Below are 57041 nucleotides of genomic sequence, written 5' to 3'. Positions count from 1 at the left end.
ATCCGTGCCGTCGTGATAGAAGGCGGAGACCGGAATGGTGGCGACCCCGTGATCGCGGATGAGCCGCTGCACGAAGAGGCTGTCCGGCTCGTCGCTTACCCGCTCGTAGCTCGCCAGCATGAAGAAGCTGCCCGCCGAGGGGAGCAGGGTCAGGCGCGAATCCGCCAGGGCCGAGGCGAGCAGGTCACGCTTGCGCTGGTAGAAGGCTGCCAGCCCCTGATAGTGGGCCGGTTGCTGCAACAGGTGGGCGAAGCCGTACTGCATGGGGGTGTCGGCGGCGAACATGGCGAACTGGTGCACCTTGCGGATCTCCTCCATCAGGGGACGGGGAGCCACGCAGTAGCCCACCCGCCAGCCGGTGACGTGGAAGGTCTTGCCGAAGGAGAAGACGGCGACGGAGCGCTCCACCAGCTCCGGATAGCGGATGACGCTCTGGTGCAGGGCGCCGTCGAACACCACGTGCTCGTACACCTCGTCCGAGAGGATCAGGATGTCGGTGCCGCGCACCAGGCGGGCGAGGCGCTCCTGATCCCCTGCCTGCCAGACGGTGCCGGTGGGGTTGTGGGGGGTGTTGAGCACTATCATGCGGGTGCGGGGGGTGATGCGGGCGGCCACCTCGTCCCAGGGAATGGCGAAATCCGGCGCCTTGAGGGCGATCACCACAGGGGTGGCTCCCTGCAACTGGATCATGGGGCGGTAGCTGTCAAACGCCGGCTCGAACATGATCACCTCGTCGCCGGGGTGAACCAGGGCGGTGATGGCGCAGAACAGGGCTTCGCTGGCGCTGGCGGTGATGGTGATCTCCTCGCCCGCGTCATAGTGATGGCCGTAGCTGGCTGCAATCTTGGCCGCCAGTTGTTCGCGCAGGGCAGGCAGCCCCGTCATGGGGGCGTACTGGTTTTCACCGGCCAGCATGGCCTCGTGGGTCACCCGGATGAGCTCGGGATCGCAGGGGAAGCTCGGCGCCCCCTGGGAGAGGTTGATGCTGGGGTGGCGGGCGGCCAGATCCCCGATCACGGTGAAGATGGTGGTGCCCACCTGGGGCAGTTTGCTGGAAACCTGGGGGATGGACATGGCGCCGTCACCTGCGTGTGTGAAAGAGGTCCCTTTTTAGCCCCCCCAAGGCTTGCCGGACAACGGATTATTCGGCATGGTATGCATGAGTTTTTCTCAAGCATGGAGGCTTGTCATGTTGTCCACCCAGCCGCGTACTCAGTTGCCTCTCTATGGCCTGCAGGTCTTCGAGTGTTCTGCCCGCCACCTGAGTTTTACCTTGGCCGCCGACGAGCTGTGCGTGAGCCAGGGGGCGGTGAGCAAGCAGATCGCCCAGTTGGAAGCGCGCCTGGGCCACCTGCTGTTCGTGCGTGGCACCCGTTGTCTCACCTTGACCCCCGCCGCCGAGCGGCTGCTGCCTTTCGTTCGTGAAGGGCTGGCCCGCATGGGGGAGGGGCTCAGCGCCTTGCAGGCCCTGCCCCACGAGCAGGCGATCAGCATCAAGGTGCCCTCCTGCGCCAGCCGCTGGCTGCTGCGGCGGTTGCAGGCGTTCGAGGGGGAGGCGGTGGAGGTGCGTGGCAGCCACAGCCATGGCATCGACTTCTCCCGGGAGCCCTTCGATCTCGCCATCGTCTACCAGCCCTGCCTGGGGCGCTATCCCCACAGCCAGCCCCTGTTTCGGGAACGGTTGACCCCGGTCTGCGCCCCGGCGTTTGCTACCAAGCACCGTCTGTTCGAGCGCGACCTGAACGAGCTGCCCCTGCTGCCCCTCATCCATGCCAGCGCCGATAGGCGGGACTGGCGCAACTGGTTTGCCGCCTTCCTCGACATCCCCTGGCAGCCCCAGGGGGGGCAGCTGTTCGATACCCTGGACTTGGCGATGAATGCCGCCTTGCAGGGGTTTGGCCTCTCTCTCGGGGATCCCACCATAGTGGCCGAGGAGCTGGAGAGCGGCGCCCTGGTCGCCCCCTTTGCTCCCGTGCTGGAGACGGATCACGAATACGCCCTGCTCGCCCGCCCCGACAGCCGGCGCCACGGGGTGCAGCGGGTCTGTCACTGGCTGCTGGAGGGGGAGGGTCATCCCTGAGGGGACGCGAAATGAAACAGCCCCGCGGGCGGGGCTGTTGTCATGGTGATGGCCGCTGGCCGATTAAAGGGTCACTGGCAGATCTTGTAGTAGACCTCGTTCCAGCGCAGTTGCTCCTTGAGCGCGGGGATGCGGGTGTGCTCGTCGATGACCACAAGCTCGATACCCAGGATGTCGGCGAAGGTGCGCAGCTGCTCGATGTCCACCGCCTGGGTGAACACCGAGTGGTGGGCGGCGCCCGCCAGGATCCAGGCCTCGGCGCTGGTCTGCAGGTCCGGCAGGGGTTTCCACAGGGCGCTCGCCACCGGGAGTTTCGGCATGGCCTCTGGCAGGTCCACCACCTCCAGCTGATTGACCACCAGACGGAAGCGGTTGCCGAGATCGATGAGGCTGGCGTTGACCGCCTTGCCCGCCGGGGCAGCGAACAGCAGGCGGGCCGGATCGGCCTTCTTGCCTATGCCTAAATGCTGGGCGTCCAGCACGGGTTTGCCTGCGGCGATGGAGGGGCAGACCTCCAGCATGTGGGCCCCCAGCACCAGGTTGTTGCCCGCCTCCAAGTGGTAGGTGTAGTCCTCCATGAAGGAGGCACCCCCCGCAAGGCCATATCCCATCACTTTCAGGGTGCGCAAGAGGGCCGCGGTCTTCCAGTCCCCTTCTGCCCCAAAACCGAAGCCTTGCTCCATCAGGCGCTGGCAGGCGAGGCCCGGCAGTTGGTGCAGACCATAGAGATCTTCGAAGGTGGTGGTGAAAGCGCCAAAGCCGCCGTCGGTGAGGAACTTCTTCATCCCCAGCTCCTGGCGCGCCGCCTCATACAGTGAGGCACGCAGCGGTCCACCCGCCTGCACCGCCTCGGTCAGGGTGTAGGTCGCCTCATATTCGGCCAGCAGCGCCTCAACGTCGCTGTCGGGCACGGCGTCGATCACCTTGACCAGATCGCCGACCGGGTGGTAGTTCACCTGATAGCCGAACTGGATCTGGGCCTCAACCTTGTCGCCCTCGGTGACCGCCACGTTGCGCATGTTGTCGCCAAAACGGGCGATCTTGAGGTGGCGGCTGTCGTGGATGGCGGCGGCGATGCGCATCCAGTTGCCAATCTTCTGTCTGGCCTCTTCATCCTGCCAGTGACCCACCACCACGGTGCGGGGCAGCCGCAGGCGGGCCCCCATGAAGCCGAACTCGCGCCCGCCGTGGGCGGTCTGGTTCAGGTTCATGAAGTCCATGTCGATCTCGCTCCAGGGGAGATCCCGGTTGAACTGGGTGTGGAACTGCAACAGGGGCTTTTGCAACTGGCTCAGCGCCGGGATCCACATCTTGGCGGGGGAGAAGGTGTGCATCCACACCATGAGCCCGGCGCAGCGCTCGTCGTGGTTGGCATCCCGGGCCACCGCGCTGATTTCATCCAGGGTGGTACCGGTGGGTTTGAGCACTATCTTGAGGGGCAGGTTCGCCCCCTCGTTGAGCTGGCTGGCGATGGTGTGGGCGTGATCGGCCACCTGCTTCAGGGTGGTTGCGCCATACAGGTGCTGGCTGCCGACCAGGAACCACACTTCCAGCTGTTTCATCAATTCCATGAGTTTGTCCTCTTTTAGGCTTTTGTCTGGCCGTAATAGGCGTGTTTGCCATGCTTGCGCTGGTAGTGCTTCTCCAGCAGGTAATCGGGCAGGGGGCGGGCCCCCGGGTTGATCTGGCCGGTGAGCCAGGCCATGCGGGCCACCTCTTCCAGCACCACGGCGTTGTGCACTGCGTCCTCGGCGCTCTTGCCCCAGCTGAAGGGGCCGTGGTTGGCCACCAGTACCCCCGGCATGGTGAGGATGGGGGTCTGCTTGAGGGTTTCGACGATGAGATGACCGGTCAGCCCCTCGTAGTCCTCCTCCACTTCGCCCGGGGTGAGCAGGCGGGAGCAGGGGATCTCGCCGTGGAAGTAGTCGGCCTGGGTGGTGCCGAAAATGGGGATGGGGCGCCCCGCCTGGGCCCAGGCGGTGGCGTGGGTGGAGTGGGTGTGCACCACGCCGCCAAGCTCCGGATAGGCGCGATAGAGCACCAGGTGGGTGGCGGTGTCGGAGGAGGGGCGCAAGGCACCCTCAACCTGCTTGCCCGCCAGATCCAGCACCACCATGTCCTCGGCCCGCATCCGCTCGTAGCTGACGCCGCTTGGCTTTATCACCACCAGATTGCGCTCTCGGTCGATGCCGCTCACGTTGCCCCAGGTGAAGGTCACCAGGCCATGGCGCGGCAGATCCAGATTGGCGGCGAGCACCTGCTCCTTGAGGGTCTTGAGGTTCATGCCGGCACCCCCCGGTTGTAGAGCGGTTCGGCGGCGGCGCCCCAGGCGAGGTAGCGCTGGTAGAGGCGTTCATACTCGGCGACCCGCTCAGGGTGTGGCTGGTGGGTGCGCTCCACGGCGCTCGCCATGTGGTGCTGGGCCTTGGCCACATCGGGATGGATCCCGGCCGCCACGGCGGCAAAGATGGCCGCCCCCAGGGCGCAGCACTGATCCGAGGCCACCACCTGGATGGGCCTGTTCATCACGTCGGCGCAGGTCTGCATCACAGTGGTGGACTTGCGGGCGATGCCGCCAAGGGCGATCACCTGCTCCACCGGCACCTGCTGATTGGTCATGCACTCCATGATGCTGCGGGCACCAAAGGCGGTGGAGGCCACCAGGGCGCCGAAGAGATCGGGGGCATCGGTGCCGAGGTTGATCCCGGTGAGGGTGCCCTGCAGGCGCTGGTTGGCATAGGGGGTGCGGCGACCGTTGAACCAGTCGAGCACCACCGGCAGGTGGGCCAGATCGCGCTGCTGCTCCCAGGCGGCGGCGAGGCTCGGCAACAGATCCCGCTTGTGGGCCTCGATGGCGGTGCGCAGCTCGGGATACTGGGCCGCGAGGCGCTCCAGGGGCCAGCCGAGCTGGCGCTGATACCAGGCATAGATGTCACCGAACGCGGATTGTCCCGCCTCCAGCCCCACCATGCCCGGCACCACGCTGCCATCTACCTGGCCGCAGATCCCGGCAATGGCGCGATCACCTATGGTGGCCTCGTCGGCGATCAGGATGTCGCAGGTGGAGGTGCCTATCACCTTCACCAGGGCATTGTTGCCGGCCCCGGCCCCCACCGCCCCCATGTGGCAGTCAAAGGCGCCGCCAGCAATCACCACCTCGCAGGAGAGGTGCAGCCGCTCCGCCCACTCCGGTGTCAGGGTGCCGACCGGGAGATCGGCGGTCCAGCTGTCGGTAAAGAGGGGGAAGTCGAGATCCTCCGTCAGCAGGGGATCCAGGGCATTGAGGAAGTCGGCGGGGGGCAGGCCGCCCCAGCTCGGGTGCCAGAGGGACTTGTGGCCGGCGGCGCAGCGCCCGCGCTTGAGGGTGGCCGGGGCCTGGGTGCCGCTCAGGATGGCGGGTACCCAGTCACACAGCTCGACCCAGTTGCAGGCGGCGGCGCGCACGGCGGCATCGGCGCGGGAGACGTGCAGGATCTTGGCCCAGAACCACTCGGAGGAGTAAATGCCGCCGATGTAGCGGCTGTAGTCGGGGAACTGGCCGCCGTGGCACAGGGCGGTGATGGCCTCCGCCTCCTCGATGGCGGTGTGATCCTTCCACAGCACGAACATGGCGTTGGGGTTGTCGGCAAACTCCGGACGCAGGGCCAGCACGCGCCCCTCTCTGTCGATGGGGGCGGGGGTGGAGCCGGTGCTGTCCACCCCGATGCCGCGCACGGCGGTGCGCTGACTCGGGGTGAGCTGGCTCACCACCGCCACCACTGCCTGCTCCATGGACTCCAGATAGTCGAGGGGGTGGTGGCGGAACTGGTTGTTGACCGGTTGGCAGTAGTGGCCAGCCTGCCAGCGCGGGTAATAGACGACATGGGTCGCCAGCTCGGCGCCGTCCTGGCAGCGCACGGCGAGTGCCCTGACCGAGTCGCTGCCGAAATCGAGTCCGATGACGATGTGCTCAGACATAAGTGCTCCTGACCATCAATGAGGGGTGACTGGTGGGAACCATAGGAGATGGGCAGGAGGGGCGGTTAGCCATTGGCTGCTGGAAATATGGATTTTAACGCTGTCAGTGCGACAGGGTGACGGCTCTCTAAAATTCAATATGTGACGAAATTGCTAATTATATAGACGAAATGGCTGCAATCTCATGGCGTGATCCTGCTCTCCATTTTTAATTGTGAAAACGATTACAACTTGGTTCGCTCAACCAGCAACAACAATAACGTCCTGTTTAAGCATGTTTTTATATGGCTGCGACTTGATTGACTCAACGAGCAGCACTGCGTGGATACATGGATTGATAGAACCGTTGGAGACATTCGCATGAACAAAATCGTTAAAGGCATGATCGCGATGGGGTTCGCCCTTGGTATGGCAAATTCTGCTTTCTCGGCCGAAGCGCTGAAGCTGGGCTACCTGGTCAAGCAGCCCGAGGAGCCCTGGTTCCAGACCGAGTGGAACTTCGCCGACAAGGCGGGCAAGGATCTGGGCTTCGAGGTGATCAAGATAGCCGTCCCCGATGGCGAGAAGACCCTCAATGCCATCGACAGTCTGGCGGCGAATGGCGCCAAGGGCTTCGTCATCTGTACCCCGGATCCCAAACTCGGTGCCGCCATCATGGCCAAGGCCAACAGCATGGATCTGAAGGTCATCACGGTGGATGACCAGTTCGTCAATGCCAAGGGCCAGCCCATGGAGCAGGTGCCGCTGGTGATGATGGCCGCCACCAAGATTGGCGAGCGTCAGGGTCAGGAGCTCTACAAGGAGATGCAAAAGCGCCAGTGGGACGTAAAGGCGACCGGTGTGCTCGCCATCACCGCTGACGAGCTCGACACCGCCCGTCGCCGGGTCGAGGGCTCCCTGGACGCGCTCAAGGCCGCCGGTTTCCCCGAGGGCCAGATCTTCCGCGCGCCCACCAAGAGCAACGACATTCCGGGGGCACTGGATGCCGCCAACTCCATGCTGGTGCAACACCCCGAGGTCAAGAACTGGCTCATCGTCGGCATGAATGACAACACAGTGCTCGGCGGCGTGCGCGCCACCGAAGGGCAGGGCTTCAAGGCGGAGAACGTCATCGGCATCGGCATCAACGGGGTGGATGCGGTGAACGAGCTCTCCAAGTCCAGCGCCACCGGCTTCCTCGGCTCCCTGCTGCCCAGCCCGGACGTACATGGCTACAAGAGCATCCAGATGCTCCATGACTGGGTCGTCAACGGCGCCGAGCCTGCCAAGTTCACCGAGGTGACCGACGTGGTGCTCATCACCCGCGACAACTTCAAGGCCGAGCTGCAAAAGAAAGGGCTGTGATCCCCGTCCCTTGATACCCATGCCGGCATGGCGGAGTGTGCCGTGCCGGCTGGCTGGAGTCATCTCATGAATCAAGTTCCATATCTGGAGTTTTGCGGCATCAGCAAGGAGTTTCCCGGCGTCAAGGCGCTGCAGAACGTCTCCTTCGCCTGCCAGCAGGGCACGGTACACGCGCTGATGGGAGAGAACGGGGCTGGCAAGTCCACCCTGCTCAAGATCCTGAGCGGTTTTCAGGCGCCCACCCGCGGGGTAGTGAAGCTGGCGGGTCAGGAGAAAGTGTTCCAAAACACGGTCGATGCCCTTGAGAGCGGGATCGCCATCATCTATCAGGAGCTGCACCTGGTCCCTGAAATGAGCGTGGCGGAGAACATCTACCTGGGGCAGTTGCCGACCCGGCGCGGTGTCATCGATCGGGAGAAGCTCTATCAGGATGCAGCCAGGCAGCTGGCACGCCTCGGGATGGACGTCTCCCCCGAGACGCCGCTCAAGTACCTGTCGCTCGGGCAGTGGCAGATGGTGGAGATCGCCAAGGCCCTGACCCGGGACGCCAGCGTCATCGCCTTCGACGAGCCGACCAGCAGCCTGTCGTCCCGCGAGATTGAGCAGCTGTTTCGGGTCATCCGCCAGTTGCGGGACGAGGGCAAGGTCATTCTCTACGTCTCCCACCGCATGGACGAGATCTTCGCCCTGTGCGATGCCATCACGGTGTTCAAGGATGGCCAGTTCGTGCGCACCTTCGCTTCCATGGCCGAGGTGGACCGGGATCTGCTGGTCAAGACCATGGTGGGGCGCGAACTGACCGACATCTATGGTTACAGCCCAAGGCCGCTTGGCGAGGCGGGCCTCAAGGTGGAGCACCTGATGGGACCCGGCCTCAAGGCGCCGGTGTCGCTCGAGGTGAAACGCGGGGAGATCCTCGGCATCTTCGGGCTGGTGGGGGCCGGGCGCAGCGAGCTGATGAAGCTTATCTTCGGCGCTGAGACACCTCGAGGGGGCGAGATATCGGTGTTTGGCAAACAGGTGGTCATTCAGAGCCCCATCGACGCCATTCGCAGCGGCATCATGCTCTGCACCGAAGACAGGAAGGCGCTCGGCATCATCCCCATCCATTCGGTGCAGGAGAACATCAACATCAGCGCCCGCCGCCACCACGCGTGGGGAGGCTTCTGGATCAACCAGAAGTGGGAAGACGAGAACGCGAGGCTGCGGATCCGCGACATGCGGGTCAAGACCCCGTCTCCCCAGCAGGCCATCATGAACCTCTCCGGCGGCAACCAGCAGAAGGCCATTCTGGGGCGCTGGCTGTCGGAAGACATGAAAGTGATCCTGCTCGATGAACCGACCCGGGGCATCGACGTCGGGGCGAAGAACGAGATTTACAACGTGATTTACGATCTGGCCAAGGTGGGCATCGCCGTGGTGGTGGTCTCGAGCGAGCTGCCGGAGGTGCTGGGCATCGCGGATCGGATCCTGGTCATGCGGGAGGGGGAGATCGCCGGAGAGCTTTCCCACGACGAGGCCAACGAGGTCAAGGCGCTCAATCTGGCCATGCCGGCCCGTTGATCTGCTGACCGCAACGAGATAGCACCCGGAATTTTCAGGAGAAATACCATGACAACAACGACCTCGGTCGGCCAAGCCGCCAACGACACCGCGGCGAGCGGTACCCGCCTGCAACTGACCCGCATCTGGGATCAGTACGGCATGCTGGTGATCTTCGCCATCCTGTTCCTGCTCGCTTGCGTGCTGGTCCCCAACTTCGCCAGCCTTATCAACATGCGGGGGCTCGGGCTTGCCGTCTCCATGTCGGGCATGGTGGCCTGCGGCATGCTGTTCTGCCTCGCCTCCGGCGAGTTCGACATGTCGGTGGGCTCCGTGGTGGCCTGCTCCGGGGTTGCCTGCGCGGTGGGCATCAACGCCACCGAGAGCATCCCCCTCGGCATTCTGGCCGGTCTCTCGGTGGGCCTTGTCTTTGGCCTCATCAACGGCATCGTCGTGGCCAAATTCAAGATCAACGCCCTCATCACCACCCTTGCCACCATGCAGATGGCGCGCGGGGTGGGCTACATCATCTCCGACGGCAAGGCGGTGGGCATCGTGGAGGAGGGCTTCTTCGAGCTTGGCAACTCCGCCCTGCTCGGCATCCCGACGCCCATCTGGCTGACGGCTGTCTGCTTCGTGCTGTTCGGGCTGCTGCTCAACAAGACCACCTTCGGGCGCAATACCCTGGCTATGGGGGGCAACGAGGAGGCGGCACGTCTGGCCGGGGTCAACGTGGTGCGCACCAAGATCATCATCTTCACCATGACCGGGCTCATCGCCTCGCTCGCCGGCATCATCCTCGCATCCCGCATGACCTCGGGTCAGCCCATGACCTCCATCGGCTTCGAGCTGGTGGTGATCTCCGCCTGCGTGCTGGGTGGGGTCTCCATGAAGGGGGGGATCGGCAAGATCTCCTACATCATCGCCGGGGTGCTGATCCTGGGGCTGATGGAGAACGCCATGAACCTGCTCAACATCTCCCCGTTTGCCCAGTACGTGGTGCGTGGCCTCATCCTGCTCGCCGCCGTGCTGTTCGACCGCTACAAGCAGGTGCGCAAAGCCCGTATCTGAGCGATGTTTTTCCTCGTCACCGGGCCGGCCTCGCGCCGGCCCGGTGTTTTCCCCGGCAAGCTGTGAGCCAGTTCAACAATTTCACAACGAACAGCTTGCGAACATAGGGGGTTCCTACGCCGGATCTCTACAATGGCCCATGTCGACTTTTTTACCGAAACCCTGTTTTCCGCCATGTCCTCGATGCAAAAAGAGAAGCCGAAACAACTCAATCCCCTGCTGCCTGGCTACGCCTTCGACGTCTTCCTGGTCTCGGGGATGACTCCCATCGAGCAGGGGAGCGCGCTGGATTTCACCATCGACAGGCCCCACGGCATGAAGGGGTTCATCGTCAATCTGACCATCAAGGGCAAGGGGCAGATCTTTCAGGGGGACAAGGCCTTCACCGTGGAACCCGGCGACCTGCTGCTCTTTCCACCAGCGGCGGTGCACCATTACGGCCGGGCGCCGGATGCCCGGGAGTGGTATCACCGCTGGGTCTATTTCCGTCCGCGGGCCTATTGGGCTGACTGGCTCAAGTGGCCCCAGGTGACGGAGCAGGTGGGGCGACTGCAACTGGCGGACAACCAGCTGCTCACCGAATTCGACGCCCTCTTCCTCGACATCGAGGAGACCCACAAGCAGCTGCGGCCCATGTCGGAGCAACTGGCCATGAACCTCTTGGAGCGGTTGCTCATCCGCTGCTACGAGGCATCGTCCCAGAATGCCTATCCAGCCATCGATCACCGGGTCCACGAGGCATGCCAGATCCTGAGCGAGTCCCTCTCGGCCGAGATCTCGGTGGAAGCGCTGGCGGAGCAGGTGTTCTTGTCCCCCTCGCGCCTCGCGCACCTGTTTCGCGAGCAGGTGGGGGTGAGCATAGTGCGCTGGCGTGAGGATCAGCGCATCATGCGGGCCAAGCTGCTGCTGCAGACCACGCCGCTGTCGGTCGCCACCATCGGCCAGCAGGTGGGCTATGACGATCAGCTCTACTTCTCGCGGGTGTTCCGAAAGCGGGTAGGGGTCAGCCCCACCGAATACCGCAAGTGCGCCACCCCGCTGTGAGCAGAGCCCAGAGATGACAAAGCCCTCATGACGAGGGCTTTTGTTATCCATGAGGGGCGGATGCGCAATCAGCCCTGACGAGCCTTGAACCTGGGATTGCTCTTGCAGATGACGAACAGCTTGCCGCGTCGACGTACGATCTGGCAATCCGGGTGACGCGACTTGGCGGATTTCAGGGAGGCGAGGACTTTCATTGTTTCTCTTTTCCTTTGCTGAAGAACTGACCGAATCGCTGGCCGAAGCGAGCGACCTGACCTTCCTTGCCGACCTGCTTCTGTTTGCCGGTATAGAAGGGGTGGGACGCGCTGGAGACATCCAGCGTCACATAGGGGTAGGTGTTGCCATCTTCCCACACTCTGGTGCGATCGGTGGCCAGCGTGGAGCCGATCAGAAAGTAGGTATTGCTGGCGAGATCGTGGAACAGAACCTTGCGGTATTCAGGGTGAATATGGGGGCGCATGATTGCCTCTGTTGTTATGTTATAACAAGGCATGAATAATGCGATGGATGAGAATCAATATCAACTGTTTTTTCCATGATGACAGCGATGGGGGAAAATCGGGGCCGTTCGGCTGCACATCGTCAGCGAGAAGGCATGGGCGGTGAGGGCCTATGTGCAGCCACCATCTTTACTTTTCAAAATTACTGTATAAAAATACAGTAAACTATCATGGAGACGTACCCTATGCGCCTGGAAATCATCATCGACAGAAAACACCAGATCCCCACCTCGACCATGGAGGCCTTGCGCCAGGAGCTGCTCAAGCAACTGGGTGAGCGCTTTCCCGATCTGCATGTGCGGGTGGCACCGGGTAGTGCCATGGCTCTGACGGTCAGTCGCGCCAGCAAGGAAGACAAGGAGCTGGCCGAAGCCATGGTTCAGGAGGTGTGGGAAAACGCCGATAGCTGGATGCCGGAAGAAGAGGCTCTGGAGGCCTGAAGATAAGCTCTCAGCAGCAAGCATCGTCGTGATCTGCCAGGCGAGGAGGAGTCTCCAGCCGGATGATGATCCCTGTACTGGCTTTGCCGAACCGCTCTTCAAAACACGCAGCCATGGGCTGCGTGTTGCGTTGATGGGGGAGGCGCATGACCATGAAGGCGAAAGGCGAAAGGCGAAAGGCGAAAGGCGAAAGGCGAAAGGCGAAAGGCGAAAGGCGAAAGGCGAAAGGCGAAAGGCGAAAGGCAAAAGGCAAAAGGCGAAAGGCGAAAGAGTCATGTTTCTGGCTGCGCTCAGAGTCCCGCCCAACGCTTGAGGCTGTCGACCTGCACCCGTTGGGTGGCCTGTGCGATGTCGCCATTGGCACGCAGTGCCTTGAGGGCCGCGGGGAGCGCCGCGCGTACCTCGTCTGACGTCATCCCCGGTTGCAATGCCGGGTGGTAGGCAAGCTTGAGCAACACGTAGTCGAGCCCGGTCAGAAAGCTGTCGATGCTGCTGTCATTGAAGATGGAGGGGAACACCTTGTCCGAGTCGTTGGGCAGCCCCATCACCTGGCTCAGCTCTTCCACTACGCAATCCAGAAAACGGCCTTTTGCCCGGCTGTAATCCACCGGAATGATGATGGTGGCACGGGTGATCTCGTAGCGAGCGTTGGTGGCGAAATTGGCCAGGCAGATCCCCTCCTTGAGGGCGATGCGCACCGACTCGTCCTGGCGCATGGTGCGCGCAGCCCAGCTCGCCATCTGTTTGTGCCGGGTCATGATGAGGGTGAGATTGGGGTTGTCGCTGACAATCTCGATGGGGTGACCGGTGATCCTGCTCAGGTGACGGGTCTGTACCTTGACGACCTCGGCCTGCAGCGGCTTGTCGCCGAATTCGTTGACGAGCTTGAGACGTACGGGGCCCGGCCAGCGGGAGAAGTGCTCCTGTTGTTCATGGCCATACTCCCGTTTCATGGCGATTTCCATGAAGCTCTGGACAAGGTAGTCATCACGCTGCCAGCGTTCGGTGGCCGACAGCGGCAGGGAGAAGAGCCAGAGCACCAGCCCCGGGAGCAACCAGTGCCCATGGCGAACGGGCTGGACAGGTGTGTGCCATGGGCGCATCTTGCCTCCTTGCAAGGGGATCAGCGGTCGGTACGCTCGATATCACGCCAGGTGAGCCAGAGCCTGAGATCGAACTCCAGTTGATGATAGTCCGGTTCCATGTGCTGGCAGAGCTGGTAGAAAGCCTTGTTGTGATCCTTCTCCTTCAGGTGGGCCAGCTCATGCACCACTATCATCTTGAGAAAGGCGGGATGGGCCTCCTTGAACAGGGCGGCGATGCGGATCTCGTTCTTGGCCTTGAGCTTGCTGCCTTGCACCCGGCTGACATAGGTGTGCAGTCCCAGAGCATCCTTGATCACGTTGATCTTGCCGTCGAAGATCACCTTGGAAAGCGGCGCCGAGCTTTTCAGGTAGCGGTTCTTCAGCTCCATGGTATAGGCGAGCAGCGCCTTGTCGCTCTGGACGAGGTGGGTTTGCGGGTAGCGTTTGGCCAGCATCTCGCCGAGTTTGCCCGCCGCAATCAACTGCTGCACCTGAGCCTTGAGTGGCTCCGGATAGCCCCCCAGATAAGTCAGCTCCGCCATGATTCTTCCCTCTGCCGCGAAAAAGAGCGCCATTGTAGTCAGGATGGGGCGCCTTGAACATGGTGGGCCCCCTCTTTATGACGGCAACGAAAAGGGGCCATCACCAGGATGGCCCCTTCTGTGTGCCTGATTAGCGGCGCCGGTACAGGCCCGGGTCCACCTCTTCATACTGACCTGCCAGATACTGGTAGAAGGCAAGGTGGGAGGGGGAGGTCGGCGTCTTGAGCTCCTGTGCCACCCGCTCCGGTTTGGCGATGATGAATTTGGGGTGTTGGCGCTGGATGTCAGCCAGCACCCGCTCGCGCACATCGTAGGGCGGGTTGACGTTGGCAAAGAACAGATAGGCGGAGGCCGGCTGGCGATCGGTCCAGAGGTAGTATTGCGGTTGGATGCCATCGACCCAGATCTTGTCGGTGGGCGCCGTCTCGGCGAGGATACGGTCGACCCTGACCTGGGCGGGGGGATTGAACGGCCTGCCCTTGAGATTGCCTTCCCAGGCGTTGTTGACCAGCAGTACCAGCATGGCCAGCGAGGCGAGCCAGGGGGTGGCGCTTCGCACGTCCCAGGCGCGCCAGAGCGGGACCAGAATGAGCACGGGCAAGGCCCACAGCAGGCTGTTGCCGAGCACCTCGCGCACCCGCTCCAGAGACCACTCCTTGGTGCTCCAGCCGTAACCGAGCTGCTGGGCCAGCAGCCAGCTGGCGGTCAGCACCACCAGGGAGATGCAAAGCAGCCCCAGGGCATCGGATCGCTGCTCGCTTCTGTCCAGCAGGCAGGCGAGCGGCAGCAGGCCAAGCTGCAGATAGAGCACGTCATAGTGATCGAACACATGGCCGGAGACCGAGTTGGCGATCAGGGTGAACAGCACCCCCAGGAGGGTGGCGCACAGCGCGGGGAGATACCACTCCTGGCGGCGCCCGAGCATCAGCACGAGGAAGGCGGGCAGCAGCATGATGAGGCCGGTACGCAGCAGACCGACGGCGCCCACCTCAGGAGAGAAGCCGTTGCCGTAGCTCCCTTCAAAGAAGATGCCGAAGGCGTAGTATTTGAACTCTGCCAGCACGTCGTGGTGCTGGAAGTAGGCATAGAGCGGGCCGCCGACGAGGGCCAGTCCAAGCAGGCTGGAAAAGAGCAGGGCAAAGGCGCAGCGCCACTGCTCGCGCAGGCACCAGTGACAGAAGAGCACCAGATACCAGGCCCCCCAGAAGGCGCCGTTGTTGGTGCGCATCCAGGCCACGATGGCGAAGGTGAGTGCGGCGACCAGAGCCGGTCCCCAGCTGAATCGCTTGTCCAGCAGCAAGGTGATGAAAGCCCACTGGGCGATGAGGGCCAGATGGAATGTCCAGTCCTCTGTCATGTTGCCGTAGTAGTAGCGAGTGCTGTAGAGCGCCAGCAGGGCCAGCATGCTGCCAAGTCGCGCCCGCACCGAGAGCCCGAGCTGCGAAAAAGCCTGCCAGCTCGCCATGAGGCCCAGCCAGCAGAGCACCCACTCCAGCAGCCAGATCCCGAAGAAGCCACCAAAGCCATAGCCCAGTGCATCGAGGGCGAAGATCATGGGACCCTTGATGTCGATCATGTCCCGATAGAGTACGCCCCCCTCGCTCCACATCTTGCCCATTACCGCAAACAGGGAGGCATCAAATCCCGGGGCCATGCCGTGGAACAGCGGATTGCGCAGACAGAACAGCAGAGCCATCAGGGCGGTGAGCAAGATGACCGACGGCCTGATCCCGGGATTGTGGCGGTGCGGGGTAAAGCGGATGGCATGATTCATGGGTGACCTGTTCCTGCGGGAAAGACTGAAAAAGCGGGCTTATCTTGCCGAGCCGGGCTGCACGATGCAATGGAAGAAGTGTAGGCACCTGAAATAATTCGTAAAAGTATCGTTTTCACGCCTCTGGCTGCATTGGCAGGCCCCATCACAAGACAGGGCAGGCGCAGTCGGGCGTCACAGCCTGAGGTTGCATGGTAGGGGGCCTGCGCCTGGGAGCGGACCAGGATTCCCCTATGCGGCGAAAAGGCGGCACCGACCCGGGATGGGCCGGTGCCAGATTCACTGGCCGTGATACTCCACCAGGGCCGGCAGGGTGCTGAGCTCCGGCAGGTAGCGTGCCCAGCGCAGGAAGGCATCCGCCAGGGTGATACCGAGCTCCTGATTGTGCTGGGTCAGGGTGTGGGCAAGGGCCGTGTAGCCCTCCTTGCCGGAGGCAGTATAGGCACTGGAGACCCCGCGATAGATGGCATTTGGCTCGACGTGCAGCCACTGACCCGGGCTGGCTTCCCATTCCAGGCGAGTGATCCTCTCCCCTTTGGGCCTGTCGGCCTGATAGCAGAAGCGCACCCCGGCGGTGTAGGGGAAGCTGCCGCTGCCGCTGCCATTGCCCGTCACCCCGTTGTTGGTGGCGTTGTCGATGGCCCCCTCCAGTGCCTCGGCCAGTTCATGGCCGTGCACCCGGTAGAGGGTAAGGGGAATGGCAAAGGGCAGCAGGCGTCCGGCAACGTCTGCTTCGGTCAGGGGGCCGGGCTCGAGGGAGCAGCGCACGCCCCCGGCATTGTGCAGGGCAAAGTCCACCTGACCCACCTGTTCGCGGGCACTGGCCAGCATGGCACTCGCCACCAGGGGGGCGACCTGGCTGCCGGCGGGCAGGGTGGCATCGGGCAGCCGCTGATGGTGCAGTGGCCCGGCGAGGCGGGTCACGATGCGGCGGGTCATGGTCTCGAGCTCGGGGCGATAACGCCGGGCCAGATGCAGCTCGAGCTCGGGGGCCGGTTCGCAGAAGTGCAGCCCCGCAGGAGGCGGGGAAGCAAAGGGCCAGGGATCCCAGGGTAACCACTCCAGCTGGCCGCGGCTTTGGCACACGCGTCCCTGCTCGTCGAAGGTGAGTTCGCACACCCCGAGACAGAGGGCGCTGTGGGCGGCGTGCAGGATGGCCACCCCGTTCACCATGAGGGGATAGCTGCCTTCGCTGTCGAGCCCGAGCGGCGCCAGATCCCCCAGCAGGCTGTGGGTGTGCCCGCCGACGATGAGGCTGAGCTCGGGGAAGCGGGTCGCCAGTCGCTTGTCCTGCGCCAGACCCAGGTGGCTGAGCAGGATGATGTGCTGGATGCCGGCGGCCTTGATCTCTTCGAGGGCGCGGCTCAAGGTCTCTTCGATACCGTGGAAACGGGTGTGGGGATCGGGGCTCGCGATGGCGGCCATCTGCGGCAGCGTGATGCCGAGCAGGGCGAAGGGCACGTCGTCGATGACGCGCTTGTGCCAGGGGCGGCTCGCGTCAAACAGCTGCGGCAGTCCCTGCAGCCGCAGCGGGGCATCGGCGGGCTCCTGACGGTTGTCGATGTTGGCGGCGAGCACCGGGAAATCGAGCTGGCGCAAAAACTCCACCAGCGGCCCGTTGCCCAGATCGAATTCGTGGTTGCCGATCACCATGGCATCCGGTCGCAAGAGGGCCAGCAGGTCCGCATTGGCCCGCCCTTTGAAACGGTTGAAGTAAAGTGACCCCTGGAAGGTATCGCCGCCATGCAGCAGCAGGCAGGTCTGGCCGGCTGCCTCGGCCTGTTGGCGCAGGGCGGTGAGCCGGGTCAGGATGCGGCCATAGCCGCCGCACTGGGTGCGCCATTCGGACTCGCCATCGGGGGAGAAGCGCATGGGGGCGCCATCGAAATGGGAGTGGCAGTCGCTGAAGTGGGCAAGTTGAACCGTCATACTCAAGGCTCGGTCCTCCTTAGGAAAAAAGAGCACCGAGTCTACTGCATGGGGTGGGGGGGATACCAGCCCGGCGGCAGCCGGGCCGGTAAAGAGTCAGGCGGGAACCATGATCTGGGTGGCGAGGATCACTACCAGCAGGCCGACGGCCACCGGCAGCGAGGTACGTTTGACCACCTCGAACGGAGAGAGATTGCCCATCCCCGCACAGGCGACCACCACCCCGGAGACCGGCGAGATGGTGCGGCCGAGGTTGGATGCCTGCAGCATGGGGATCACCAGATAGGCTGGGTTGACGCCGAGGCTGGTGGCCAAATGGGGGATGAGCTCCACGAAGGCGTAGAAGGGGGCGTTGCCGGAACCCGTGGTGAAGGCCGCCAGGGTGGTGATGACCACCAGCACCAGCATGATGACGATGCCGCCGGTACCGAAGCTCTGGGCCAGATCCAGGAGGTTGGCGATGAAACCAAGCCCCATCAGACCCTGGGCAAAGACCCCGGCACCCACCAGCAGCATCACCACGCCGGCGAAAGCGTCGGCCATGTTGCGCCAGCACACCTGCAGCCCGTCCAGCAGCTCGCGGCCGTTGCGCTTGCGCACCAGCTCCAGCAGGGCGGCCAGCACCAGGCAGATGACGATGATGGTGACGATGTCGAGCTTGGGCCCCAGTTTGCCGTCAAACAGCAGCACACCGATGATGGGGGTGAAGGGCAGGATGGCGTAGAAGCCGGGGGCGTCGGTGACGAGATCGCTCGGGGCGACCGCGGCGTTGTGCTCCCCGGCCTTCTGATCCAGATAACGCTGCCAGAAGAAGTGGGTCACCGCCATGGCGGCGATGGCCACCAGGGAAATGGGCAGGGTCAGCTTGAAGGCAAACTCGATGAGCTCCATGTTCGCGGCCTGGGCTGCCATCACCACGTCCCCCGAGGTGGGGGAGAGGATGATGGCGGCCGGCGAGGCGCACACCGCCGCCGCCGCGCCACGGGAGATACCCATGTTGACCATCAGCGGGAAGAGGGTGGCCATCAGCAGAACCCCGAGGCCGGTTGCGGAGCTCACCGCCAGCGACATGGCGCAAGCGACCAGATAGGCGGCCACCAGCAGGATGTAGGGGGACTTGATGACACCGAGGGGTTTGCTCGCGAGCTTCACCAGTATGGTGTTGGCGCCGATGTGGCTCATGTAGCCGGCAAAGCCGCACAGCACCATGATGAGCATGCCGAGGCCACCCCCCCTGTCGACCAGCAGGAAGCGCACGTATTCGAAGATGTCGGTGGCCATGTGGCCGGTGGAGGGGACGCTCGCCGGCAGCACCGCCTTGCCCATCAGGGCGGTGATCGCCAGCAGCAGCAGGCCGCCGCTGAGCAGTACCCCGGTGGCGGAGTAGCCCTTGAAGATGTAGCGACCCACGGCCAGGGTGACCAGGGTGCCGATCAGGAGTTCTATCATAAAACCTTCCCAAAAGTTGAAATGAGGGGGTGGCCTGCCAGGGCTCACCAGAGGGTTGCGCTGGACTATCCGGCATCGGCCAACAAAAACACTGCGGATATTACCCACTAAGGAGTATTTCACCATCCATTCGATGGCAGCTTGTGATCTCGACTGCAAATCCCCGCCTGAGCCGGGGTGATGACTCGCACGTTTGCAGCAAGCGGGTGCCAAGAGCGGATGACAGGGGGCTGGATCAGGGGTAATCTCCCAATCGGGTTATTAATGCATTGATTATTAATTGAAATTAAGCTGGGACTCACAAGGAGCAAAGCCGCGGACAGATGGGACTCTTCAGCAAGACAGGGGTGACGGTGGCCCTCATTTATGCCGCCTCAATCGGTGCTGTACCTTCCCACTATGCCGGTGTGAAGGTCGCCCCCGATATCAAGGTCGACTTCCAGTTCTATCGGGTCTCCGGGGCCGATGTGGGGGCCGTGATGCGCCAGATCACCGCCTTGTCGCCCACCCAGGCGGACGGGCACATCGGCAAGGCCAGCTATCAGCTCTCCTGGCAGTTGCAGACGAAGGCGACGGCGACACGCTGCGAGCTGGAGCAGGCCAGCGTTCGTGCCCGCATCCAGGTCAGGGTGCCCAACTGGATGGACAAGGCCCGTGCGCCCGCGAAGGAGCGCCAGAAGTGGGACAAGCTGGTGGCCGCCATGTTTGACTACGAGAGCCGTCACAAGGATATTCTGCTGGAGAGCGTGAGCCAGCTTGGCACGCGCCTCGCCCAGTTGCCGGTGACCCGGGATTGCCCAACCCTGGAGCATCAGGGCTGGCAGGCAGGGCAGGCGGTGCTGGAGGCCACCCGGGCGCGGTTCGACACCCTGGCCAGCCAGACCGATCAGGGGCGCAAGCTGGGGGTCGTCTGGCCCAGGGCTGGCTGATAACACGTGTACAGGCCCATGGCCGCTCATGGGAAACATAAAAAACGGGCTGATTGAGCCCGTTTTTTGTTGGTGCGCCCAATGGTGTGGAGGCGGGCAGCCCCGGCTCCTGGGTGGCTAGTCGCGCAGTGGCTTGCCCTTGCGCAGTCTTCGCACCCAGTAGCGGGCGGGATGGAGCGCCTCCAGCAGATCGGAGGCCAGCGGCAGAGGATCGCCGCAGATCTCGCTGGCGACCAGCTCGCCGCACAGGGGCGCCGAGCACAGACCCCGGGAGCCGAGCGCCCCCAGCACGTAGAGGCCGGTGTGCAGGGGCAGCGCGCTCTGCTGATCCGCGGGGGCGTTGACGTCATGATCCGCCAGCGCCGCCAACCGGGCGACGGGCCCGGCGACCGGCAGGTGATCCCGGCTGGCGCAGCGCACCCCCACCCGCGCCTGGTTGCCGCTCACATCCACCTCGGCCGGCCAGGTTTGATCCGGCAGGCAGGCTTGCAGCCGTGCCCTGTTCTGCTCCTGCTCGTCAGCGCGGTAGGCAAGGTCGGTCTGGTTGCGGCCATAGCTGGCCCCGATGCAGTGCGCGCCGTTGTGGGCCGGGGTGAGGTAGCCGTCGTAGCAGAGCACGGTCTTGAGCTGGCTCAAGCCAGCCGTGGCCGGCACATGGCTCACCTGGCCGCGCACCGGATAGAGCGGCAGCTCGGCAAAGGGGAGAAGGGCTGGCAACTGATGCCCGGCTGCCACCACCAGATTGGGGGCACGCCACTGGCGGCCATCCCGGCTCTCCAGGTGCCAGCCATCGGCCTCTTCGGCAATGCGGGTCACAGCGGCATTGAACACCACTTCCAGCCGCCCGCTGGCCTGCGCCTCCGTGATGGCGGCGCGGGTGAGCTCCGCTGGACAGAGCCAGCCCCCCAGGGGATAGCTCACGCCATCCGCATCGCAGGGCAGGCCGACCACCTGCTCAACCTCCACAGCCGAGAGTGGGTGCATCAGCTCGGGGGGGAAGGGGCCCTGGCTCATCTTGGTAAGCTTGGCGGCGGATTTGTCGTCGTAGCCGAGTTGCGTGACGCCACACAGGGAAAAGGCGACGGGGTGGTGCTTTGCCAGGGCCAGCAGCCGGTTTCTGGCAAAGCCGAAGGCCAGCGAATAGAAGCGCGACAGGGCATCGTGCTCGCCGTTGAGCAGGGGGTAGAGCGCCCCCTGCCGATTGCCGGAGGCGCCGCTGGCCGGTTCGCCATCTTCGCACAGCAAGGTGACGTGCCGACCCCGCTCCACCAGAGAGAGCGCCGTCATGGCGGAAGCGATGCCGCCACCGATGATGAGCACCTCTCCCTCCCGCCCTGCGGGGCGGGCATACCAGGGTGCGATGCTCTGCTGCGGCACTTTGCCTTCCCGAACACCCGCCAGCATCTCCCGCTTGCTGCCGTGGCCCTTCACCTTCTTCATGGCAAAGCCGGCGGCAATCAGCCCTCGTCGCACGAAACCGGCGCAGGTAAAGGTCGAGAGGGTGGCATCGGGGCGGGCGAGGCGAGCGAGATCGTCGAAGAGATCCTGGGTCCACATCTCTGGGTTCTTGGCAGGGGAGAAACCGTCCAGATACCAGGCGTCCACCAGACCGGTTGCCGGATGGGGCACCTGGGGCAGCATCTCCTTGATGTCGCCAAACCAGAGGTCGAGGCGGATGCGGCCATCGGCAAAGAGCAGGCGATGGCAGCCGGAGACCGGCAACGGCCACTGGTCGATGAGAGGCTGGCTCAAGGGGGCAAGCTCGGGCCAGGCGGCCAGGGCCTTGCGCAGATCGGCCTGGGTAAGAGGGTATTTCTCGACGCTGATGAAGTGCAGCCGGGATCCGTTGCCGGACAGGGGGGCCTGTTCCAGAAAGGCGGCCATTGTGGCCAGAAAGTTAAGTCCTGTACCGAAACCTGTTTCACCAATCACGAAACTGTCACTATCGTGGTGCGAAAATCGCTCTGGCAGTCGATTTTGCTGCAAAAAGACGTAGCGGGTTTCACTTAGACCGTTATCATTGGAAAAGTACACATCCCCGAACTCACTGGAGACTGGAGTTCCCGCTTCGTTCCAGTCCAATCGGGCATGATGTAAGGATGTTTGACTCACGTTTTCCTCGGCTCGCGTCACAAAATCGCGGGCATTCTACGTGAAAGCAGACCAGTTTGGCAGCCGAAAGCGGGTAGACTCGGTGCCAGTTTTTCCAGACGAGATGAATTAATGAGAAGAGCAGTGATCACCGGTATCGGCGTCATCTCCAGTATCGGCAACAACAAGGAAGAGGTGCTGGCCTCCCTGAAAGCAGGCAAATCCGGCATCACCTATTCCGAGCAGTTCGAGCAGTACAACCTGCGCAGCCGTGTCTGGGGTAACATCAAACTCGATCCGTCTGAACTGATCGACCGTAAAGTCATGCGTTTCATGGGTGACGCCGCGGCCTACGCCTACCTCTCCATGCAGCAGGCCATCGAAGATGCCGGCCTGCCGGAAGAGATGGTCTCCAACGAGCGTACCGGCATCGTGACCGGTTCCGGCGGCGCCTCCGGCAAGAACACCTCCGAATCTGCCGATATCGCCCGTGAAAAGGGCGTCAAGCGGGTGGGTCCCTACATGGTGCCGCGTACCATGTCCTCCACCACCTCCGCCTGTCTTGCCACCCCGTTCAAGATAAAAGGTGTCAACTACACCATCAGCTCCGCCTGTGCGACCTCTGCCCACTGCATCGGTCATGCCCTGGAACTGATCCAGCTTGGCAAGCAGGACATCATCTTTGCCGGTGGCGGCGAGGAGCTGGACTGGTCTTCCACCATCCAGTTCGACGCCATGGGCGCGCTCTCCACCAAGTACAACGACAGCCCGGAAAAAGCGTCCCGCACCTATGATGCGGACCGCGACGGCTTCGTCATCTCTGGTGGTGGCGGCATCCTGGTGGTCGAGGAGCTGGAACACGCCCTGGCCCGTGGTGCCCACATCTACGCCGAAATCACCGGTTACGGTGCGACCTCCGACGGCTACGACATGGTGGCCCCGAGCGGTGAAGGCGCCGTGCGTTGCATGAAGATGGCGATGCAGGGTGTCGGCAAGGTGGACTACATCAACACTCACGGTACCTCTACTCCGGTTGGTGACACCAAGGAGCTGGAAGCCATTCAGACCCTGTTTGGCAGCAATGCACCCAAGCTCTCCGCCACCAAGGCGATGACCGGCCATGCTCTGGGCGCCGCCGGCGTGCACGAGGCCGTCTACTCCCTGCTGATGATGGAACACGGCTTCATCGCCCCCAGCATCAACATCGAGAATCTGGACGAGAAAGCCGTGGGCCTGCCCATCGTGCGTGAATACGAAGTGGCCGACCTCAATACCGTCATGTCCAACAGCTTCGGCTTTGGCGGTACCAACGCCTCTCTGGTGTTCAGCAAGTTCAAGGCTTGATCTCCCCGTGGGGAGCACAACGCGGAATAGAAAAAGGCGCCGAAAGGCGCCTTTTTTATTGAATTCTTTTTATTGAACTCTGCTGATGGTTCCCGGTTCTGGACCGTTGTCTGCCAGGGACAACCGCATATAGACAGCCCCGTCACCATACTCCACCAGCGATTTGCCGGTGTCGGCGGGCACAAACCCCTGCTTGCGCCAGAAGGCGGGGGCATCCTGAACCGCCACCAGGCCTGCATGGCGATATCCTGCATGGCTCGCGAAAGCGAGCGCCCTTGCCAGCAGCCGCTGTCCGACACCCAGGCCGCGTGACTTGCTCGAGACAGCGAGATCGTGCAGATAGAACTCGTCGTGACCGGCCAGCGCCTTCATCGGCACCGAGAGGGGCGGGGGCTGGTGGGCACGCCAGGGGTGGCAGAGCAGGTAACCCAGCACCTTGCCCTGACGCTCGGCCACCCAGCAGTAGGCGGGGGCCAGCTCGGTTTTGTTCTGCATCACCTCGAGGGGCTCTGGTTCTAACTGGTGATAACACTCGTGCTGGATGGCCATGATGGCGGGCCAGTCTGGCGTGCGGATGGTGCGGATCGTGATCATGATGCGGGTCGGGTCCGTACTCAAACCGTGGCAAAAAGGGCTGACAGCATACCCCAGAGAGCACACAAACGAAACCGGGTCACTGTCAGCGACTCGTCAGCGAACCGGTTCCTTGCTCACGATCTTGACCAGCTGGTAGCGCAAGGAAGGAGCATCGGCCGGCACATCGGCCAGTTGCTCCCTGGTCACTTCCAGCTGGTAGCGGTAGCCCGGCTCGAAGGTGAAGCCTTCGATCTGCTGATAGAAGAGGCTCCAGCTCTCGCCTGGCTGACTGCGCACCTGCATGCACTTCATGGGGGCGACACCGACGCAGTCTGCCAGCTTGTCCTGGATATAGAGGGTTTCGGTGGTCGGGGCGCTCTGGCAGGCGCTGAGCAGGAGGGCAGAGCTGAGGAGCAGGGGAGATTTCATGATGAGTGTCCTTGGCGTAAAAGGGCGCGATTAAACCTGCAAAAGAAAAGGCGGTCAATGACCGCCTTTGTAACAAACCATGACAGATCGGGCTCAGCGCTGGTCGAGGGGCACGAACTCTCGCAGGGGCTGACCGGTGTAGAGCTGACGGGGACGGCCGATCTTCTGATCCGGGTCCGAGTGCATCTCGTTCCAGTGGGCAATCCAGCCGATGGTACGGGAGATGGCGAAGATCACGGTGAACATGGACATGGGGATGCCGATGGCCTTCATGATGATGCCGGAGTAGAAGTCCACGTTCGGGTAGAGCTTCTTCTCGATGAAGTAGGGGTCGGACAGCGCGATGCGTTCCAGCTCCATGGCAACGTCCAGCAGCGGATCCTTGATCTGCAGCTCGGTCAGTACCTCGTGGCAGGTTTCGCGCATCACGGTGGCACGGGGATCGTGGTTCTTGTAAACCCGGTGACCGAAGCCCATCAGACGGAATGGATCATTCTTGTCCTTGGCGCGGCCGATGTACTCGGGAATGCGATCCACGGAGCCAATCTCTTCGAGCATCTTGAGGCAGGCTTCGTTGGCACCACCGTGGGCCGGGCCCCACAGGGAGGCGATCCCCGCGGCGATACAGGCAAACGGGTTGGCACCGGAAGAGCCGGCCAGACGCACGGTGGAGGTGGAGGCGTTCTGCTCGTGATCCGCATGCAGGGTGAAGATGCGGTCCATGGCGCGCTCGACGATAGGGTTGACCTTGTACTCTTCGGTCGGCACGCCAAACATCATGTGCAGGAAGTTGCCTGCATAGGAGAGGGCGTTGCGCGGCTGCATGAAGGGCTGGCCGATGGAGTACTTGTAACACATGGCGGCCAGGGTCGGCATCTTGGAGAGCAGACGGAAGGCACAGATCTCGCGATGCTCCTCGTTGTTGATGTCGAGGGCGTCGTGATAGAAGGCGGACAGCGCGCTGACCACGCCGCACATGACGGCCATGGGGTGGGCGTCGCGGCGGAAGCCGCGGAAGAAGAAGGCGATCTGCTCGTGCACCATGGTGTGGCGGGTGACCAGACGTTCAAATTCCGCATATTGGGTCTTGGTGGGGGCCTCGCCGTACAGCAGGATGTAGCAGACTTCGAGGTAGCTGGCCTGGGTGGCCAACTGGGCGATGGGGTAACCGCGGTGCAGCAAGACACCCTGGTCGCCATCGATGTAGGTGATGGAAGATTTGCAAGAACCGGTGGCCATGAAGCCGGGGTCGAAGGTGAAATATCCTTGCGTGCCCAGCTTTCTGACATCGATCACATCGGGTCCAACGGTACCGGAGAGGATCGGCAATTCAACCGGCTCTTTTCCGGGCAGATGTAGGGTGGCTATCTTATCAGCCATAGCACGTCTCCTTTGCTCTTTTATAATTTGGTTCCAGCCCTACTTTATTACGACTGTTATGACGCTGGCAAAGGTTCTTACCCGTACCACGGCGGCTGGAGCGCCTTATTTGAACCAGAGAACCATGTCTTTGTCAATTTTGCTGGATGATCATTAATGACTTGTTAAAGCTGTTGTGAGATCTGGTTTACGGTTTTGGATTTTCTGTGTAGCTATTTGATTGTCATTGGTTAAGGCCGCCGATATACTGCGCCACGTGGGTGATGGTCGTCGGTGTTTGAAACGCTTTCGCAAAGCCAGATGTGATATCGAAAATGTTATTTTTGGCTTTCCTGAGTTGTTTTGGTAACAAAAACCTAACAAATGCCACTCCTCGCCCTCAAAGCGTGTGAAAACAATAACTAACGTGCTCAATGGAGCTGAGTGGGCAAAGCCGTGAAAAACAAACAGAGACCTGTAAACCTCGACCTACAGACGATCAGCTTTCCTGTCACCGCCATCGCTTCCATCTTGCATCGTGTCTCAGGGGTCATCACCTTTGTGGCATTGGCCATCTTGCTGTGGATGCTTGGTACTTCACTCGCCTCTCCCGAAGGATTTGAATCGGTCGTTGCCATCATGGACAACTTCTTGGTCAAGTTCGTGCTGTGGGGGATCCTGACCGCGCTGGCTTACCACATCGTGGGCGGTCTGCGGCACCTGGTCATGGACATGGGCTATTGGGAAGAGCTGGAATCCGGTAATCAGAGTGCCCGTGTGGCCTTCGTGATCACCGCGGTTTTGGCGGTATTGGCGGGGGTACTGGTATGGTAACCAATTCTGCAACTTTCGGGCGCAGCGGTGTTCATGATTACATCCTGATCCGCGCCACCGCCCTCATCATGACGTGCTACGTCCTCTATCTGGTTGGCTTTGTCGCGTTCAACGACATCACCTACGAGGTGTGGACCGGCTTCTTCTCCAACACCTTCACCAAGGTCTTCACCCTGCTGACGCTCGTATGCGTCTTGATCCACGCTTGGATCGGTCTGTGGCAGGTGCTGACCGACTATATCAAGCCGGTCGGACTGCGCGGTGCGCTGCAGTTTGTGCTGGTGGTGGTGCTGTTTGTCTATGTGATGACTGGTTTCGTCGTGCTGTGGGGTGTGTAAGGTGACTATTCCAACTCGTGAATTTGATGCGGTCGTGATCGGTGCCGGTGGCGCCGGTATGCGCGCCGCGCTGCAGATTGCCCAGTCCGGCAAGAGCTGCGCCCTGTTATCCAAGGTTTTCCCGACCCGTTCCCACACGGTCTCCGCCCAGGGCGGGATCACGGTCGCCCTGGGCAATGCCCACGACGACAACTGGCAGTGGCACATGTATGATACCGTCAAGGGCTCCGATTATATCGGTGATCAGGAAGCCATCGAATACATGTGCAAGACCGGCCCCGAGGCCATCTATGAGCTGGAGAACATGGGCTTGCCTTTCTCCCGCTTTGACAACGGTACCGTCTACCAGCGTCCGTTCGGCGGTCAGTCCAAGAACTTCGGCGGCGAGCAGGCTGCCCGCACTGCGGCGGCAGCCGACCGCACCGGTCACGCCCTGCTGCACACCCTGTATCAACAAAACGTCAAGAACAAGACCACCGTCTTCTCCGAGTGGTATGCCCTGGATCTGGTGAAGAACCAGGATGGTCATATCGTTGGCTGTACCGCCATCGACATGGAGAGCGGTGAAGTCGTCTACTTCAAGGCCAAGGCCACCGTGCTCGCCACCGGCGGCGCCGGTCGCATCTACCAGTCCACCACCAACGCACACATCAACACCGGTGACGGCGTCGGCATGGCGCTGCGTGCCGGGGTCGGCGTACAGGACATGGAGTTCTGGCAGTTCCACCCCACCGGTATTGCCGGGGCAGGGGTACTGGTGACTGAGGGTTGCCGTGGTGAAGGCGGCTACCTGCTGAACAAGGACGGCGAGCGCTTCATGGAGCGTTATGCGCCAAACGCCAAGGACCTGGCCGGTCGCGACGTGGTGGCCCGCTCCATCATGATCGAGATCCGCGAAGGCCGTGGCTGTGACGGTCCCTGGGGCCCGCACATCAAGCTCAAGCTGGATCATCTGGGCAAAGAGGTGCTGGAATCCCGCCTGCCGGGCATCTGCGAGCTTTCTCGCACCTTCGCCCACGTGGATCCGGTCAAAGAGCCTATCCCCATCATCCCGACTTGCCACTACATGATGGGCGGCGTGCCGACCAGCGTGAACGGCCAGTGCCTGACCCAGGACAAGGATGGCAACGACGTGCCGGTGGTCGGTCTGTTCGCGGTGGGCGAGATCGCCTGCGTCTCCGTGCACGGTGCCAACCGTCTGGGCGGCAACTCCCTGCTGGATCTGGTGGTGTTCGGTCGTGCTGCCGGTATGCACCTGGTGGAGACCCTTGGCTCGATGGAGCACGGCGTGGAAGCCACCGACGCCGACATCGCCAAGGCGCTGGAGCGCTTCAACCGCTGGGAAAACAACCGTGACGGGGAAGACCCGGCCCAGATCCGCAAGGATCTGCAGCGCTGCATGCAGAACAACTTCTCCGTGTTCCGGGAAGGGGATGCCATGGCAGAAGGGCTGGCCGAGTTGAAACTCATCCGCGAGCGTCTCAAGAACGCCCGTCTGGACGACACTTCCAAGGAGTTCAATACCCAGCGCATCGAGTGCCTGGAGCTGGACAACCTGATGGAGACCGCCTATGCCACCGCGGTGGCGGCGAACTTCCGTACCGAGAGTCGTGGCGCCCACAGCCGCTTCGACTTCCCGGAGCGTGACGATGAGAGCTGGCTGTGCCACAGCCTCTATCATCCGGACACCGAGTCCATGACCCGTCGCGCTGTCAACATGTCACCCAAGACCCGTGAGGCGTTCCCGCCCAAGGTCCGGACTTACTGATTGCGGAGCCAAGCACAATGAACGTCACATTCTCTGTCTACAGATACAATCCGGACGTTGATAACGTCCCGTATATGAAGGATTATCGTCTTGATATTCCTGAAGGTTCCGACATGATGGTGCTCGACGCACTGATCCAGCTCAAGGAGCTGGATCCCACGCTCGCCTTCCGTCGCTCCTGCCGCGAAGGGGTCTGTGGATCTGACGGTCTCAACATGAATGGCAAGAACGGTCTGGCCTGCATCACGCCGCTCTCGGATCTCTTGAAGAAGGGCAGTAAGGTCGTCATTCGGCCCTTGCCCGGTCTGCCGGTGATCCGGGATCTGGTGATCGACATGACCCAGTTCTACACCCAGTGGGAGAAGGTCAAACCCTTCCTCATCAACGACGAAAAACTGCCGCCCGTGCGTGAGCACCTGCAATCCCCCGAAGAGCGCGCCAAGCTGGATGGCCTGTACGAGTGCATACTCTGTGCCTGCTGCTCCACCTCTTGCCCCTCCTTCTGGTGGAACCCGGACAAGTTCATCGGTCCGGCCGGCCTGCTCGCCGCCTATCGCTGGCTGGCGGACAGCCGCGACACTGCGGCCAGTGAGCGACTGGGCAACCTGGATGACGCCTTCAGCGTGTTCCGCTGCCACGGCATCATGAACTGCGTGAACGTCTGTCCCAAGGGCTTGAACCCGACCAAGGCCATCGGTCAGATCAAGTCGATGTTGCTCAACCGAGCCGTGTAGTATCGGGGCCAGGGCGCCTTGCGCCGGGCCCGACCTCTGGATAGCCATCCCGCCCCGGGATGGCTATGACCCTACAAGCTGCAGTGCAGCGAACAAGATGTACAAGGGATAGAAATGCATAACGGCGTGATGAAGGCCTGGTTGGAGTCATCTCACCTGGCTGGTGCGAATGCAAGCTACATTGAGGATTTGTACGAATCCTTCCTGGAAAACCCCGACTCCGTTGCCGACGAATGGCGCAGCCTGTTCCAGTCGCTGCCCCAGGTCAACGGACATGCAGTAGAACAACCCCACTCCCAGGTTCGCGACTATTTCCGCCGCCTGGCCAAGGACTCCTCCCGTTACAGCGCTCCCGTCTCCGATCCCCAGGTGGATGCCAAGCAGGTTCGCGTACTGCAACTGATCAACGCCTTCCGCTTCCGCGGTCACCAGAACGCCAACCTGGACCCCCTGGGTCTGTGGCAGCGCGAGCCGGTCGCCGAGCTGGACCCGGCCTTCCACAACCTGCAAGGTGCAGACATGGAGGCCACCTTCAATGTGGGCTCCTACGCCATCGGTCGCGAGACCATGGTGCTCTCCGATCTGTATGCCTCGCTGAAGAAAACCTATTGCGGCAGCATCGGCGCCGACTACATGCACCTCACCTCCACCGAGGAGAAGCGCTGGCTGCAAGACAGGCTGGAATCCATCGAAGGGACGGGCAACTATACCCTCGAAGAGAAGACCCGCTTCCTCGAGAGCCTGACCGCCGCCGAAGGGCTGGAAAAATACCTGGGTGCCAAGTTCCCGGGGGCCAAGCGATTCTCCCTGGAAGGGGGCGATGCCATGGTGCCCATGCTCAAAGAGTTGATCCGTCGCGCCGGTGAGCAGGGTTGCAAGGAAGCCGTCATCGGCATGGCCCACCGCGGTCGCCTCAACGTGCTCATCAACGTACTGGGCAAGCGCGCTCAGGACCTGTTCGACGAGTTCGCCGGCAAGCACGGCGAATCCTGGGGTACCGGGGATGTGAAGTACCACATGGGCTTCTCCTCCGACTTCGCCACCCCGGGCGGCAACGTCCACCTGGCGCTCGCCTTCAACCCGTCGCACCTCGAGATCGTCAACCCCGTGGTCATCGGCTCCGTGCGTGCCCGTATGGACCGCCGCGGTGACAAGGACGGATCCAGCGTCCTGCCCATCACCATCCACGGTGACTCCGCCATCGCGGGGCAGGGGGTCGTTGCCGAGACCTTCAACATGTCCCAGACCCGTGCCTATGGCGTGGGTGGCACGGTGCGCATCGTCATCAACAACCAGGTGGGCTTCACCACCTCCTATATCCGTGACCTGCGCTCCACCGAATATTGCACCGACATCGCCAAGGCGGTGCAGGCCCCTGTGCTGCACGTCAACGGGGATGACCCGGAAGCCGTGGTGCTGGTGACCCAGATCGCCCTGGATTACCGCAACACCTTCAAGCGCGATGTGGTGATCGAGCTGGTCTGCTACCGTCGTCACGGCCACAACGAGGCTGACGAGCCGAGCGCGACCCAGCCCCTGATGTATCAGAAGATCAAGCAGCACCCGACGCCGCGCAAGATCTACGCCGATCAGCTGATCGCCGAAGGAGCCATCGCGCCGGAGCTGGCCACCACGCTAGTCAACGACTATCGCGATACCCTGGATCGGGGCGAGCGGGTGAGCAAGGAATGGCGCCCCATGGAGCTGCACTCCGTGGACTGGACCCCTTATCTGGGTCACGACTGGGCCATGGCCTATGACAGCACTGTGCCCATGGATCATCTGAAGGCCCTGGGTGAGCGCATCAGCCAGTACCCGGCCACCCATGTGCTGCAACGCCAGGTCGAGAAGATCTACGAAGACCGTCGCCTGATGGCCGCCGGTGAGAAGCTGGTGGACTGGGGCTTTGCCGAGACCCTGGCCTACGCCACCCTGGTGGACAAGGGATCCCGCATTCGCTTTACCGGGGAAGACTCCGGCCGCGGTACCTTCTTCCATCGCCACGCCGTGCTGCACAGCCAGACCGATGCCAGCACCTACACCCCGCTGTGCAACCTGCACGACGAGCAGGGCCCGTTCGAGGTGTACGACTCCGTGCTGACCGAGAACGCGGTACTGGCGTTTGAATATGGCTACGCCAGCGCGGAGCCGGCCGGTCTCACCATCTGGGAAGCCCAGTTCGGTGACTTCGCCAACTGCGCCCAGGTGGTGGTGGACCAGTTCCTCTCCTCCGGCGAGCAGAAGTGGGGCCGGATGTGCGGCCTGACCATGCTGCTGCCCCACGGTTACGAGGGCCAGGGCCCGGAGCACTCCTCCGCCCGTCTGGAGCGTTACCTGCAGATGTGCGCTCAGCACAACATGCAGGTGTGCGTGCCCTCCACCCCGGCGCAGGTGTTCCACATGCTGCGTCGCCAGGTGGTACGCCCCATGCGCCGTCCGCTCATCGTGATGACGCCCAAATCCCTGCTGCGCCACCCGCTGGCGGTGAGCAAGCTCGAAGAGCTGGCAGAGGGCACCTTCCAGAACGCCATCGGCGAAATCGATGCGCTGGATCCCAAAGGCGTCAAGCGCGTGGTCTTCTGCTCCGGCAAGGTCTACTACGACCTGCTCGATGCCCGTCGCAAGGCCGAGCAGCAGGACGTGGCCCTGGTACGGATCGAGCAGCTCTACCCCTTCCCGGAAGAGGAAGTGCGCGCCATCCTGGCCGACTATGCCCACGTCACCGACTTCGTCTGGTGTCAGGAAGAGCCGCAGAACCAGGGCGCCTGGTACAGCACCCGTCATCACTACGACAGTGTGCTGCCAAGCCATGCCCGTCTGCGTTATGCCGGTCGCCCGGCCTCGGCCTCACCGGCTGTCGGTTACATGTCCGTCCACGCCAAGCAGCAAAAAGCCCTGGTGGAAGACGCCCTTACCCTGGAATGAACGAGTTGTGGATGAGAGGGCCCGTGTCGGGACCCTCTCTGACCTGGAACAAGCCTGCTGGCCAAGAAGTAACAAGGAACTGATTACATGACTATCGAGATCAAGGTACCGGACCTGCCGGAATCAGTGGCGGATGCCACCATCGCGACCTGGCACAAGAAACCGGGTGATCTGGTTGCCCGTGACGAAGTGCTGGTTGACATCGAAACCGATAAAGTCGTGCTGGAAGTGCCCGCGCCGGAAGCCGGCGTACTGGGCGACATCCTGCAGAGCGAAGGGGCGACCGTGCTCTCCCGCCAGCTGATCGCCATGCTCAAGCCGGCCCCCGTTGCCGGTGAAGCGACCAGCGAGAAGCCGGTGGAAGCTGTGGCCGATGACGCTGCCGATGGCCTGAGCCCTTCCGTGCGCCGCATGGTGGCCGAGCACGACATCGACGTCGCCAAGCTGACCGGCACCGGCAAGGGTGGTCGTGTCACCAAGGAAGACGTGGAAGCCTTCATCAAGAATCTGGGCAAGGCTCCCGTGGCTGCGCCGGCTGCTGCCGCTCCCGTGGCTGCCGCACCGGTCGCGCCGTTGGCCGGTCGCACCGAGAAGCGTGTGCCCATGACCCGTCTGCGCAAGCGCATCGCCGAGCGTCTGCTGGAGGCCAAGAACACCACCGCCATGCTGACCACTTTCAACGAGATCAACATGGCGCCCATCATGAAGCTGCGCAAGCAGTACGGCGAGATCTTCGAGAAGAAGCACGGCATCAAGCTCGGCTTCATGTCCTTCTATGTGAAGGCCGTGGTCGAATCCCTCAAGCGCTACCCGGAAGTGAACGCAGCGCTGGACGGTGACGACATCGTCTACCACAACTACTTCGACGTCAGCATCGCCGTCTCCACCCCCCGTGGTCTGGTGACCCCGGTGCTGCGCGACTGCGACAACATGAGCCTGGCCGATATCGAGAAGGCCATCAAAGACCTGGCCGGCAAGGGCCGTGACGGCAAGCTGACCGTGGATGAACTGACTGGCGGCAACTTCACCATCACCAACGGTGGCGTGTTCGGCTCCCTGATGTCCACCCCCATCATCAACCCGCCCCAGAGCGCCATTCTGGGTATGCACAAGATCCAGGACCGCCCCATGGCCGTCGACGGCAAGGTCGAGATCCTGCCGATGATGTACCTGGCGCTCTCCTACGATCACCGCATCATCGACGGCCGCGAGTCCGTGGGCTTCCTGGTCTCCATCAAGGAGCTCCTGGAAGACCCGACCCGTCTGCTGCTGGATGTCTGAGCAAGCGTGACTGAAAGATAACGAGGGGCCGCCCAGGCCCCCATTCACAGGGGATTGAGAAACACGAGCCCCGGACGGAAATACCTACAACACGGATAGAGCATCTATGAATCTGCATGAATATCAGGCAAAACAGCTGTTTGCCGAGTATGGCCTGCCGGTCTCCGAAGGTTATGCCTGTGCTACCCCGCAGGAAGCGGCCGAAGCGGCCGACAAGATTGGCGGCAACACCTGGGTCGTCAAATGCCAGGTCCACGCCGGTGGCCGCGGTAAAGCGGGCGGTGTCAAGCTGGCCAAGAGCAAGGACGAGATCCGCGCCTTTGCCCAGAACTGGCTCGGCAAGAACCTGGTGACCTATCAGACTGACGCCAATGGTCAGCCGGTTACCAAGATCCTGGTGGAGTCCTGCACCGACATCGCCAAGGAACTGTACCTGGGCGCCGTGGTCGACCGTGGCTCTCGCCGCGTGGTCTTCATGGCTTCCACCGAAGGTGGCGTGGAGATTGAGAAAGTCGCCCACGAAACCCCGGAACTCATTCACAAGGCTGCCATCGATCCCCTGGTAGGCCCGCAGCCTTATCAGGCCCGCGAGCTGGCCTTCAAGCTGGGTCTGGTTGGCGAGCAGATCAAGCAGTTCACCAAGATCTTCATGGGCCTGGGCCAGATGTTCCTGGACTGCGACTTCGCCCTGCTGGAGATCAACCCCCTGGTCATCACCGACAAGGGCAACCTGCACTGCCTGGACGGCAAGATCAACATCGACGCCAACGCCCTGTACCGTCAGCCCAAACTGCGCGAGATGCACGATCCGTCCCAGGATGACCCCCGCGAAGCGCACGCCGCCCAGTGGGAGCTGAACTATGTGGCGCTCGATGGCAACATCGGCTGCATGGTCAACGGCGCGGGCCTGGCCATGGGTACCATGGACATCGTCAATCTGCACGGCGGTTCCCCGGCCAACTTCCTGGACGTCGGCGGCGGCGCCACCAAGGAGCGCGTGACCGAGGCCTTCAAGATCATCCTCTCCGACAGCAAGGTACAAGCCGTGCTGGTCAACATCTTCGGTGGCATCGTGCGCTGCGACATGATCGCGGAAGGCATCATCGGCGCCGTCAAGGAAGTGGGTGTGAAAGTGCCCGTGGTGGTGCGTCTGGAAGGCAACAACGCCGAACTGGGTGCCCGTAAACTGGCCGACAGCGGCCTCAATATCATCGCCGCAACGAGTCTGACTGACGCAGCTCAGCAAGTGGTAAAAGCAGCGGAGGCCAAATAATGAGCGTTCTGATCAACAAAGACACCAAGGTGATCTGCCAGGGCTTTACCGGCGGTCAGGGTACCTTCCACTCCGAACAGGCCATTGCCTACGGTACCCAGATGGTTGGCGGCGTGTCCCCGGGCAAGGGTGGCACTACCCACCTGGGCCTGCCGGTGTTCAACACCGTCCGTGACGCCGTGGAAGCCACCGGCGCCACCGCCTCCGTCATCTATGTACCGGCCCCGTTCTGCAAGGACGCCATCCTGGAAGCCATCGATGCCGGCATCAAGCTCATCGTCACCATCACCGAAGGCATCCCGACCCTGGACATGCTGGACGTCAAGGTGAAGCTGCAGGAAACCGGCGTGCGGATGATCGGTCCAAACTGCCCGGGCGTCATCACCCCGGGTGAGTGCAAGATTGGCATCATGCCGGGCCACATCCACAAGCCGGGCAAGGTGGGCATCGTCTCCCGCTCCGGCACCCTGACCTATGAAGCGGTCAAGCAGACCACGGACGAGGGCTTCGGCCAGTCCACCTGCGTCGGCATCGGTGGCGACCCCATCCCGGGTTCCAACTTCATCGACATTCTGGAGATGTTCCAGAACGACCCGCAGACCGAAGCCATCGTGATGATCGGCGAGATCGGCGGCAACGCCGAGGAAGACGCGGCGGCCTACATCAAGGCTCACGTCACCAAGCCGGTGGTCTCCTACATCGCGGGCGTCACCGCCCCGGCTGGCAAGCGCATGGGTCATGCGGGCGCCATCATCGCCGGTGGTAAAGGCACCGCGGCCGAGAAATTTGCCGCCCTGGAAGATGCCGGTGTGAAAACCGTGCGCTCCCTGGCCGATATCGGCAAAGCCCTGCGTGAAGTGACCGGCTGGTAAGTTAGCCTGTTATCTCTAATTGAAAATGCCGCCCTAGGGCGGCATTTTTTATAAACGAGAGGCTTCACTTAGTTATTTTCAATGCATTGTAGGTTGGTGCTGAACCTGCTAATCCCAGAATGTTAAATAAATCAATATCAAACAGGTAATGATATATTTATTTCTGATAGACGCCTATCTAACATATCAATTCTATTTGTTATTACTGCTATGTCTCTTATTAGACTCACTCTATATTGCTTGGCCGCTTCATCTGAATTTAACTCTTTACCATGTCGGTCTATTGAGTTTCTGACATTAACAATAGCCTCAGTGCAACGTTCTAGTTCTTTGTAAAGATATTCTACCCGTTGATACTCAGAATTTATTAAGCTAGTTAAATACTGTGTTTCAACAAATATTTTCTGTGCGCTGGCTACAACCTCATTACTTTCACCGGTTTTTCTTAACACCTCTCTCGTTTCTACAAGCTCTTCTTTTTGACTAAGATAGGTTTTAATCAGAAAGTATAGCGCTAACGCAGAAACTATAGGATTCAGTAGACCACCAAAGTAGTCGCCTATTGCCCCCCAATCACTTGGAGCTTCAGACCATGGGAATTTATAGAAATTTTTAATATAAACTCCTAACAAAGATATTAGAATAATACCTAATACAGCCCATGGCCAAATTATTTTATTAATATTCCTACTCATAATTTTCTAACCTAGAAATGCATAATGTTAAATTAATGGGTCTTTTTAAACTTATTTCGTGTGCTAAGAAAACCACTCCAATCACTTGTTGGTCATTTACACACCGATAAACTTTATTATCACGGCACCAATTACTGCTGTTACTACAGGCGCAAAAATACAATTGGTGAAGCTGTGAAAATATACTGATTGATGATATCGCGGTTGTAAATTCAATTTCTTCTCGGCTTCGTGCTTTAGCTCCTTTAATGGATTCCTCTATTAGCTGATTCTCGATTTTTTCGTTTATTTCGGCGAGGCGTAGCGCAAGCTTTGCTCCGGATGTATAAAAAGCAAAGCCTACAAAAATCAGTAGATAAATTATCATAGAATAGAGATTATGCGGCTCTGAGAGAACCATATGGTTGGGTGTTGGTGACTTTTCCCAGAAAAGACTAAGATATTGTGTATTTTGATATACCCAATTTATCATCTCTTTGAGTGGGCGGGCGATCATGCCACCTAGATGAGTTCCATCATCTAGACGAAAAAACACCATTTTTAGAAAAGAGATCACAGTAGAGATTACTGATGGAACGATGATTGTTACTCCGAGTAATCGTTTTTGGATTGATTTTTTTCTTGCTTCTCTAAAGTTCAAGCTTGTACTCCTAATAAATTTTGTTGAGTGATGAAAAGCATGGCGATGCTTGATCGTTTCGTTATAAATTTGTAATTGTGCTCCACTTTTCTTCATGGGGGCAAAAATCTCTTTGACTTGATATTCCGGATTCTTCTGCTGGCCGTAGCAAGTCATTTACCTTTAGCCTGCGCTTTTGAGCGAAGTAATGGTTAGGACTTAGCCAATTTTTTGGTTTCCAAGTGAGGCATGGTAACCGACTAGGCTGGGGGAGGGGAACAGGGACGGAAAAATTTTCAAAGGTCAATAGATTGATGGTAGACATTTTAGGTATCCACCTCTCTGGCTCGGGAGGAGGCCGGTGCGAATATCCAAAAAAATTAATATCCCTGTATAAACTAATTCAACCCCATAAATCCGAAAGATCTGTTTTTTCGGATTTTCTATAGCCACATGCCGCCCTATTCCCGTATCTTTACTGCTTACAGCACGAGCTTCGCAGTGGGGGAGCCCCCAACCTTGAAAAATCGGGCCATAAGGCGTATAACCACGCGCTTTACTGGTCTATTTAGCGAGCCCCTTCCATGCAGCAAGTCGAGAAAATGCAGCCAACCCCTTTTTGGCAGGAAAAGCCCCTGCAGCAGATGACGGATGCGGAGTGGGAATCCCTGTGCGACGGCTGCGGCAAGTGCTGTCTGAACAAGCTGATCGACGAGGACACTGAGGAGCTGGTGTTCACCAACGTGGCTTGCAACCTGCTCAATACCAAGACCTGCCAGTGCTCCGACTACGGCAACCGCTTTAAAAAAGAGCCGGACTGCCTGCAGATCACCCACGACAAGATTGCCGAGTTCAACTGGCTGCCCTCCACCTGCGCCTATCGCCTGCTGGCGGAGGGGCAGACCCTGCCCGAATGGCATCCGCTGATCACCGGCAGTCGCTCCGCCATGCATCAGGCGGGTCAGTCGGTGCGCGGCAAGGTGGTGCACGAGGTGGATGCCGGCGACTGGATCGATCACATCATTACCTGGGCCAGCTAACGCCAGGCCTGTCTATCGGGCCAGCCGAGAGCCGTACCAACTGCGAAGGGGCAGGGGAGTCATCACTCTCCTGCCCCTTCGGTTTTTTGGTGCTTTCCGAAGCGCTGGACGAAGGCGCCTATTTGTCTGCCTTGCCCGCCGCATCGGCAAGTTTGGCCAGCTGTTTGTCATACCAGGCCACCGGACGGTTCTCATCTTCCGCCCGCTCTTTGCGCCGGATGGCGTTACGCACCGCCATGGCCCCCAGCCAGCGAAACGGTTCGGGCGGGAAGTAGCCGCGCGGGCCGCTGACCAGCGCGCACTTGCGCCACGGCTTCTCCTCCTCCCGCACTTCATCGCGCACCAAAGCCGCCAGGATCTGGCCGCCCATCCAGCTCTGCGCCACCCCGTTACCGGAATAGCCGAGGCCATAGACGATATTGGGCTGCCCTCGCCAGTGGCCGAAGAAGGGGAGGCCATCTACCGAGCGGTCGGAGGCGCCGCACCAGCTGGCAGCGATGGGCACCTCCTTGAGCGCCGGAAAGAAGCGGCGCAGGGTGCGGGTGAGAGGGGCAAGATAACGGCTCGGCGCATCGAACTCGGCCAGATGGCGGTTGGCAAAGGCGAAGGTGTTGCCCCCCTTGCCCAGCATCAGCCGCCCTTGCGGGGTGGAGCGGTAGTAATGGACAAAGGTGCGGCCATCCACCACGGAGCGGCCGTGCGCAAGCTGTTGGGCGGCCAGTGCATCCGGCGCGGGGTCGGTTATCACCATATCGGAGGAGACCAGCACTATGCTGCGGCGAAACTCGCGAAAGTGCGCCGCCATGGCGCTGTTGAGGGCCAGCACCACCTTGCGGGCACACACCTCACCCTGCGGCGTTTGCACCCGTGCCGGCTGACCCGCCTCAAGGCGCTGCATGGGGGAGTGCTCATAGACCTCGACCCCCAGTTCCCGCGCCACCCGCAGCAGGCCGCGCACCAGCAGTGCCGGTTGCACCGAGCCCGCGTGGGGGCTGTAGAGCCCCTCCAGATGGACGTGGGAGCCGCTCTGGCTCGCCAGTTCAACCTCTGCAATCGCCTGCCACTGGTTAAGGTCGGCTCGCTGTAGCTCCCGCAATACCGGCTCCATCAGGCCACGCTGGGCCTCGCTGGTGGCGGTGTAGCAGGTGCCCTCGACCCTCAACTCTGCCTCTATGTTGTGTGTTTCGCAGAAGCGGGCGATCTCGTGCACCGCCTGCTCGGATCTTTGTACCAGCCAGGCGGCCTGCTCTTCGCCAAAGAGGCGCTTTAACGTCAAATACTTGGCCGACCAGGTGAGCAGGCAGCCGCCGTTGCGCCCGGAGGCGCCGCTGCCGCAGCGATCTTTTTCCAGCACCATGATGCGCAAGTGTGGCTCGGCCTGTTTAAGGGCGATGGCGCTCCACAGCCCGGTAAAGCCGCCACCGACGATGCAGACATCGGCCTCGTGGTGGCCGACCAGGGGGATGGGGGGCGCGGGCTGTTCGGCGGCGAGCGCCTCGGCCAGCCAGAAGGGGAGAGTGGACATGATGACTCCTCGATAAGGTTATGGGTGGCGCCAGCGCTGGGTGCGATCCAGCAAGGCGCGGCTCAAAAAGAGCTGGAGCAGCTTGACGGTGGCGGCGGCCAGCAGGATCAGGGTGGCCATGGCGGCGGCCGCGGCGGTATCGCCGGAATCCTCCATATTGAGTACGGCGATGGAGGCGAGCACGCTGTCGCTCGAGTAGAGGAAGATCACCGCCGAGGTGGTGGTCATGGCGTTGACGAACAGGTAAATGAAGATCTCCAGCAGTGCCGGCAGGGAGGCGGGCAGGGTGACTCGCCAGAACGCCTTCCAGAGCGGAATGCGCAATGAGATGGCCACCAGCTCCAGCTCCTTGGGCAACTGCTTGAGGCTGGTCAGCGCCGTCATATGGCCCACGGTGTAGTAGTGGATGACGCAGGAGAGCACCATCAGCGGCAGGGTGCCATAGAGAGTGCCAAACAGCGGATTGCCGTTGAAAAAGAAGATATAACCCAGCCCCAGCACCATGCCGGGCACCGCCAGCGACAGCATGGCAAGCAGATGTAGCAATTGGCGCAGCGGCGCAAAGTGGCGCCCCTTCTCCTGCGCCCAGGCCAGTACCATCACCAGCACGGTGCCGATAAGCGCGGTATAGAGGCCCAGCTGCAAGGTGTTGGTAAAGGGCTGCCAGCCATAGACGCTGTTGCTGTCAAAGGCGTAGTGATCCAGCGTCAGCCCGAGGTTATAGGGCCAGAATTGTACCAGCGAGCCGTAAACGGCCATCCCCACCAGCGCCAGAAACAGCAGGGCCCAGAGGGTACACCAGCCGAGCGCCAGCAGATCCCGCAGCCGATGGGGCTTGGGTTGATAGGGCACCGCCTTGGTGCTGCTCTGCTCCTGCATCTTGCTGCGCACTCTGTGCTCCAGGGCAAAGCTCAACAGTGCCGGCAGCAGCAGGGTGACGCTGGCAACGGCGCCCAGTGAGAAGTTCTGCATCCCGATCACCTGCCGGTAGATGTCGGTAGCCAGCACGCTGTACTGGCCGCCAATCACCTTGGCCACCCCGAAGTCGCAGATGGTGAGGGTGAAGACCGCGATGGCTGCGCTCAGCAGGCCATAACGGGCGGTAGGCAGGGTGACGGTGACAAAGGTGCGCCAGCCGCTGCTGCCCAGCACCCGGGAGGCTTCATAGAGGCGGGCATCGCTCTGACCGAGCGCCGTGATCAGGATCATCAGAGCGTGGGGAAAACACCAGAAGCCCAGACCGATGACGATGCCGATGGGGCCGTAGATGCTCTCGCCGCCGAGCAGCCCCTTGGCGACCCCCTGATTGCCAAACCAGTAGACCAGACTGATGGCGGGCAACAGGGAGGGCATCAGGAGCGGGATCAAACCGATGAGGCGAAACAGCCCCTTGCCCGGCATGCAGGTACGGGTGAGGGCGTAGGCGTAGCCAAAGGCGATGGTCACCACCAGCGCGGTGATCAGCACCCCGAGCCAGAGGGTGTTGCCAATGGTGCGCCCCAGATGAGGGGAGTCGAAGTAGGCGCTGAAGTTGGCAAGCCCCACCCAGAGGCCATCGGCATCTTGCAGGCTCTTTTGCAGCATGGTGAGCAGCGGCAGCAAGAGGCTCCCCACCAGCAGGGCGATACCGAGCGCAAGCAGGAGCAGTTGCAGCAGCTGATCCCGGCTCCAGCCGCGACAAAGTCGCGACCAAGGAGAGTCTTGCCGGGCTGTCGCGGGCGGCAACAGGGAGGAGGTCGCAAGGGGGGCTGTCATGGACGCTCTCCTTCAAACAGCTGCATCGCCCCGGCGGGCCAGTGCAGGGAGCAGCGCATGCCGCTGCGCCAGCCCCCCTGTTCGTGGCGGGGCAGCTCATGGGTCGGGCGCTCCACCAGGAGCTGCTGCTGGCCCAGATAGGTGTCGGCGGTGCAGATAAGGCGCTGGGCGGCGCCGAGAAACTCCACCTGATCGATGGTTGCTTCAACGCCATGTTGACCAAGATAGGGCTCGCTCGGCGCGCTTAGTGTGATTGCCTCGGGGCGGATCGCCACCTGCAATTTGCTGCCGGCCACGGCCTGATTGGCAAGTTGCAGCGGTTGTTCGTTTAGGCGCACCTGATTGGGGCCGAGCACCAGGGCATCGAGGAAGTTCATGGTACCGACAAAGCTTGCCACGAAACGGCTGGCAGGCTGGTGGTAGATCGCCTGCGGGGTGCCTAGCTGCACGATGCGGCCGCCCTCCATCACCACGATGCGATCGGCCATGGTCAGCGCCTCTTCCTGATCGTGGGTCACCATGATGGTGGTAATGCCAAGGCGCTGCTGCAGGGCGCGGATCTCGCTGCGAAGGTGGGTGCGCACCAGCGCATCCAGCGCGCTGAGCGGTTCGTCCAGCAACAGCAGGCCGGGGGAGAGGGCGAGCGCTCGGGCCAGCGCCACCCGCTGCTGCTGGCCGCCGGAGATCTGGCTCGGGTATTTGTGGGACTGGGCCGTGAGATCCACCAGCCCCAGCCAGTGATCGACCCGCTCCTTGATGAGATCCCGCGCCAACCCCTGATTCTCAAGGCCGAAGGCGATGTTCTGGGCCACCGTCAGGTTGGGGAAGAGGGCGTAGGATTGAAACACGATGCCAAAGTCGCGCTGCTGGGGCGGCAGGCGGGAGATATTGCGCCCCCCTTGCCAGATCTCGCCGCTGTCCGGCAGATCCAGCCCGGCGATGGCTCTGAGCAAGGTGGTTTTACCGCAGCCGGAGGGGCCGAGAAAGCAGATAAACTCCCCCGGCTCAATGGTCAGAGAGATCCCTTTAAGGGCCTGAAAAGCACCGAACTGCTTGTTGAGATGTTGAATGTCCAGATAGGGCTGGGTCATGGTTCGACTCGCTACTGATTTGGTATATACCAGTTTGCGAGTGAAGTGTGACGGTCAGGTGATCGGGGGATGACAGCTTGATGACAGTCAAATGACGACGGGTCGCCAGCAAGTAGTTGGGCCCTGTGTGGATGGGCGAAGCGTCGCTAATTGAAGGCAATACACACTCGGGAAGTGAAAACCAAAAAGCGAAGGCCAACAGCTGTTGGCCTTCGACTGGCAGTTTATTGGTGGCTGTGTGTGGGGCGTGAACAAACCGCCGCCCTTCACGCTTACTGCTTGGCTTCGGTCTTGCCGTCGAAGCTGGCACTCCACTGGGCCAGGATGGCGTTACGCTCGCGGGCTGCCCAGCTAAAGTCGTTGTCGATCATCTGGCCTTTGATATCAGCCGGATAGCCCGCTCTCGGTTGGGCTACATCGGGGATGGCGACCACTGCGAACGACTTGTTGTAGAGGGCGTTGGCCTGTTCGGTGGCGGCAAAGTCGAGCAGCTGTTTGGCGGCTTCCAGCTTGGGGGTGCCCTTGATGATGGCGGCGGCTTCCATATCCCAGCCCGACCCCTCTTTCGGGAACACCACCTCAATGGGGGCCCCCTTGGCCTTGAGGCTGGTGGCTGGGAAGTCGAAGGAGATGCCGATCACCGTCTCGCCGCTGGCGGCCAGCTTGCAGGGGGCGGAGCCCGAGTGGGTGTAACGGTCGATGTTCTGGTGCAGGCCGTTCATGAATTGCCAGCCCTGCTTCTCACCCATGGTCTGCAGCCAACCAGCGACGCTCAGGTAACCGGTGCCGGAGGAGCTGGGGTTGGGCATGATCACCTTGCCCTTGTAGATGGGCTTGGTGAGGTCGGCCCAGCTGGTGGGCGCCGGGATCCCCTGCTTTTCCGCCTCTACCTTGTTGAAGCAGATGGCGCTGAAGAAGGCGTCCAGACCGATCCAGTGCGGCTCGGCCTTGCTGTCGCGAAAGCGGCTGTCGAGCTTGTCCAGCCCTTTCGGTGCATAGGCATTGAGCATCTGCTGCTGATCGAGCTGCATCAGGCTGGTCGCCGCCAGTCCCCATACCACATCCGCTTTGGGCTGGGCTTTTTCTGCCAGCAAGCGGGCGGTGACCACGCCGGTGGAGTCACGCACCCACTTGATGTTGATATCCGGATGCTGGCGCTCGAACGCGGTTTTCAGCTCGTTGAGCTGCTCCGGTTCGAAGGCGGTGTAGACGGTGAGGTCGGTCGCGGCCAGTGCCGGGGCGGTCATGGCAGCCAGTACGGCGGCGGCCAGCAGATGGGTTCCCTGTTTCATCCTCTTCTCCAGTTAAATTGGTTTGGTATAAACCAGATTGGTCGAGAGAGAGGCTAGGGGATCTTTATGACGTGACCGTGACAGCCCCGTGACGTTTTGCCGTCCCTGATTTGTCCGTGACTAATCCTGGGTATCCACCTCGATCTCCAGACTGTCGTGGCGCCAGTACTCCAGATCGAAATCGAGCACCCGGCCGTGCTGATCGAAGTTGAGTCGCTCGAGGCGCAGGGCGGGCAGACCGGCGGTGGCCCCGAGCGCCTTGGCCACTTCGTCCGGCAGGGCGGTGGGGAAGAAGCGCACCTGCATGCGGGCGTAGTGGAGATCGTAATGGGCCTGGTAGATCTCGGTTAGACTGCCGTTGAGATCCAGCTCCAGCAGGCCGGGCACCCGCTCTGGCAGGCAGTGGTTCTCGCAGTAGCAGATGGCGCGCCCGTTGGCGTAGCGCAGTCGCTTGAGCAAAAAGAGGCTGTCAAACGGCTTGAGTTGCAACTGCGCCATCAACGCGGGCGGCACCGCCTGGCGGCTTTTTTCCAGCAGCTCGGTGCGCGGCTCGCCCCCTTGCTCCCGCACTATCTGGTGAAAGTTGGAGGTGCGTCTGGGGTTGAGACTGAAACGCGGCGGGGTGACGAACCAGCCGCGGCGATCCTCCCGATAGATAAGGCCGTTCGCCTCCAACTGCACCAGCGCCTCGCGGATGGTAACCCTTGTGGTGCCATAGAGTTCCCCCAGCAGCCGCTCGGAGGGGAGCTTGTCGTTGGGGGCCAGGCCCCCCGCCAGGATCTGGTTGGCGAGGGCATCCTTGATCTGCAGGTATTGGGGTTTGCTCATGAAAATCCCTTTTTGTTCAATGATTTGGGTAATTTGTTGGGCACAGGGCTGGTCATCTGCCCAGCTATAAACGGCGATGTCAAAACATGTTGGTAGATACCAGTGTTGGCCCTGTGGTTCAGGCTTTCTAGATTATCGCGATCCCGGCGCTGAAAATGAATTTTTTGTTGCACCTAGCGCCACCCCTTTGACCTTGTCGGGGCAGTTACCCACAATACGCTCATTCTGGTATATACCAAAAGGAGCAAAGTCATGACCCATATTCCTGCGGCCCCCGCCACCGTCGATTACCTGCTGCTGACCCCGGGCCCCCTCTCGACCACAGCGACTGTGCGTGCCGCCATGCTGCAAGACAGCTGCACCTGGGATGCGGACTACAACCAGGGTGTGGTGGAGCCCATCCGCCGCGAGCTGGTGCGCCTCGCCACCGGCCCGGAATATCAAAGCGACTACAGCGCCGTACTGCTGCAGGGGAGCGGCAGCTATGTGGTGGAGAGCGTACTGGGCTCGGCGATAGGCGTTGATGAGTGTCTGCTGATCATCAACAACGGCGCCTACGGTGCCCGCATGGGAGAGATGGCCCGCTGCCTCGGCCTGCGCCACCATGAGCTCGACTGTGGTGAGACGACCCGCCCCGACCCCGCCGCCATCGAGGAGATGCTGGCGTGCCACCCCGAGATAACCCACTTGGCCATGGTGCACTGCGAGACCACCACCGGCATGCTCAACCCGCTCGACGAGGTGGCTCAGCTCTGCCAGCGCCGCGGTATCCGCCTGATCGTCGATGCCATGAGCAGCTTTGGCGGTATCCCCATCGACATGGGGCGCCTTGGCATCGAGTTTCTCATCAGCTCAGCCAACAAGTGCATTCAGGGGGTCCCGGGCTTTGGTTTTGTCATCGCTCGCCGCGTGGCGCTCACGGCCTGCGCCGGTCGTGCCCGCTCGGTCTCCCTCGACCTGCATGCCCAGTGGCAGACCATGGAGCAGCAGGGGGGCAAGTGGCGCTTCACCTCGCCCACCCATACCGTACTCGCCTTTGCCCAGGCCCTGCGCGAACTGGAAGCGGAGGGAGGCATCGCCGCCCGTCATCGGCGCTATAGCGAGAATCAGCGCACGCTGGTGGCGGGGATGGCGGCCCTCGGCTTTGCGCCGCTGCTGCCCGAGCAGTGGCAATCCCCCATCATCACCGCCTTCTACTCTCCGACCCACCCTGATTACCGCTTTGCCGACTTCTACCAGCGGCTCAAGGGGCAGGGCTTTGTCATCTATCCGGGCAAAGTCTCCCAGGCCGACTGCTTTCGCATCGGCAATATCGGTGACGTGACCCCAGAACGGGTGCGCTGCTTGCTCGCCGCCATGGCCAGCGCTTGTTACTGGCAAGGGGACGCGCGATGACGAGCCAAGCGCCTCACGGTTGCGATCAGCACGACCATAAGCGGCACGGCAGCAGCCGCGCCGACAGCGAAGGGGATATCAACCTCGGCGAGGGGCGGGCGCGCTGGTGGGCGGGCCAGAGCGAAGAGGTACGGGCCGGATTGGCGGAGGATAGCCGCTACTTTCTCCATCAGGCACTCTCCACCCCCTGTCTGGATTTGATCGAGGGGGCGCAGGGGAGCTGGTTGACCAGCATATCGGGCAAACGGTATCTCGATTTTCACGGCAACAGCGTCCATCAGCTGGGCCACGGTCACCCCAGGGTGGTGGCCGCTGTGCAGCAGCAACTCGCCGATCTGCCGTTTGCACCCCGCCGCTACACCCATCAGGTTGCCATCGACTGCGCCCGCACCCTGGCTGAACTGGCTCCCGGCGATCTCAACCGGGTGCTGTTCGCCCCCGGCGGCAGCGAGGTGGTGGGGATTGCCCTGAAGCTCGCCCGTTTCATCACCGGCAACAGCAAGGTGGTGTCCCTCTGGGATGCCTTTCACGGCGCCTCCCTCGATGCCATCTCGGTCGGCGGCGAGGCCTGCTTTCGCGCCGGTATGGGCCCGCTGATGGCCGGAGTGGATCGCATCCCGCCACCCACCCGCTATCGCGGTGTCTGGTATCGGGGGGAGGGGGATGACCTGCACTACGCCGATTATCTGGAGTACGTCATCGAGAAGGAGGGAGGCATCGGCGCCTTTATCGCCGAACCCATCCGCAACACTGACGTGCAGGTGCCCTCGAAGGCCTATTGGCAGCGGGTGCGGGAGATCTGTGATCGCCACAAGGTGCTGCTGATCGTCGACGAGATCCCCAATGCCATGGGCCGCACTGGCCACTGGTTCAGCTTTGAAGAGTTCGGCATCGAGCCTGACATCATTTGTCTGGGCAAGGGGCTGGGGGGCGGGGTGGTGCCCTTTGCTGCCCTCATCACTCGGGATCGTTTCAATCAGGCGGCGGCCATTTCACTGGGTCACTACACCCACGAGAAGAGCCCCATCGGCTGCGCGGCGGCCCTAGCCACCATCAGTACCATCCGTGAAGAGGGGTTGCTGGCCAAAGTGCGGGAGGATGGCCGTTTTATGGCGGTAGAGCTCGCGGCGCTTGCCGAGCGCCACCCGCTCATTGGGCAGGTGCGCGGCATCGGTTTGCTCTGGGCGCTCGATCTGGTGGTCGATCACCAGAGTCGCACCCGCAATAGCCAGGCCGCCGAGCGGCTGCTCTACCGCTGTCTGGAACTGGGGCTCAGCTTCAAGGTCTCTCAGGGCAACGTCATCCAGCTCTCGCCCCCGCTCAATATCGCTCGCGCCGATCTGGTACGCGCCATCTCCATTCTCGATCGCGCCCTCGGCGAGATCGCACTTTCACCGAAACAGGAACACCACCATGACTGACTTGCAGATTGTTGTAGACCCGACCACCGACGTAGAGGCGTTGATCCTCGACTGGGCCGGCACCGTCGTCGATTTCGGCTCCTTCGCCCCCACCTCCATCTTCGTCGAGGCCTTCGCCCGCGCCTATGACTTCCCCGTGACCCTCGATGAGGCGCGCCAGCCCATGGGGCTGGGCAAGTGTGATCATATCGCCGCGCTGGGCCGTCTGCCTTCGGTGGATGCGCGCTGGCAGGCTCGCTTTGGCCACCCCATGAGCCACGCCGAGATGGACCACCTCTATCACACCTTTATGCCGCTGCAGATTGCCGCCGTGACCCGCTTTGCCGCCCCCATCCCCGGTGTGCTGCCGGTGCTGGACGCTTTGCGGGTGCAGGGGATGAAAATCGGCTCCTGCTCCGGTTATCCCCGTCCTGTGATGGAGGCGCTGGTACCTGCTGCGGCCGATCACGGCTACCGCCCGGATCACTGGGTCGCCACCGACGATCTCAAGGCTGGTGGTCGCCCCGGTCCCTGGATGGCGCTGGCCAACGTAATTGAGCTGGGAGTGAGCGCGGTGCATCGCTGCATCAAGGTGGATGACGCCGTGCCGGGTATCTGCGAAGGGCTTAACGCGGGCATGTGGACGGTGGGATTGTCGGTTTCAGGCAACGAATTTGGTGCCACCTGGGAAGAGTTTGCCGCAATGAGCGAGGCGGAGATCGCCGCCCGGCGCGCACCGGCCGAGGCCAAACTGCGGGCGGCGGGGGCGCACTATGTGATCGACACTCTGGCGGATATCGCCCCGGTCATCGCCGATATCAATCGCCGTCTGACTGCGGGTGAGCGGCCCTGAACAAGGCGGGATGAGAGGAGGGGAGAGCCGGCCTTGCCGGCAGGTTCAGGCCGATGTCCCCTGACTATCAGGCATAAAAAAACCGGCGCCTTGGCGCCGGTTTTGATTCACTGCAGCTCTTGCTTATCAATAAGCGATTACAGAGAGGCGGTGAAGGTACGGGTGATGACGTCTTGCTGTTGCTCCTTGGTCAAGGAGTTGAAGCGAACGGCATAACCGGATACGCGGATGGTCAACTGCGGATATTTCTCCGGGTTTTCCATGGCGTCCAGCAGCATTTCACGGTTCATCACGTTGACGTTCAGGTGCTGACCACCTTCCAGGTTGGCTTCGTGGTGGAAGTAACCATCCATCAGGCCGGCCAGGTTGGCTTTCTGGGCTTCCATGTCTTTGCCCAGGGCATTCGGCACGATGGAGAAGGTATAGGAGATACCATCTTTGGCGTAGGCGAACGGCAGCTTGGCAACGGACGTCAGGGAAGCAACGGCACCCTTCTGATCACGACCGTGCATCGGGTTGGCACCCGGGCCGAACGGCGCACCGGCGCGACGACCATCCGGGGTGTTACCGGTCTTCTTGCCATATACCACGTTGGAGGTGATGGTCAGCACGGACTGGGTAGCCACGGCACCGCGGTAGGTGTTGAGCTTCTGAATCTTCTTCATGAAGCGCTCGACCAGGTCGCAGGCGATGTCATCGACGCGAGCGTCGTTGTTGCCGAACTGCGGGTACTCGCCTTCGATTTCGAAGTCGATGGAGACGCCATCGGCATCACGTACCGGCTTGACCTTGGCGTACTTGATGGCAGACAGGGAGTCAGCGGCGACGGACAGACCGGCGATACCACAGGCCATGGTGCGATAGACGTCACGGTCGTGCAGCGCCATCAGGGAGGCTTCGTAGCTGTACTTGTCGTGCATGTAGTGGATGATGTTCAGCGCAGCAACGTATTGCTTGGCCAGCCAGTCCATGAAGTGATCCAGTCTGTCCATCACGTCGTTGTAGTCGAGGTACTCGGAGGTGACCATTTCGGTCTTAGGACCGACCTGGATCTTGAGCTTCTCGTCCATACCGCCGTTGATTGCATACAGCATGGTCTTGGCCAGGTTGGCACGGGCACCGAAGAACTGCATCTGTTTGCCGACGATCATCGGGGACACACAGCAAGCGATGGCGTAGTCATCGTTGTTGAAGTCCGGACGCATCAGGTCGTCGTTCTCGTACTGAACGGAAGAGGTCTCGATGGATACCTTGGCACAGTACTTCTTGAAACCGACCGGCAGCTTCTCGGACCACAGGATGGTCAGGTTCGGCTCAGGGGACGGGCCCATGGTGTACAGGGTGTTCAGCATACGGAAGCTGTTCTTGGTGACCAGGGTACGGCCGTCAACGCCCATACCGGCCAGGGTCTCGGTGGCCCACATCGGGTCGCCGGAGAACAGTGAATCGTATTCCGGGGTACGCAGGAAGCGAACCATACGCAGCTTCATGACCATGTGGTCCATCAGCTCCTGGGCTTCTTGCTCGGTGATCAGGCCTTTTTGCAGGTCACGCTCGATGTAGATGTCCAGGAAGCTGGAGGTACGACCGAAGGACATGGCCGCGCCGTTCTGGGACTTGACCGCCGCCAGGTAGGCGAAGTAGGTCCACTGGACGGCTTCTTTGGCGGTCTTGGCCGGTACGGAGATGTCGCAGCCATATTTGGCAGCCATCACCTTCATCTGGGCCAGGGCACGGTGCTGCTCGGAGATCTCTTCGCGCAGACGGATGGTGGCTTCCAGGTTGACACCGTTTTCCAGGTCAGCCTGCAGGGACTTGAACTGAGCCAGTTTGTCGGCCATCAGGAAGTCGATACCGTACAGGGCAACACGACGGTAGTCACCGATGATGCGGCCACGGCCGTAGGCATCCGGCAGACCGGTGATGACGCCGGACTTGCGGCAGTTCAGGATGTCTTTGGTGTAGACATCGAACACGCCCTGGTTGTGAGTCTTGCGGTACTCGGTGAAGATCTTCTCGACCATGGGATCGAGCTGGCGACCGTACACTTCGCAAGAGGTCTTGACCATCTTGATACCGCCGTTGGCGATGATGGCGCGCTTGAGCGGCTTGTCGGTCTGCAGACCAACGATTTGCTCCAGGCTCTGGTCGATATAGCCGGCATCGTGAGCGGTAATGGTGGAGGGCAGGTCGGTATCAAAATCGACCGGCGCGTGAGTGCGGTTCTCGATCTTGATGCCTTCCATGACCTTGTCCCACAGCTTGGTGGTGGCTTCGGTCGCGCCAGCCAGGAAGGACTCGTCACCTTCATACGGGGTGTAGTTCTTCTGGATGAAGTCACGGGTGTTGACAGAGGTCTGCCATTCACCGGCTGCGAAGCCTTCCCATGCTTTTTGGAACTGTTCGTTAAGTTCTGCCATTTTCATTACCTCTCAAGGTATTTATGTGTCTGCCGCCATCCTTAATGATGGCGACGGAAGATAAACCAGTAAGTCAGCCCAACCATGACGCCACCACCAATGATATTACCGATGGTGACAGGGATGAGGTTGTGCAGGACGAAGTTGGACACGGTCAGGTCGGCAAAGGTTGCCGGATCCTGGCCGATGGCCTGCCAGAATTCCGGGCTCGCGACGCTGTGGATGGCGATACCGACCGGGATCATAAACATGTTTGCAATGCTGTGCTCAAAACCGGAGGCCACGAACATGGCGACGGGGAGCAGCATCACCATCACCTTGTCGGTGGCGCTGCGGGCGCCGAAGGCCATCCACACGGCGAGACACACCATGAGGTTGCAGAGGATGCCAAGGGCCACGGCTTCAAAGAAGGTGTGGTGGATCTTGTGCTGGGCCACTTTCATGGCGTTCAGCCCCCACTGGCCATCCGCTGCCGTGTATTCCGCCGACATGATGATGAGGCCGACGATGATGAGACCGCCGATGAGGTTGCCGAAGTAGACCAGTCCCCAGTTCTTGAGCAGCTGGGCCCAGCTGATGCGATTCGCCGCCTTGGCTACCAGGGTGAGGGTAGTGGAGGTGAACAGTTCGGCGCCGAGCAGGACGCAGAGGATGAGACCGAGGGAGAAGCAGATGCCGCCCACCAGCTTGGACATGCCCCAGGCCATGCCGCTTGAGCCCGTGGTGACGGTGATATAGAAGACGAAGGCGATGGCGATGAAGGCGCCAGCAGTGATGGCCAGGGGAATGACCTTGTATGCGGGCTTGGTGGCCTTGGCATAGGTAATGTCTTCGGCCAGGGCGGCGATGGCTTCGGGCTTCAGACAATCAAAGGGAGATTCTGCTTTCAATTCTCAGTACCTGCATATTTTGCCTGTGGAAATCATAACAAAGGGGCTGATCCCCAAAATTGACTCCGATCAAGAATTACAGATTGTGAATGTAATTTTACTACAGGATTTTTCGCCATCCGGAAGCGTTTCTTTACACCAGGTTTCAGGTGAAACAGAAATGAGTCTGTTATTAATTTTATGATTTTTAAGAACTTATAAAGGACACCCTGAAAAAAGTACCGGCCAGGCACCTTTGCGGCCGCACTGCACCATGAGTGCCAAATTAACAACCCCCTAAGAGGTATTTTTTGTCTTTTATTTCATCTTTGTGGCACGGCCAGCCAAAGCGTAGACCATAAAACAGAAGGGGCCCTCAGGGCCCCTTCGTCATATCAGCATATCAGTTCCAGCTATGGATTCGTTTGGCTTTTTGTAATTTCTCGTAAGCGGCCAGCAGTTTCTGGTGCAGCGGGAACTGGGAGAGGGAGAGATCGGCGGCTTCCAGACCGTGGAAGCGCGCCTCGCCGCGGGCGTTGGCCCACGCCTGTGCCAGGGTCTCTTCCCCGAACATGCGGGCGAACACCGGGCGGTACTGCTCGGGGTCGCGTTCCTCGTCGAGGAAAAGCTCGACGCAGGCGCGCAGGGCGCGGTAGTAAGCGGCGCGATCCGCCGGGAACACCGACTGGTTGAACTCCATGGTCCAGTCGATGAGGTCGAGGGCGCTCTCCAGGTCGCCTGCGGCCAGCGCCAGCATGGCTTTGAGCTCGCCCACCCGCAGGGTGTGCAGGGCAGTGCCCTTGGCGGCGGCGATGCCGAGCAGCTCACGCACCCGGGTCCGCTCGTCGTGACCCTCTTCATCCAGCTGGTCGAACAGGGCCATGTACTGCTCAGCGTCCCACTCGAGCGCCGGCAGCGCCAGGATGGTTTCCCGCAGGTGGGCCCCCATGGTGTTGTTGGCCAGCAGCAGATCTTCCACCGGATAGATGTCGGACATGCCGGGCACCAGGATACGGCAGGCGTAGACACCCAGGTGCTCGTAGTCGGCGATGTAGACCGGCTGCTCCAGCTCGTGGAAGATGCCGATCAGGTGGTCGAACTCCTCTTGCGAGGTGCCACGGAAGTCCCAGTCTGCAAACTCGAAGTCGGACTCTTCCTTGAACAGATCCCAGCTGATGAGGCCGGAGGAGTCGATGAAGTGGGTCTCCAGGTTGTGGTGATCCGCCACCTGCTCGTTGTCAAACGACGGCGGCACGAAGACGTCCAGATCCTTGAGACTGCGCCCTTGCAGCAGTTCGGTGACGGTGCGCTCGAAGGCGACCTCGAAGCGCGGGTGGGCACCGAAGGAGGCAAAGCAGGTGCCGTTGCTCGGGTTGAGCAGCACCACGCAGATGACCGGATAACGGCCGCCGAGGGAGGCATCGAAGCTGTAGATGGGGAAGCCTTCGGCCTCCAGTGCATCGATGGACGCCTTGATGCCGGGGTAACGGGCGATGACCTCGCCCGGGATCTGGGGCAGGCTGATGGCCTCGGCGATGATCTTGTTCTTCACGTGGCGCTCGAACACCTCCGACAGCCCCTGGGTGCGGGCCTCGGTGCGGGTGTTGCCGGCGCTCATGCCGTTGGAAACATACAGGTTGCCGACGATGTTCATCGGGATATAGACGGTCTGGTGGTCGGACTGGCGCTCGAAGGGCAGGGCGACGATGCCGCGCTCCTCGTTGCCGGATTGCAGGTCCACCAGCATGTCGGCGGTCACTTCCCCGTCCGGGTTGTAGAACTTGCGGGTGAAGGGGTCGAGCAGACCAGTGGGAAGCTGATCCCCCTCGATGGGGAACCACTTCTCGTTCGGGTAGTGAACGAAGTCGCCATTGGCTACCTGCTCGCCCAAGTAGAAGTCGGCGAAGAAGTAGTTGGTGGAGAGACGCTCGAAATATTCGCCAAGGGCGGAGGCGAGCGCCGCCTTCTTGCTGGCACCCTTGCCGTTGGTGAAGCAGAGAGCGCACTCCTTGTCCCGGATGTGCACGGACCAGACGTTGGGCACGGGGTTGAGCCAGGAGGCCTCTTCGATATCAAACCCCAGGGCTTGCAGCTTGGTCTGGAAGCGTTCGATGGAGTCTTCCAGCGCTGCGTCCTTGCCGGGAATAAAAGTGTGGTCGGTCATCACAATGTCCTGATTTTATGGGCTCATGTTTGGACGCAGATAATAGCATGAGTGACGGGGAAAGCGGCCAGGGCAATGGTGTGGGCTTGCCCAGGTCTGTATTGGATGGCGGGGTGTGGTAGTGGGGCCGGGCGGTGCGCTGCGGGGCGGCGATTTTTCATGGGAAAGAGGGTTGGGTCATCAGTTTTACTTAACATAATTAAGATAAAGTAAATTTTATTATGACCCTGTGCCCTTCATCATGACGTCAACCGTTGGCGGGGGAAGGAAAAGAGGGGAACGCCCGTGCCCGTTCCGCCCCCCCGTCTTGATGAGCCTTGACCAGGAGTGCTGAATGTTCCCGATGATCCCCCGTATCGACCCCGAGATAGCCAGGTTGGCGCCGGGTTTTTGTGCCCTCAGCATCGTGGTGGAAGCCGCCCCCGTGATTGACACTCTGGTGGGGGAGCGGGCCCTGGCCCGGGCATGTGCGGCCCTTGGCACCGACGAGGCCCCCTGGGCCCTTGAACATCTGGCCGCCTGGGATCAGGTGTTCAAGGGGTTTGGCGCCAAGCCTGCCCGCACGCCCTGCTCGGCCCAGGCTCTGCGCAAGCGGGTGCTGCGCGATGGCGTCTTGCCCGCCATCGATCCCGTGGTGGATCTCTACAACGCCATCAGCATCGAGTATGCCATTCCCGTGGGCGGGGAGGATCTGGCGGCCTATGTGGGGACGCCGCGCCTGGTGATTGCCGATGGCAGCGAATGCTTTGACACCCTCAAAGAAGGGCTGCCAATCCAGGAGGCACCGGCTCCCGGAGAGGTGGTGTGGCGGGACGATCTCGGCGTCACCTGTCGCCGCTGGAACTGGCGCCAGGGGATCCGCACTCGCCTGAGCCTCTCTTCCCCCCGGATGTGGTTCATTCTGTAGTGTCTGCCGCCGATGCCGCGCACGGCCTTGTGGGAGGCCGGCGACAGGCTGATTGCCGGTCTCACGCAGATGATGCCTGGGGCCCGCATCGAGCAGACGCTGGTGGAGTGATTGAAGGAGCAGACGAAAAGATAAAAGGAGGCGCCTCATGCTCGCCCAGGCGGTCATGGGGCGGATCCTGCTCGCCATCACGCGCCATGCCACGTCTGTGCCACCCGCCTTTCCCCACCGCCTGCGAACACATCAGCAAGCAGAGGAACACAGCAACACGCTGGGCTAACATCGCCCCCTGGCGCTTGCCACGTCGGGGCCGGTGTACCCGGCCCTTTCAGCGCGCCTAACCGATGAACTTCAACCCCAGAATGCCGACGATGATGAGCAGCAGGCAGAGCACCCGGGCCAGGGTGGCCGGTTCGTTGAACAGCCAGATCCCCATCAGCACGGTGCCGACCGCGCCGATGCCGGTCCAGACCGCATAGGCGGTGCCAAGGGGCAGCTGTTTGACCGCCATGGCGAGCAGCAGCACGCTCACCCCCATGGCGATCAGGGTCAGCAGGGTGGGCAGGGGACGGCTGAAACCGTCGGTGTATTTGAGGCCGATGGCCCAGGCGACCTCGAACAGGCCGGCCAACAGCAGGAGCAACCAGGACATAAGGCAGATTCCGCAGGAAGCAGGGTCGTCCCTGCGTATCAGGAGGCCTCGGGGCCGTCCCCGAGGGGCAGCGGGGCTGCCGGTCGGTCTCAATGATGACCCAACTGGAGGCAGGATGCCAACCGGCTGCCCGCAGGTCGGCCAGGCTGACGGATATTGCAGCGAACGGCACAGAATATTGCGCAATTCGACTTGCGCCCGCCGTCACAATCCGTAATGTGGACAGACGCATTTTTCGCAACCCATATTTTGTGAACCGCTTGTAAACGGCCCGCGCCGGACAAGGGATCACGGGTATCACACTCGGTTTCTATAAGCAGCTATCCAGGGTAGGACATTATGAAAAAAGTAGGTTTGGTCGGTTGGCGTGGCATGGTGGGTTCGGTGTTGATGAGCCGGATGCAGGAAGAGAAAGATTTTTCCCGCATTCAGCCCACCTTCTTCACCACCTCCCAGGCCGGTGAGGCCGCCCCCAATTTCGGCGTCGATGCCGGCACCCTGCAGGATGCCTTCGACATCGAGGTGCTGGCCGCACAGGACGTCATCATCACCGCCCAGGGCGGCGACTACACCAAGGATGTCTATCCGCGTCTGAAAGCCGCTGGCTGGCAGGGCTACTGGATTGATGCCGCCTCCTCCCTGCGCATGGAGAAGGACGCGGTCATCATCCTGGATCCGGTCAACGGCGACGTCATCGAACATGCCCTGAACAACGGCATCAAGACCTTCGTCGGCGGCAACTGCACCGTCAGCCTGATGCTGCTGGCCCTGGGTGGCCTGTTCAAGGCCGATCTGGTGGAGTGGGTGAGCGTGGCCACCTATCAGGCCGCCTCCGGTGGCGGTGCGCGCCATATGCGCGAGCTGGTCACCCAGATGGGCCTGCTGCGGGATGAAGTGGCGGTGGAGCTGGCGGATCCCGCCTCTGCCATCCTCGACATCGAGCGCAAGATCACCGAGAAGACCCGCTCCGGCACCCTGCCGGTGGACAACTTCGGCGTGCCGCTGGCCGGTGGCCTCATCCCCTGGATCGACACCAAGCTCGACAACGGCCAGAGCCGCGAAGAGTGGAAGGGCCAGGCCGAGACCAACAAGATCCTGGGCATCGAACACGCCGCCATTCCGGTGGATGGTCTCTGTGTGCGCATCGGCGCCCTGCGCTGCCACAGCCAGGCCTTCACCATCAAGCTGAAAAAAGACGTGCCGCTGGTGGAAATCGAAGCCCTGCTGGCTGCCCACAACGACTGGGTCAAGGTGATCCCCAACGATCGCGACATCACCGCCCGCGAGCTGACCCCGGCTGCCGTTACTGGCACCCTCAGCATCCCGGTGGGTCGTCTGCGCAAGCTCAATATGGGTCCGGAGTACCTGGCCGCCTTTACCGTGGGTGACCAGTTGCTGTGGGGCGCCGCCGAGCCGCTGCGTCGCATGCTGAACATCCTGCTGGCCCGCTGAGGTAGCTGCAGCAGGGAACAAGAAAGGCCTGGCCTTTCTTGTTCCCCTCTTCGTGCCTGTCCATAAAAAAGCGGCATCCCTTGGGATGCCGCTTTTTAATTTATCCAGTTTGACTCTTAGATGTTCTGTGCTTCGTTTGGCACGATGACAGAGGCATGATTTCCTTTCGGCCCCTGCTGCAGTTCAAAGTTGACTGCCTGACCTGCTTTCAAGGTCTTGTAACCTTCCATTTGAATCGTGGAGTAGTGAGCGAAGATGTCTTCACCACCGCCTTCCGGACAGATAAACCCAAATCCTTTTGCGTTGTTGAACCACTTGACTGTTCCGGTTGCCATACATCTACATCCTTTTATTGATTACCCTGAAGTCGTTGAGTAACCTGCGCCAGCCTTATATAACTAGGGCATGACCCCGTAGCAGACGGGCGCCGATTAGCAAGTAACCAATCTAGTCCAACTTTTAAGCGAGTCAAGAAGTTGTTAACAACCGATGTGATCTGGTTAACAAGTCTATTGACAATCTTGAGCGACACGGTAGTAATCTAGAGGTACCAAAGCGCAATATGAGCAAGCAG

Annotated in this window: 50 protein-coding genes (2 of these 50 only partly in view); 23 read left to right on the top strand and 27 right to left on the bottom strand. The window is 61.3% G+C overall.

Features of this window, described 5'->3' with window-relative positions:
• A protein-coding gene (locus tag AB5Y93_RS13500; RefSeq protein ID WP_368229598.1) for a methionine aminotransferase crosses the window boundary here: on the bottom strand, window positions 1–1074 show its 5' portion. 78 nt of this gene lie to the left of the window's left edge; only the first 1074 of its 1152 coding nucleotides appear in the window; the start codon lies at window positions 1072–1074; the stop codon falls past the left edge of the window.
• A 115-nt stretch (window positions 1075–1189) separates the two neighbouring features.
• Here AB5Y93_RS13500 and AB5Y93_RS13495 point away from each other — a divergent pair, with 115 nt between their 5' ends.
• On the top strand, window positions 1190–2080 hold the full coding sequence (locus tag AB5Y93_RS13495) for a LysR family transcriptional regulator (protein ID WP_368229597.1): 891 nt from the start codon (window positions 1190–1192) through the stop codon (window positions 2078–2080).
• Window positions 2081–2151: 71 nt separating this feature from the next.
• Here the strand turns inward: AB5Y93_RS13495 and araA are convergent, their stop codons facing one another.
• Genes araA through AB5Y93_RS13480 form a run of 3 tightly spaced genes read right to left on the bottom strand, consistent with a single transcriptional unit; the run spans window position 2152 to window position 6037 of the window.
• Window positions 2152–3651: an L-arabinose isomerase gene (araA, locus tag AB5Y93_RS13490; protein WP_368229595.1), complete on the bottom strand. Its 1500-nt coding sequence runs from the start codon at window positions 3649–3651 to the stop codon at window positions 2152–2154.
• A 14-nt stretch (window positions 3652–3665) separates the two neighbouring features.
• Window positions 3666–4364: an L-ribulose-5-phosphate 4-epimerase gene (locus AB5Y93_RS13485; protein ID WP_368229594.1), complete on the bottom strand. Its 699-nt coding sequence runs from the start codon at window positions 4362–4364 to the stop codon at window positions 3666–3668.
• Window positions 4361–6037: a ribulokinase gene (locus AB5Y93_RS13480; protein ID WP_368229593.1), complete on the bottom strand. Its 1677-nt coding sequence runs from the start codon at window positions 6035–6037 to the stop codon at window positions 4361–4363. Before AB5Y93_RS13480 ends, AB5Y93_RS13485 begins: the two co-directional genes overlap by 4 nt.
• Before the next feature lie 360 nt (window positions 6038–6397).
• Here AB5Y93_RS13480 and AB5Y93_RS13475 point away from each other — a divergent pair, with 360 nt between their 5' ends.
• From AB5Y93_RS13475 to araC, 4 genes are all read left to right on the top strand, one after another.
• A complete protein-coding gene (locus AB5Y93_RS13475; protein WP_368229592.1) occupies window positions 6398–7381 on the top strand; it encodes an arabinose ABC transporter substrate-binding protein in 984 nt (327 codons plus the stop codon).
• Between the two features lie 66 nt (window positions 7382–7447).
• Window positions 7448–8944 carry an L-arabinose ABC transporter ATP-binding protein AraG gene (araG, locus tag AB5Y93_RS13470; protein ID WP_010674476.1) on the top strand — a complete coding sequence of 499 codons (1497 nt, stop codon included), beginning with the start codon at window positions 7448–7450 and terminating at the stop codon, window positions 8942–8944.
• 48 nt (window positions 8945–8992) lie between these two features.
• Complete coding sequence (araH, locus tag AB5Y93_RS13465; protein WP_010674477.1) at window positions 8993–9994, top strand: L-arabinose ABC transporter permease AraH; 1002 nt, start codon at window positions 8993–8995, stop codon at window positions 9992–9994.
• Window positions 9995–10126: 132 nt separating this feature from the next.
• A complete protein-coding gene (araC, locus tag AB5Y93_RS13460; RefSeq protein ID WP_039040092.1) occupies window positions 10127–11038 on the top strand; it encodes an arabinose operon transcriptional regulator AraC in 912 nt (303 codons plus the stop codon).
• A gap of 68 nt (window positions 11039–11106) precedes the next feature.
• On the opposite strand, the gene ykgO is transcribed toward araC, so the two are convergent.
• Both ykgO and AB5Y93_RS13450 read right to left on the bottom strand, forming a co-directional pair.
• Entirely contained in the window at window positions 11107–11232 is a 126-nt protein-coding gene (ykgO, locus tag AB5Y93_RS13455; protein WP_010674479.1) for a type B 50S ribosomal protein L36, read from the bottom strand.
• Window positions 11229–11498 carry a type B 50S ribosomal protein L31 gene (locus AB5Y93_RS13450; protein ID WP_139737321.1) on the bottom strand — a complete coding sequence of 90 codons (270 nt, stop codon included), beginning with the start codon at window positions 11496–11498 and terminating at the stop codon, window positions 11229–11231. Before AB5Y93_RS13450 ends, ykgO begins: the two co-directional genes overlap by 4 nt.
• Before the next feature lie 225 nt (window positions 11499–11723).
• Between AB5Y93_RS13450 and AB5Y93_RS13445 the strand changes: the two genes are divergently transcribed.
• Entirely contained in the window at window positions 11724–11978 is a 255-nt protein-coding gene (locus AB5Y93_RS13445; RefSeq protein ID WP_010674481.1) for a DinI family protein, read from the top strand.
• Between the two features lie 290 nt (window positions 11979–12268).
• Here AB5Y93_RS13445 and AB5Y93_RS13440 read toward each other — a convergent pair whose 3' ends face one another.
• The 5 genes from AB5Y93_RS13440 to dcuC all read right to left on the bottom strand — a co-directional run bounded on the left by AB5Y93_RS13440 (window position 12269) and on the right by dcuC (window position 18757).
• A complete protein-coding gene (locus AB5Y93_RS13440) occupies window positions 12269–13081 on the bottom strand; it encodes a DUF2927 domain-containing protein (RefSeq protein WP_368229591.1) in 813 nt (270 codons plus the stop codon).
• A gap of 20 nt (window positions 13082–13101) precedes the next feature.
• Window positions 13102–13605, bottom strand: coding sequence for a M48 family metallopeptidase (locus AB5Y93_RS13435; protein ID WP_049636201.1), 504 nt, complete (start codon window positions 13603–13605; stop codon window positions 13102–13104).
• A gap of 130 nt (window positions 13606–13735) precedes the next feature.
• Window positions 13736–15379: a hypothetical protein gene (locus AB5Y93_RS13430; RefSeq protein ID WP_368229589.1), complete on the bottom strand. Its 1644-nt coding sequence runs from the start codon at window positions 15377–15379 to the stop codon at window positions 13736–13738.
• Between the two features lie 279 nt (window positions 15380–15658).
• Complete coding sequence (locus tag AB5Y93_RS13425; RefSeq protein WP_368229587.1) at window positions 15659–17314, bottom strand: bifunctional UDP-sugar hydrolase/5'-nucleotidase; 1656 nt, start codon at window positions 17312–17314, stop codon at window positions 15659–15661.
• 90 nt (window positions 17315–17404) lie between these two features.
• Window positions 17405–18757, bottom strand: a complete 1353-nt coding sequence (gene dcuC, locus AB5Y93_RS13420) for an anaerobic C4-dicarboxylate transporter DcuC (RefSeq protein WP_010674486.1) — start codon at window positions 18755–18757, stop codon at window positions 17405–17407.
• Between the two features lie 323 nt (window positions 18758–19080).
• Here dcuC and AB5Y93_RS13415 point away from each other — a divergent pair, with 323 nt between their 5' ends.
• Entirely contained in the window at window positions 19081–19686 is a 606-nt protein-coding gene (locus AB5Y93_RS13415) for a DUF922 domain-containing protein (RefSeq protein ID WP_045524720.1), read from the top strand.
• A gap of 117 nt (window positions 19687–19803) precedes the next feature.
• Here AB5Y93_RS13415 and mnmC read toward each other — a convergent pair whose 3' ends face one another.
• Window positions 19804–21819, bottom strand: a complete 2016-nt coding sequence (gene mnmC / locus AB5Y93_RS13410; protein ID WP_368229586.1) for a bifunctional tRNA (5-methylaminomethyl-2-thiouridine)(34)-methyltransferase MnmD/FAD-dependent 5-carboxymethylaminomethyl-2-thiouridine(34) oxidoreductase MnmC — start codon at window positions 21817–21819, stop codon at window positions 19804–19806.
• Window positions 21820–21909: 90 nt separating this feature from the next.
• Between mnmC and fabB the strand changes: the two genes are divergently transcribed.
• Complete coding sequence (gene fabB / locus AB5Y93_RS13405; protein ID WP_368229585.1) at window positions 21910–23121, top strand: beta-ketoacyl-ACP synthase I; 1212 nt, start codon at window positions 21910–21912, stop codon at window positions 23119–23121.
• Window positions 23122–23190: 69 nt separating this feature from the next.
• On the opposite strand, the gene AB5Y93_RS13400 is transcribed toward fabB, so the two are convergent.
• From AB5Y93_RS13400 to AB5Y93_RS13390, 3 genes are all read right to left on the bottom strand, one after another.
• Window positions 23191–23715, bottom strand: coding sequence for a GNAT family N-acetyltransferase (locus AB5Y93_RS13400; RefSeq protein ID WP_368229584.1), 525 nt, complete (start codon window positions 23713–23715; stop codon window positions 23191–23193).
• Window positions 23716–23811: 96 nt separating this feature from the next.
• The gene (locus AB5Y93_RS13395) at window positions 23812–24126 is read right to left on the bottom strand and encodes a DUF4377 domain-containing protein (RefSeq protein ID WP_045524724.1); all 315 of its coding nucleotides are present in this window, start codon (window positions 24124–24126) and stop codon (window positions 23812–23814) included.
• Window positions 24127–24219: 93 nt separating this feature from the next.
• Window positions 24220–25506 carry a citrate synthase gene (locus tag AB5Y93_RS13390; RefSeq protein ID WP_010674492.1) on the bottom strand — a complete coding sequence of 429 codons (1287 nt, stop codon included), beginning with the start codon at window positions 25504–25506 and terminating at the stop codon, window positions 24220–24222.
• Window positions 25507–25929: 423 nt separating this feature from the next.
• Between AB5Y93_RS13390 and sdhC the strand changes: the two genes are divergently transcribed.
• From sdhC to sucD, 8 genes are all read left to right on the top strand, one after another.
• Window positions 25930–26319: a succinate dehydrogenase cytochrome b556 subunit gene (gene sdhC, locus AB5Y93_RS13385; protein ID WP_029314418.1), complete on the top strand. Its 390-nt coding sequence runs from the start codon at window positions 25930–25932 to the stop codon at window positions 26317–26319.
• A complete protein-coding gene (gene sdhD / locus AB5Y93_RS13380) occupies window positions 26313–26657 on the top strand; it encodes a succinate dehydrogenase, hydrophobic membrane anchor protein (protein ID WP_010674495.1) in 345 nt (114 codons plus the stop codon). Before sdhC ends, sdhD begins: the two co-directional genes overlap by 7 nt.
• 1 nt (window position 26658) lies before the next feature.
• Complete coding sequence (sdhA, locus tag AB5Y93_RS13375) at window positions 26659–28425, top strand: succinate dehydrogenase flavoprotein subunit (RefSeq protein ID WP_029314421.1); 1767 nt, start codon at window positions 26659–26661, stop codon at window positions 28423–28425.
• A gap of 17 nt (window positions 28426–28442) precedes the next feature.
• Window positions 28443–29159, top strand: coding sequence for a succinate dehydrogenase iron-sulfur subunit (locus AB5Y93_RS13370; protein ID WP_010674497.1), 717 nt, complete (start codon window positions 28443–28445; stop codon window positions 29157–29159).
• A gap of 114 nt (window positions 29160–29273) precedes the next feature.
• Window positions 29274–32084, top strand: coding sequence for a 2-oxoglutarate dehydrogenase E1 component (gene sucA, locus AB5Y93_RS13365; protein WP_045524727.1), 2811 nt, complete (start codon window positions 29274–29276; stop codon window positions 32082–32084).
• Window positions 32085–32171: 87 nt separating this feature from the next.
• Window positions 32172–33365: a 2-oxoglutarate dehydrogenase complex dihydrolipoyllysine-residue succinyltransferase gene (odhB, locus tag AB5Y93_RS13360; protein ID WP_221366465.1), complete on the top strand. Its 1194-nt coding sequence runs from the start codon at window positions 32172–32174 to the stop codon at window positions 33363–33365.
• 106 nt (window positions 33366–33471) lie between these two features.
• Entirely contained in the window at window positions 33472–34638 is a 1167-nt protein-coding gene (sucC, locus tag AB5Y93_RS13355) for an ADP-forming succinate--CoA ligase subunit beta (protein WP_368229582.1), read from the top strand.
• Window positions 34638–35510: a succinate--CoA ligase subunit alpha gene (gene sucD / locus AB5Y93_RS13350; protein ID WP_005300222.1), complete on the top strand. Its 873-nt coding sequence runs from the start codon at window positions 34638–34640 to the stop codon at window positions 35508–35510. Before sucC ends, sucD begins: the two co-directional genes overlap by 1 nt.
• 137 nt (window positions 35511–35647) lie before the next feature.
• Here the strand turns inward: sucD and AB5Y93_RS13345 are convergent, their stop codons facing one another.
• Window positions 35648–36205, bottom strand: coding sequence for a hypothetical protein (locus tag AB5Y93_RS13345; protein WP_368229580.1), 558 nt, complete (start codon window positions 36203–36205; stop codon window positions 35648–35650).
• The gene (locus AB5Y93_RS13340) at window positions 36198–37001 is read right to left on the bottom strand and encodes a YniB family protein (protein WP_368229579.1); all 804 of its coding nucleotides are present in this window, start codon (window positions 36999–37001) and stop codon (window positions 36198–36200) included. Before AB5Y93_RS13340 ends, AB5Y93_RS13345 begins: the two co-directional genes overlap by 8 nt.
• A gap of 425 nt (window positions 37002–37426) precedes the next feature.
• Here AB5Y93_RS13340 and AB5Y93_RS13335 point away from each other — a divergent pair, with 425 nt between their 5' ends.
• Window positions 37427–37864: a YcgN family cysteine cluster protein gene (locus AB5Y93_RS13335; protein ID WP_368229617.1), complete on the top strand. Its 438-nt coding sequence runs from the start codon at window positions 37427–37429 to the stop codon at window positions 37862–37864.
• Window positions 37865–37982: 118 nt separating this feature from the next.
• Here the strand turns inward: AB5Y93_RS13335 and AB5Y93_RS13330 are convergent, their stop codons facing one another.
• From AB5Y93_RS13330 to phnR, 5 genes are all read right to left on the bottom strand, one after another.
• On the bottom strand, window positions 37983–39389 hold the full coding sequence (locus AB5Y93_RS13330; protein ID WP_368229578.1) for an FAD-dependent oxidoreductase: 1407 nt from the start codon (window positions 39387–39389) through the stop codon (window positions 37983–37985).
• An 18-nt stretch (window positions 39390–39407) separates the two neighbouring features.
• The gene (locus AB5Y93_RS13325; protein ID WP_368229577.1) at window positions 39408–41144 is read right to left on the bottom strand and encodes a putative 2-aminoethylphosphonate ABC transporter permease subunit; all 1737 of its coding nucleotides are present in this window, start codon (window positions 41142–41144) and stop codon (window positions 39408–39410) included.
• Window positions 41141–42235, bottom strand: coding sequence for a putative 2-aminoethylphosphonate ABC transporter ATP-binding protein (locus tag AB5Y93_RS13320; protein ID WP_368229576.1), 1095 nt, complete (start codon window positions 42233–42235; stop codon window positions 41141–41143). The genes AB5Y93_RS13325 and AB5Y93_RS13320 overlap by 4 nt, the downstream gene beginning before the upstream one ends.
• A 272-nt stretch (window positions 42236–42507) precedes the next feature.
• The gene (locus AB5Y93_RS13315; protein ID WP_139737218.1) at window positions 42508–43527 is read right to left on the bottom strand and encodes a putative 2-aminoethylphosphonate ABC transporter substrate-binding protein; all 1020 of its coding nucleotides are present in this window, start codon (window positions 43525–43527) and stop codon (window positions 42508–42510) included.
• Window positions 43528–43647: 120 nt separating this feature from the next.
• The gene (phnR, locus tag AB5Y93_RS13310) at window positions 43648–44355 is read right to left on the bottom strand and encodes a phosphonate utilization transcriptional regulator PhnR (protein WP_029303195.1); all 708 of its coding nucleotides are present in this window, start codon (window positions 44353–44355) and stop codon (window positions 43648–43650) included.
• A gap of 252 nt (window positions 44356–44607) precedes the next feature.
• Between phnR and phnW the strand changes: the two genes are divergently transcribed.
• The 3 genes from phnW to phnX are packed head-to-tail and all read left to right on the top strand — an operon-like array spanning window position 44608 to window position 48003.
• Window positions 44608–45750 carry a 2-aminoethylphosphonate--pyruvate transaminase gene (gene phnW, locus AB5Y93_RS13305; protein ID WP_368229574.1) on the top strand — a complete coding sequence of 381 codons (1143 nt, stop codon included), beginning with the start codon at window positions 44608–44610 and terminating at the stop codon, window positions 45748–45750.
• A complete protein-coding gene (locus tag AB5Y93_RS13300; protein ID WP_368229573.1) occupies window positions 45747–47171 on the top strand; it encodes an aspartate aminotransferase family protein in 1425 nt (474 codons plus the stop codon). Before phnW ends, AB5Y93_RS13300 begins: the two co-directional genes overlap by 4 nt.
• Entirely contained in the window at window positions 47164–48003 is an 840-nt protein-coding gene (phnX, locus tag AB5Y93_RS13295; protein WP_368229571.1) for a phosphonoacetaldehyde hydrolase, read from the top strand. The genes AB5Y93_RS13300 and phnX overlap by 8 nt, the downstream gene beginning before the upstream one ends.
• A 137-nt stretch (window positions 48004–48140) precedes the next feature.
• On the opposite strand, the gene pflB is transcribed toward phnX, so the two are convergent.
• The 3 genes from pflB to ycaO all read right to left on the bottom strand — a co-directional run bounded on the left by pflB (window position 48141) and on the right by ycaO (window position 53456).
• Window positions 48141–50423, bottom strand: a complete 2283-nt coding sequence (gene pflB, locus AB5Y93_RS13290) for a formate C-acetyltransferase (protein WP_010674504.1) — start codon at window positions 50421–50423, stop codon at window positions 48141–48143.
• A gap of 41 nt (window positions 50424–50464) precedes the next feature.
• Window positions 50465–51313: a formate transporter FocA gene (gene focA, locus AB5Y93_RS13285; RefSeq protein ID WP_010674505.1), complete on the bottom strand. Its 849-nt coding sequence runs from the start codon at window positions 51311–51313 to the stop codon at window positions 50465–50467.
• Between the two features lie 382 nt (window positions 51314–51695).
• Entirely contained in the window at window positions 51696–53456 is a 1761-nt protein-coding gene (gene ycaO, locus AB5Y93_RS13280) for a 30S ribosomal protein S12 methylthiotransferase accessory factor YcaO (protein ID WP_368229570.1), read from the bottom strand.
• Between the two features lie 334 nt (window positions 53457–53790).
• Between ycaO and AB5Y93_RS13275 the strand changes: the two genes are divergently transcribed.
• Window positions 53791–54363 (top strand): B3/4 domain-containing protein, encoded by a 573-nt coding sequence (locus tag AB5Y93_RS13275; protein WP_368229569.1) that lies wholly within the window; start codon window positions 53791–53793, stop codon window positions 54361–54363.
• Window positions 54364–54700: 337 nt separating this feature from the next.
• Here AB5Y93_RS13275 and sugE read toward each other — a convergent pair whose 3' ends face one another.
• Window positions 54701–55015 (bottom strand): quaternary ammonium compound efflux SMR transporter SugE, encoded by a 315-nt coding sequence (sugE, locus tag AB5Y93_RS13270; protein ID WP_039039004.1) that lies wholly within the window; start codon window positions 55013–55015, stop codon window positions 54701–54703.
• A gap of 339 nt (window positions 55016–55354) precedes the next feature.
• Here sugE and asd point away from each other — a divergent pair, with 339 nt between their 5' ends.
• Entirely contained in the window at window positions 55355–56467 is a 1113-nt protein-coding gene (gene asd / locus AB5Y93_RS13265) for an aspartate-semialdehyde dehydrogenase (protein ID WP_368229567.1), read from the top strand.
• A gap of 116 nt (window positions 56468–56583) precedes the next feature.
• Here asd and cspD read toward each other — a convergent pair whose 3' ends face one another.
• Window positions 56584–56802, bottom strand: a complete 219-nt coding sequence (gene cspD / locus AB5Y93_RS13260) for a cold shock-like protein CspD (RefSeq protein WP_010674510.1) — start codon at window positions 56800–56802, stop codon at window positions 56584–56586.
• A 227-nt stretch (window positions 56803–57029) separates the two neighbouring features.
• Here cspD and clpS point away from each other — a divergent pair, with 227 nt between their 5' ends.
• A protein-coding gene (gene clpS / locus AB5Y93_RS13255) for an ATP-dependent Clp protease adapter ClpS (RefSeq protein ID WP_005325410.1) crosses the window boundary here: on the top strand, window positions 57030–57041 show its beginning. The gene runs 306 nt beyond the window's last position; the window shows 12 of its 318 coding nt (coding positions 1–12); the start codon lies at window positions 57030–57032; the stop codon falls past the right edge of the window.

The organism is Aeromonas sp. R10-1, assembly GCF_040908465.1.
GTDB classification, from domain to species: Bacteria; Pseudomonadota; Gammaproteobacteria; order Enterobacterales; family Aeromonadaceae; genus Aeromonas; species Aeromonas caviae.
This window is presented reverse-complemented; position numbering and strand designations above follow the sequence as displayed.

Coding starts and splice junctions, on each gene's coding strand:
- AB5Y93_RS13495 (WP_368229597.1), top strand. CDS start 1,190: ATGTTGTCCACCCAGCCGCGTACTCAGTTGCCTCTCTATGGCCTGCAG.
- araA (WP_368229595.1), bottom strand. CDS start 3,651: ATGGAATTGATGAAACAGCTGGAAGTGTGGTTCCTGGTCGGCAGCCAG.
- AB5Y93_RS13485 (WP_368229594.1), bottom strand. CDS start 4,364: ATGAACCTCAAGACCCTCAAGGAGCAGGTGCTCGCCGCCAATCTGGAT.
- AB5Y93_RS13480 (WP_368229593.1), bottom strand. CDS start 6,037: ATGTCTGAGCACATCGTCATCGGACTCGATTTCGGCAGCGACTCGGTC.
- AB5Y93_RS13475 (WP_368229592.1), top strand. CDS start 6,398: ATGAACAAAATCGTTAAAGGCATGATCGCGATGGGGTTCGCCCTTGGT.
- araG (WP_010674476.1), top strand. CDS start 7,448: ATGAATCAAGTTCCATATCTGGAGTTTTGCGGCATCAGCAAGGAGTTT.
- araH (WP_010674477.1), top strand. CDS start 8,993: ATGACAACAACGACCTCGGTCGGCCAAGCCGCCAACGACACCGCGGCG.
- araC (WP_039040092.1), top strand. CDS start 10,127: ATGGCCCATGTCGACTTTTTTACCGAAACCCTGTTTTCCGCCATGTCC.
- ykgO (WP_010674479.1), bottom strand. CDS start 11,232: ATGAAAGTCCTCGCCTCCCTGAAATCCGCCAAGTCGCGTCACCCGGAT.
- AB5Y93_RS13450 (WP_139737321.1), bottom strand. CDS start 11,498: ATGCGCCCCCATATTCACCCTGAATACCGCAAGGTTCTGTTCCACGAT.
- AB5Y93_RS13445 (WP_010674481.1), top strand. CDS start 11,724: ATGCGCCTGGAAATCATCATCGACAGAAAACACCAGATCCCCACCTCG.
- AB5Y93_RS13440 (WP_368229591.1), bottom strand. CDS start 13,081: ATGCGCCCATGGCACACACCTGTCCAGCCCGTTCGCCATGGGCACTGG.
- AB5Y93_RS13435 (WP_049636201.1), bottom strand. CDS start 13,605: ATGGCGGAGCTGACTTATCTGGGGGGCTATCCGGAGCCACTCAAGGCT.
- AB5Y93_RS13430 (WP_368229589.1), bottom strand. CDS start 15,379: ATGAATCATGCCATCCGCTTTACCCCGCACCGCCACAATCCCGGGATC.
- dcuC (WP_010674486.1), bottom strand. CDS start 18,757: ATGATAGAACTCCTGATCGGCACCCTGGTCACCCTGGCCGTGGGTCGC.
- AB5Y93_RS13415 (WP_045524720.1), top strand. CDS start 19,081: ATGGGACTCTTCAGCAAGACAGGGGTGACGGTGGCCCTCATTTATGCC.
- fabB (WP_368229585.1), top strand. CDS start 21,910: ATGAGAAGAGCAGTGATCACCGGTATCGGCGTCATCTCCAGTATCGGC.
- AB5Y93_RS13400 (WP_368229584.1), bottom strand. CDS start 23,715: ATGATCACGATCCGCACCATCCGCACGCCAGACTGGCCCGCCATCATG.
- AB5Y93_RS13395 (WP_045524724.1), bottom strand. CDS start 24,126: ATGAAATCTCCCCTGCTCCTCAGCTCTGCCCTCCTGCTCAGCGCCTGC.
- AB5Y93_RS13390 (WP_010674492.1), bottom strand. CDS start 25,506: ATGGCTGATAAGATAGCCACCCTACATCTGCCCGGAAAAGAGCCGGTT.
- sdhD (WP_010674495.1), top strand. CDS start 26,313: ATGGTAACCAATTCTGCAACTTTCGGGCGCAGCGGTGTTCATGATTAC.
- AB5Y93_RS13370 (WP_010674497.1), top strand. CDS start 28,443: ATGAACGTCACATTCTCTGTCTACAGATACAATCCGGACGTTGATAAC.
- sucA (WP_045524727.1), top strand. CDS start 29,274: ATGCATAACGGCGTGATGAAGGCCTGGTTGGAGTCATCTCACCTGGCT.
- odhB (WP_221366465.1), top strand. CDS start 32,172: ATGACTATCGAGATCAAGGTACCGGACCTGCCGGAATCAGTGGCGGAT.
- sucC (WP_368229582.1), top strand. CDS start 33,472: ATGAATCTGCATGAATATCAGGCAAAACAGCTGTTTGCCGAGTATGGC.
- sucD (WP_005300222.1), top strand. CDS start 34,638: ATGAGCGTTCTGATCAACAAAGACACCAAGGTGATCTGCCAGGGCTTT.
- AB5Y93_RS13345 (WP_368229580.1), bottom strand. CDS start 36,205: ATGAGTAGGAATATTAATAAAATAATTTGGCCATGGGCTGTATTAGGT.
- AB5Y93_RS13340 (WP_368229579.1), bottom strand. CDS start 37,001: ATGACTTGCTACGGCCAGCAGAAGAATCCGGAATATCAAGTCAAAGAG.
- AB5Y93_RS13335 (WP_368229617.1), top strand. CDS start 37,427: ATGCAGCCAACCCCTTTTTGGCAGGAAAAGCCCCTGCAGCAGATGACG.
- AB5Y93_RS13330 (WP_368229578.1), bottom strand. CDS start 39,389: ATGTCCACTCTCCCCTTCTGGCTGGCCGAGGCGCTCGCCGCCGAACAG.
- AB5Y93_RS13325 (WP_368229577.1), bottom strand. CDS start 41,144: ATGACAGCCCCCCTTGCGACCTCCTCCCTGTTGCCGCCCGCGACAGCC.
- AB5Y93_RS13320 (WP_368229576.1), bottom strand. CDS start 42,235: ATGACCCAGCCCTATCTGGACATTCAACATCTCAACAAGCAGTTCGGT.
- AB5Y93_RS13315 (WP_139737218.1), bottom strand. CDS start 43,527: ATGAAACAGGGAACCCATCTGCTGGCCGCCGCCGTACTGGCTGCCATG.
- phnR (WP_029303195.1), bottom strand. CDS start 44,355: ATGAGCAAACCCCAATACCTGCAGATCAAGGATGCCCTCGCCAACCAG.
- phnW (WP_368229574.1), top strand. CDS start 44,608: ATGACCCATATTCCTGCGGCCCCCGCCACCGTCGATTACCTGCTGCTG.
- AB5Y93_RS13300 (WP_368229573.1), top strand. CDS start 45,747: ATGACGAGCCAAGCGCCTCACGGTTGCGATCAGCACGACCATAAGCGG.
- phnX (WP_368229571.1), top strand. CDS start 47,164: ATGACTGACTTGCAGATTGTTGTAGACCCGACCACCGACGTAGAGGCG.
- pflB (WP_010674504.1), bottom strand. CDS start 50,423: ATGGCAGAACTTAACGAACAGTTCCAAAAAGCATGGGAAGGCTTCGCA.
- ycaO (WP_368229570.1), bottom strand. CDS start 53,456: ATGACCGACCACACTTTTATTCCCGGCAAGGACGCAGCGCTGGAAGAC.
- AB5Y93_RS13275 (WP_368229569.1), top strand. CDS start 53,791: ATGTTCCCGATGATCCCCCGTATCGACCCCGAGATAGCCAGGTTGGCG.
- sugE (WP_039039004.1), bottom strand. CDS start 55,015: ATGTCCTGGTTGCTCCTGCTGTTGGCCGGCCTGTTCGAGGTCGCCTGG.
- asd (WP_368229567.1), top strand. CDS start 55,355: ATGAAAAAAGTAGGTTTGGTCGGTTGGCGTGGCATGGTGGGTTCGGTG.
- cspD (WP_010674510.1), bottom strand. CDS start 56,802: ATGGCAACCGGAACAGTCAAGTGGTTCAACAACGCAAAAGGATTTGGG.